This window comes from Roseibium sp. RP-7 (assembly GCF_053005225.1).
The window spans coordinates 55,833-111,145 of sequence record NZ_JBRKQA010000002.1; the positions used below are offsets into that span (position 1 = coordinate 55,833).

The window sequence follows — 55,313 nt, forward strand, 5'->3', positions numbered from 1 at the left end:
GGCGCTGTTCCTGATCGTCTTCCTCACCGTGATCGTCATCGACATGCTGAGCGAAAAGGTGCGTCACCGCATCATCGGCCTGACCGGAAAAGGCATCTGATCATGACCGTACAACGTCCAGATATCGCCCGCGCCAGAACGCTCGTACCAGGCGCCTTTTCAACACCGCTCCGGACGCGCCTGATCCGCCTCGCCGGTTGGTCGGCTTTCCTTCTTTTGACCGGCTGGTGCCTGTGGGACTTCGGCTTTACGCCTGAAAAACTCCTTCACGGAGCGACCCGCTTTGGCGATGTGCTCGCCTTCATGTTTCCACCCCACATCTGGACAAGCTGGGCGGAATGGCAGGAAGTTCTGAAAGGTCTCGGGGAAACTGTCGCCATGGCGTTCATGGGCACGCTTCTGGGAGCCCTGGTTGCGTTTCCACTGGCATTCCTGGGCGCCAAGAACATCCTGCCACTGTCCTGGCTCCGGCTCGGTGTCAGGCGCGGTTTCGACGCCCTGCGGGCAATCGAACAGCTGATCCTCGCACTCGTCTTCATCCGCGCCTTCGGCCTCGGGCCGCTGGCCGGCATTCTGGCCATTGCGGTTTCGGAAGTCGGCACGTTTTCGAAGCTCTTTTCGGAAGCCATAGAGAACACCAGTCAAAAGCCGGTCGAAGGCGTGCGCGCTTCCGGCGGCGGCAGCCTGCAGACAATCCGCTTTGCGGTTCTGCCGCAGGCCCTGCCGGTGATCCTGTCGATCATCCTCTACAATTTTGAATCCAACACCCGCACCGGCACCATCCTTGGCATTGTCGGCGCCGGAGGCATCGGCTTCCTCCTCGCCGATCGAATCCACGCCTACCGTTGGCCGGAAGCCTGGACGATCATTTTCCTGATCATCTTCATGGTCTACCTGATCGACGGCTTCTCCGGTTTCCTGCGGCGGCGGATCATCGGCCTGGAACCGGGGCGAAAGTAATTTACACCTGGGGGAGAGGCAGCGTTTTTCTCCTCCCGCCGAGTTTCCTTTTTCCGCTGCATGCCTCCCAATCAGCAAGACCTCGGAAAATCCTGATCAACGCCTCATGCTCACCTCGGAAACGGCATGGATGCCATGGTCAAGCCATGGCATGACGGAGGAGGAATTTTAGTCGAATGATCAGAGCACCCGCTGTCCGTTCCGCCAGGCCTGCTTGATGAAGGGATGTCCGTTGAGGACGTCGACGTGAAGCAGGTCGGCGCGTTTTCCTTCTGCGATCTCGCCTCTGTCTGACAGTCCGGCAACCTCAGCAGGCGTTTTTGAAACCATCCGGATAGCCGCCGGAAGGTCGGCGTGGAACGCATCGTCCAGCCCCACAAGAAACGCACAGTCGAGCAGCGAGCGCGGGACGTAGTCCGAAGCCAGGATGTCGACGAGATCTTCCGCCAACAGTGCGCTGACCGCGATGTTGCCCGACTGGGACCCGCCGCGAATGACGTTGGGCGCACCACCGACGACGTGCATTGCGTGGCTCTTGGCCTTGCGGGCTGCCTCCAGTGTGCACGGAAATTCCGACACGCTGACGCCCTCGCCGAGGGCTTCATCAATGTGCTCGAGTTCCGTATCATCGTGACTGAGCAGCGGCAGCTTGTGTGCATGCGCCAGCGCGACCACAGCCGGACGAACCTTCGAACTGATTTCATCGGAGAAGTTCAACAGCTCCTGCGTCTCACGCTCGGCAACGGCACGTGTTTCGCCCGTGTCGGCCATGCGTCGGTGAATATAGGCCTCGACGTCCTTGCTCTGGCGTCGGCCCGGCAGGTGTTCCATCACCGACACCATGCGCACGATGTCCTTGCCGATGTTTTCTTCCGTCAGGCGCGTGGTCTCGCCATCTGTAATCTCGCAGCGCAGATGCACCAGATGCTCCGACTTGAGCATGCCTCCGGACTGAAGCGTCTCCAGGGCGTCGATCATTGGCGCCAGGATTTCGCGGCGCTCCGGGTTCTTGATCGTCGCCCCCACGCAGAGGCTGTCGAACACGGTGGTGATGCCGCTGCCGATGATCTGTGCATCATGGGCCATCGCCGCTCTGAGCGGATCCCAGCGCACGTGTGCACGAGGAAAGACATGCTTTTCGAAATGATCGGTGTGAATGTCGACCAACCCCGGCAGCAGGTAATCACCCTCGAGATCGAAACCGGCTTGCGGCGCACTGCCCTGGTCCACCGAGACGATCCCGCTTTCGGAAAAGGCAATGTGACCGCTGACGACTTCATCGGCGAGCACCAGCCGGGCGTTTTTCAGAACTGTCAGGGCACTGCCGGAGGGCACGCGATTGTCGGCATAAGTCATGGAAACTCCTTCCGGCGAGCAGGTCGAACGAATTCAAGGATGGCCCGGTAGCGGACCGCAATGAGATATGACACCGCGAGAGCGGGAGTGAACTGGGGCCGGAAGCAAACGCGTTTCCGGTTGATCGACCGATGATCTAGCGCTCTTTCGGGCGCAAATTGTGACAGTCGTTCAACGGATCCGTGACAATCCGGAAAAATCTGCAGATTGCAGGCGAAGGGATGGATTAGCAGGGTCGGACACGAAATCTGCGCTCAACCGGCTGGAAAGGCAAGAGCACAGGGAAGAAGGACAGGCGCGAAAGGGAACCTCGAACCAGGCCGCCGCTCAAGTAGGCCAAAGGCCGGTAGCGCAACAAACCATGGTGCGGGCGACGGGACTCGAACCCGTACAGCCTAGGGCCGAGGGATTTTAAGTCCCTTGTGTCTACCAATTCCACCACGCCCGCTTTTCCCTTCCCCTAGCTCTCCTGCCCGAAAAGCGCAAGAAGGCACTGCCGCTTTTCAGCGCACAGGCGGGAAGTTTCCACGTCAGCCTGATTTTGCGGGAACAGAAGCTGGAAAATAGGCGCTTTGGGCGGTATGAGAACAGGTAACGGATAATTGGTGCCGAACAGGGCCTTGTGGGCTTAGAATGGCACCGGATAATTGTGAGACACGGTAAACCCCATGGTCAGCTATATCGACGCTTCGGAAGCCCCTTTGAAAAACACGGGTCAGGTACGTTTGTACGGCCCTGAAGATTTTGAAGGCATGATGCGCGCCGGACAGCTGACAGCTGCCTGTCTGGACGAGCTGGCCGACATCGTCAAACCGGGCACGACCACCCAGGAAATCGACGACTTCGTCTACCAGTATGGCATGGATCACAACGCCATTCCGGCGACGCTGAACTATCGCGGCTACACAAAGTCCTCCTGTACGTCGATCAACCATGTCGTCTGTCACGGCATTCCAAACGACAAGGCCCTGCGCGAGGGCGACATCGTCAACATCGACGTGACCTTCATTCTGGACGGATGGCACGGTGATTCCAGCCGCATGTATCCGGTCGGCCAGTTGAAGCGCGCTGCCGAGCGCCTGATCGATGTGACCTATGAATCGCTGATGCGCGGTATCGAGGCTGCCAAGCCGGGCAACACCACCGGGGACATAGGTGCTGCCATCCAGACCTTCGTCGAGGCTGAACGCTGTTCGGTCGTGCGCGATTTCTGCGGGCACGGTCTTGGTCTTCTGTTCCACGACACGCCCAACATCCTGCATTACGGGCGTCCTGGCGAAGGCGTTGAACTGAAGCCGGGCATGATCTTCACCATCGAACCGATGGTCAATCTTGGCCGTCCGCACGTGAAGGTTCTCAGCGACGGCTGGACGGCCGTCACGCGGGACAGGTCCCTGTCCGCCCAGTTCGAACATTCCATCGGCATCACGCCTGAAGGCTGCCAGATCTTCACCACGTCCCCCAAAGGCATCCACAAGCCGGGCCTGCAGACGGACTGATTGTCCGGCCTGAGGTCCGTTTACCGGCGATGCGCCGTGATCTGACAGCGGCTGACGCAGGAGCTCATGAAAGAGACGACGACCGCCAGTGAAGCACCGGCTGCAACCGGCAGCGACCACAAGGGACACCGCCAGCGGCTGCGGGAACGATTTCGTAAAACCGGCGAGCAGGGTCTCGCCGATTATGAACTCCTGGAATTCCTGTTATTTTCCGCCCTGCCCCGCCAGGATACAAAGCCGATCGCCAAAGCACTGCTTCAGCGCTTCGGTTCCTTTCCGGCAGCCCTTGCCGCCCCCCGGGAACGGCTCAAGGAAATTCCGGGGCTGTCCGACATCAGCATAGATGCGCTTCAGGCGGTGCATGCATCGGTCATCCGCTTTCACAAGGCCGGTCTGGAAAAACGGCAGGTGCTCGACAGCTGGCAGAAGGTCATGGACTACCTGCAGGTTTCCATGGGGCTGGCCCCTGTAGAGCAGTTCAGGATCCTGTTTCTCGACAAGAAAAATACGCTTATCGCAGATGAGGTTCAGCAGACGGGCACGGTCGATCACACACCGGTCTATCCGCGCGAAGTGATCCGGCGCGCCCTGGAGCTTTCGGCAACGGCCCTGATCCTTGTCCACAATCACCCGTCGGGCGATCCGACCCCATCGCGCGCCGATATACAGATGACCAAGAAAATCGTCGACATTGCCGGCCCACTCGGGATCGAGGTGCATGACCATATCATCGTTGGTCTGCGTACAAACGTCAGCTTCCGCAGCTTACAGCTGATTTGAGCTGTTCGAGCAACGGATAGGCCAAGTCTTGGAGCCTGTACAGCTAAGCTCTTTAAGACTGTTTGCAAAACCGGATCGGGCGTTTCGAGACTTTACCCTTAATTTACTTAGAATTTGCGGCATTCCTTAACCCAGATCGACAATACTCGGGCCAAATAAATCGGGCTCGTATATGTACAATTCGTCTAAAAACTCCGGCGGACAGATAGCAAACGCGATCATTATTCCGATGGTCGTGATCGTCATGATATCCGTTGTCGGTATTTTCGGCCTGTTGCACTGGTCTGCCCGCCTGTCGGACGAAACCGCTGTCGAATCCCAGAACAAGCTCATTTCCGGCGCTTTGCAGCTGACCCAGAATTACATGGTCAAACAGCAGAACGGCGTCGTGATCTGGGACGAAGCCTATCACCGGGTCAACCAGATCAACCCGGACGAAGGTTGGATCTACAACAACCTGATGCACTGGCTATTCCAGAACCACGGTTTTTCCAAGTCGATCCTGATCAACCGCGATTACGGCGTGCAATATGTCTACGCGCAGAACCACACCAACAAGTGGATGACGCAGGAGTTGCTTCAGGAACTGAAGCCCGCCGTTGCCAAGGTGCGCGCCCGCTACATCATTTCCTTCCGCCGCACACCATCCGGGCTCTACAGTTTCATTCCGCAAAGCAGCGACGCGCGCCGGTCGATTGCCGAAACCGGCCTCGTCTCCCTGGCGGGCGAACCGTATCTCTTCAGTGCCGCCGCGATCATGCCGCAGATCCAGTCGATCTCCCGGGTCCGTTTCCCGCCGTCAGTGCTGGTAAGTCTGGTACCCTTGCGGGGTGAAAAGCTGACGGAAATCTCGGAAATGTCTCGCCTTGACGGGTTTGTTCTCGCCAACAACCAGACCCAGCGCGATGGCGTCGGCAGGTTTCAGCTGAAGTCCCCGCTTGGACAGGATGTCGGCCTGATCGCCTGGCAGACAACCGAGCCCGGCAGCCAGATGATACGCCGGATCAATCCTTTCCTGGCCTTGGCGGCTTTCATGATTGCCGCCGTGGTCATCGCCGTGACCATCTTCACCCGCCAGATGACCAAACGTCTTGCACGCAGCGAAGCCAAGGCAGTCCACTCCTCGCGTCATGACGCCCTGTCCGGCCTGCCGAACCGCGCGCGGTTCCATGCACTTTTGACGGACACGCTGGACGAAAGCGTTGCCAAGGGAACGAACACGGCCGTCGTCTACATCGACCTCGACCATTTCAAGGACATCAACGATACGCTTGGCCATTCCGCCGGCGACAAGGTGATCACTGCGGTCGCCCAGAGACTGCAGCGCGTCATTCCCGAAACCGGGATCGTTGCGCGCATCAGCGGCGACGAATTCGCGATGGTCATCAAGAACTGCGAAGACGATGTCTGGCTGGAATACATCCTCGACCAGGTGCAGGACGAAATTGGCCGTCCGATCATGATCGGGCGCCGTGAACTTCACGCCAGCCTCTCGATGGGCGCTGCCATTGCCCCGCGCGACGGCAGCGATCCGGACGAGCTGCTGCGCAAGGCCGATATCGCGCTTTATGATGCCAAGGCAAACGGCCGGAACCGCCGTTCCTTCTTCGAACCGAACATGGAACATCACGTCCAGTCAAAGGACCGACTGTCCCGCGAACTTCGGCTGGCACTCAAGAACGACGAATTGACACTTGCGTACCAACCTCAGTCCGACACATCGGCCAAGCGGATCGTCAGCGTCGAAGCGCTGGCCCGCTGGACCAAGGAAGACGGCACCGTCATTTCCCCGGCGCAGTTCATTCCGGTGGCCGAGGAAACCGGCCTGATCAACGACTTGGGCATCTGGGTGCTCAACAAGGCTTGTGCCAAGGCGCACGAATGGCCCGGCATCACCGTTTCGGTCAACGTTTCGCCAAACCAGTTCAAGCACCCGCGGTTCGTCGAAAAGGTGATGGCGATCCTTGCCGCCAACAACCTGCCGCCACAGCGCCTGGAAATTGAAGTCACCGAAAGTGTTTTTGCAGGCCGCAACGATTCGGTGCTGAAGGCCCTGCGCAGGCTGAAGAACCTGGGCGTGAAGGTTGCGCTCGATGACTTCGGTTCAGGTTATTCCAGCCTCAGCTACCTGCGCCGCTTTCCTTTCGACACGCTCAAGATCGACCGGGATTTCGTTTCCGACATGAACGGCAACGCCGAAGCCGAGGCCATCCTGGTATCGATCATCCAGCTCGGCAAAGCGCTTGGCATGACCATTGTTGCCGAAGGCATCGAGACGCTGGAACAGATCCGTTTCCTGCAGGCGCACGACTGCAACCGAATGCAGGGCTACTACATTTCCCGCCCGCTGACGGACACCGCCCTGACGGCGTTCCTGGACGAATTTCACCGCGTTGGTACGCCCGGTTACGGTACAGACCTGAGCTATCAGGTGCGCGCGGCGGAAGCTTGACGACACTTCGTACGGGCAAATGCCTGCCCGCCGGGTCTTCGATTTGTTCTGGAACGACCTTTAAACGCTACCAGGCTCAAAGACCCAGCAACGGACGGAGCCTGGCGGCAAACCCGTGAAAGCTCGCAAAGGGAGCCGTCTCGGCCAATGTCAGCCAGTCCTGCTCTACCCCGGCAGCCAGCTTCAGCCCAGCGTGACCAAATTCCGCACGCACCATATCCTTGAACCAGGCAACATGCTGCACTTTGCGCTGGCGTTGCAAGGCCTCGCCTGACGCGATGTGCGCATGGTGGCGCGTCCAGTGGTCAACCAGATCATCAACACCGCTGAGGGTTTGCGCGGAGACTTCGCACACAGGCACCTTCCACCCTGCAGTGCTGTCGGTATCGCTCAACGACAGGGCGCCCGCGACATCCGAGGCAGCCCGACGGGCAAGCACACCCATATCTGCCTTGGTGACAGCCACGATATCCGGCAGCTCCATGATGCCGGCCTTCATGAACTGCAGACTGTCACCCGATCCGGGCTGGATACACAGAACGACCGTGTCGACAGCCTGCTTCAGGTCCCCTTCCGATTGTCCGATACCAACGGTTTCAACGATCACGCAGTCGCACACGCACCGGAGAACGGCAATTGCCGCAACTGCATGATCGGAGAGGCCCCCGAGGCGATCTCGCGCCGCCATGGAGCGGACGAAGACGCCATCGTCGGATGGATCGGTTTTCAGGCGGGTTCGGTCACCCAGAAGGGCACCACCGGTCACCGCGGAAGACGGATCAATCGCAAGTACAGCCACAGTCTGCCCTGCCGACCGGCACGCCTTGATGAGCGCGTCGGTCAGACTTGATTTGCCGACGCCGGGCGGACCGGTGAGGCCCAACACTTTCGCGGAGGCTTCACCGGCGGCCGAATCCAGAAAAGCCGCGGTTTCGGCGTCCTCCGCATGGCTTTCCAGCCGGCTGAGAACCCGCGCGAGCTGCCTCTTGCCACCCGCGCGCAAGGTGTCCAGCTGGGGGTAAGCATCGCTCACACCGCGCTCCCCTTGGCCTCGACCGGAGTTTTCCGCCCCATTCAGCTTCCGGACTTGAATTTCAAGGCCGCCTGAGCTGCCGCCAGGCGGGCAATCGGCACACGGAACGGCGAGCAGGAGACGTAGTCTAGACCGACGCCTTCGCAGAAGGAGATCGAGGCCGGATCACCGCCATGCTCCCCGCAAATGCCAAGCTTGATGTCGGGACGGGTCGACCGGCCGCGTTCAACGCCGATCTTGATAAGCTCACCCACGCCTTCCTGGTCGAGCGAAACGAACGGATCCTGCTCCAGCAGGCCGCGCGTCTGATACGTCCCCAGGAAGGAAGCCGCATCATCGCGCGAGATACCGAAGGTGGTCTGCGTAAGATCGTTGGTACCGAAGGAGAAGAACTCGGCAGACTGTGCGATTTCCGCCGCTTTCAGGGCGGCGCGCGGCAGTTCCACCATGGTGCCGATCTGGTATGTCAGTTCCGCTCCGGTTTCGCTCATCACGGCTTTTGCCATGGCCTCGATGCTCTGGCGTACGAGGTCGAGTTCTCCCTTGAGGCCGACCAGCGGAACCATGATTTCCGGAACCACCGGTGCGCCGGTTATCTTGGCAGCCTCGACAGCCGCCTCGAAGATGGCCCGGGCCTGCATTTCGGCGATTTCCGGATAGGAAACCAGCAGACGGCAGCCGCGATGGCCGAGCATCGGGTTGAATTCTTCCAGTGCCAGCGCCCTGTCGCGAAGCAACTCCGGATCGGCACCCATGGCTTTTGCGACGTCCGCCAGTTCCTCTTCCGATTTCGGCAGGAATTCGTGCAGTGGCGGATCCAGCAGACGGATCGTTACCGGCAGGCCGTGCATGATTTCGAAGAGATCGGTAAAGTCCTGCCGCTGCATCGGCAAGAGTTTTGCAAGTGCTGTCCGGCGTCCGGCTTCGGTCTCGGCCAGGATCATCTCGCGCACGGCAATGATACGCTCGCCTTCGAAGAACATGTGCTCGGTGCGGCAAAGGCCAATACCTTCAGCGCCGAACTCCCGCGCAACCTTGGCGTCTTGCGGCGTTTCCGCGTTGGTGCGCACGCGCATGCGGCGCACCTTGTCGGCCCAGCCCATCAGTGTGCCGAAATCGCCGGAGAGCGTCGGCTGCAGCATCTCGACCTCACCAACCAGAACCTGTCCGGTGGCTCCATCGATGGTGATGATGTCACCTTCCTTCAACTGCCGTCCGGCAGCATTGATCACACCGTTGCGATAGTCGATCCGCAGCATCCCAGCCCCGGCGACACAGGGCTTGCCCATGCCGCGCGCCACCACGGCCGCGTGGCTTGTCATGCCGCCCCGGCTGGTCAGAATACCCTCGGCCGCATGCATGCCATGGATGTCTTCCGGACTGGTTTCCACGCGAACAAGAATGACCTTGCGCCCTTCTGCCTTGGCTTTTTCCGCCTCGTCGGAGGAAAAGACGATGGCACCGGATGCTGCGCCGGGAGAGGCCGGCAGGCCGGTCGTGATCACATCGCGCTTTGCTTTCGGATCAATTGTCGGGTGCAGGAGCTGGTCGAGCGCAGCAGGCTCCACGCGGCCAATGGCCTCTTCCTCACCCAATAGCCCTTCGGCAACCATGTCGACCGCGATCTTCAGCGCCGCCTTGGCGGTGCGCTTGCCCGACCGGGTCTGCAGCATCCAAAGCTTGCCCTTCTCGATCGTGAACTCCAGGTCCTGCATGTCCCTGTAATGGGCTTCCAGCTTGGCACAATAGGTCTGGAATTCGGCAAATGCCTCCGGCATCAGCGCTTCCAGCGACGGGCTGGAAGACCCGGCCCCGATGCGGGCCTTCTCGGTGATATCCTGCGGTGTCCGGATGCCGGCAACCACGTCCTCGCCCTGTGCATTGACCAGGAACTCGCCATAAAGGGCGTTTTCGCCAGTGGAAGGGTTCCGGGTAAAGGCGACGCCGGTCGCGGAGCTCTCGCCCATGTTGCCGAACACCATGGCCTGAACGTTGACGGCAGTTCCCCAGGAGGACGGCAGATCGTGCAGACGGCGATACGTCACGGCACGCGGCACCATCCAGGAACTGAAGACCGCGCCAATCGCGCCCCAGAGCTGCTCCTGCGGATCCTGCGGGAACGGCTTTTCCAGTTCTTCTTCCACCAGCGCCTTGAACTTCTCGATGATGCCCAGCCAGGCATCCGCATCGATTTCGGTATCGAGCGTCAGTTCGTTGCGTTCCTTGTACTCTTCCAGAATTTCTTCAAACTCATGGTGGTCGAGGCCCAGCACCACGTCGGAATACATCTGGATGAAGCGGCGGTAGCTGTCGTAGGCGAAACGCCTGTCTCCCGCCTCTTGCGCGATCGCTTCGACTGTCTGGTCGTTAAGGCCGAGGTTCAGGACGGTATCCATCATGCCGGGCATGGAAACACGGGCGCCGGAGCGTACGGATACCAGCAGCGGCCGTTCCGGGTCACCAAACTTCCGGTTGGTCGCCTCGCCGACCTTCTCGAGCGCTTCGGCAACCTGTGCCGTCAAAGCGTCCGGATAGGATTTTTCATGCTCGTAGTACCAGGTGCAGACTTCCGTGGTGATGGTGAAGCCCGGTGGCACGGGCAGACCCAGGCTGCTCATTTCGGCAAGGTTTGCGCCCTTCCCACCGAGAAGATTACGCATATTCGCTGCGCCTTCTGCAGCACCATTGCCGAAACTGTAGACCCACTTGGTCATCTGATACTCTCCTCGCCTAGTTCGATCTGCGGCGTCTCGCGCGCAGCCAACTCGCATTATCATTCCGGCAGCAATCGGGCCGCACCGGCACCAGATCTTTTTGCACCGCACATTCCTGCTACGGCAACTGCTTGTCTTCAAGCCCTTTTTCAGCGAAACCGGTTATGATTGGTCGTAAGTCTTAGCATTTCCGACGTTGAGCAAAATCAAAAGGATTTAAACCCGCAGAAAGTTATCCCGGGCGCCTTGCCGGTCAGCCTTAAAGACGCCATTGTCAAAGGTAATAAGCAGTAAACCCACCAGATTCAGGGACAGAAGTGCGAACAATGATGACAAATCCGACCGGTGCCGTTTCGACCAGGGATCGCAGTCCTCTCCGCCGGAAACTGCTTGCGCTGGTCAGCGTGCTCGCCCTTCTTCCCGCTACCGCACTTGCCGAAACGAGCACCGAACCGGAAACACTTGGCACACCGTCCGATCTGCCGTTCACGCTGTCCGGCAGCTACCTTTCCGGCCGCCTCGCCGGTTTCCAGAAAGACTACGCCCAGGCAGCGGCGTTTTACGAAGAAACCCTGGCCGCCGACCCGAGCAATACGATGTTGCTCGAACGCACCTTCCTCCTGAAGTTGGCCAACGGCGATGTCGAACAGGCCGTTGTCTACTCCAAGGAGCTGGAAAGCGCCGGTCTGCAGAATTTCCTCGCGCAGCTGACGCTCGGTGCGCAGGAGATGCTGGACGGCCGCTATGAAAAGGCCAACGAAGAACTTGAGCGGGGCCGGAACGGCCCGCTCGCGCAGCTTTCCATCGGCATCTCCCGCGCCTGGACGCTTTATGGCAGCGGCAAGATCGACGAAGCCGTCGCGATGATTGACGGACTTGAGGGACCGGACTGGTTCGAAGTGTTCAAGTCCACCCACAAGGCACATCTTCTGTTTGCCGCCGGGCGTAACCAGGAAGCGCTGGAAGCCGCCGAGAGCGCCTATGCCATCGACCAGGGTGCCTTGCGCGTCGTGGACGCCTACACCCGCCTTCTGGCCGCCAACGGACGCCAGAAGGAAGCACTTGATGCGCTCGATCAATACGATGCACAATTCCGCGGTCACCCCAAGCTTGACCAGACCCGTGAGGCTATCAGCAGCGGTGAGATCATTCCGCCGCTCGTTACTGATCCGGCAGCCGGCATGGCGGAAATCCTCTATGGCCTTGGTGCCGTAATCGGCCGCGATGGCGGTGAAGAGCTTTCCACCTCCTATCTGCAGCTTGCGCTCTACCTCGATCCGAAGGCCGAATTTGCAGCCATTGCTCTCGGCAGTGTCTTTGAGCGGATGGAGCAGCCGGAACGGGCCATCGAAGCCCTGATGATGGTGCCCGATGACAGCGTGCTGAAGCGCGAAGCCGAAATCCAGGTTGGCATGAACTACAATGCCCTGGAGATGGTGGATGAAGCCCGCAGCCATCTGGAAGAGCTAATCAAACAGGATCCCTCAGATCTTGAAGCCGTGATCGCACTTGGCAACATCCTGCGTGCACACGAAATCTACGAGGACGCCGAGGCAACCTATACCAAGGGCATCGACACCATTTCCGAACTGCAAAGTCAGCATTGGCTGATGCTTTATTTCCGCGGTATCGCCCGGGAAAGACTGGGAAAATGGGAACTTGCCGAAGCCGACTTCCGCAAGGCGCTTGAACTCAACGAGGATCAGCCACTCGTGCTCAACTATCTCGGCTATTCCCTGGTCGACCAGGGTCTGAAGCTGGATGAAGCCCTGGGCATGATCAAGAAAGCCGTCGAACTGCGGCCAACAGACGGATACATCGTCGACAGCCTTGGCTGGGTTTATTTCCGTCTTGGTCGCTACGAAGAAGCGGTGAAGGAACTCGAGCGGGCTATCGAGCTTCGCCCGGCGGATCCGGTCATCAACGATCACCTGGGCGATGCCTACTGGATGGTCGGTCGTCGCAACGAGGCAAGGTTCCAGTGGAACCACGCCCGCGACCTGGGTCCGGACGCAGAGGAATTGCCGAAAATTCTGGAAAAGATTGCCGAAGGCCTGAAGGAGGTTCCGGGAACGGATGCCGCCAAAGCCGAGACCGGCAAAAACGGCGGCTAACCGGACACACCCATGGCCCTCGCCTCAAAGTCTTCCCCCCGGGTGGAGCTGGCCCGGGCCAAGGTGAATCTGGCACTGCATATTACAGGTCGGCAGCCGGACGGCTATCATCTGCTGGATTCGCTTGTGGTCTTCCCCCAGATCGGCGACAGACTGGCGATAGAAGCTGCCGGTGAACTCGACCTGCAAGTCGAAGGCCCGTTTGCGCGAGACCTGACGGGCCCGGTCGAAGAGAACCTTATCCTGAAGGCCGTGCGCAGCTTCGCCGAAAAGGCCGGTATTGAAGTTCCACAGGTTCGTCTGACACTGACCAAACGCCTGCCTGTCGCTTCCGGCATCGGTGGCGGCTCCAGCGATGCCGCTACCACCTTGCGCCTTCTGGAGGACTTCACTGGCACCTATCTTGCCGAGGAAGATCTGCACGCGCTGGCGCTGACGCTTGGGGCGGATGTACCGGTTTGCCTGTTTCCGGAACCCCAGATCATGCGCGGCATCGGCGGCGACCTGAGTGCCGGTCCGGACCTTCCGCCTTGCGGTATCGTGCTTGTAAACCCGAGGGTCGGCGTATCCACTCCGGAAGTCTTCAAGTCCATGGAGCAGCGGGACAACGCTCCCATGGATCTCATGCCGGAAAAGTTTGAAACGCTGGCCTCGCTGGTCGCCTATCTGGCAAGCTGCCGAAACGATCTGCAGAACCCGGCGAAAGGTCTGTGTCCTGAAATCGGTCAGGTTCTTTCCGAGCTGGAAGCCGATACCCGCGTCGACCTTGCAAGGATGTCCGGCTCCGGTGCGACCTGCTTCGGCCTGTGTGAGTTGAATGCCGCCATGGACGTCGAACGTGCATTGCGCAGCAGCCATCCCGACTGGTGGATCGCCTCCGGGCCGCTCTCCTGACAAAACGCAGAGTTGGCTTTTAAAAAACAAAGAAAAAGCCGCCATTTCGTAAATGGCGGCTTTTCAATTTCGTCAGAAAAACAAATACTTGTAAGCGTTAGCTCACACGCGAGATGCAGAAGGCAACTGCATCGCCCAAGGCATCGCTATGCGCACCGGACGGCAACGTGTCCAGTGCGGCAAGAGCCTTGTTGCCGTAGTCCTTCGCCCGCTCGACCGTTTCAGACAAGGCGTCGTATTTCTTCAAAAGCTCGATGGCCTGTTCCAGATCACCGTCCTGGATTTCTTCGCCTTCCAGGCAACGTCGCCAGAAGTCGCGATCTGCATCAGTGCCACGGGCAACGGCCAACACCACCGGCAGTGTGATCTTGCCTTCGCGGAAATCGTCGCCGACATCCTTGCCGAGATCTGCGGAAGAGCCACCATAGTCGAGCGCGTCGTCAACTAGCTGGAACGCATAGCCGAGTTCCATTCCGTAGGTCCGCGCGGCCCGCTTCATTTCGACTGACTGCCCGGCAATCACGGGGCCGACTTCGGCAGCAGCGGCAAACAGAGCAGCGGTCTTGGCCTCGATCACCCGCAGATAATCTGCTTCGGTCGTCGCGATGTTCTTTGCAGCGCCAAGCTGCAGCACTTCGCCTTCGGCAATGACTGCGGATGCCGTGGAGAGGATGCGCAGCGCTTCCAGCGAACCGACATCGACCATCATCTTGAAGGCCTGTCCGAGCAGATAGTCGCCGACAAGAACACTTGCCTGGTTCCCCCAGAGCTTGCGCGCTGCAAGCTTGCCCCGACGCATGTCGCTTTCGTCCACGACATCGTCATGCAACAGTGTGGCGGTATGCATGAATTCCACGCTGGCCGCCAGCGTGACATGACCATCGCCCTGGTAGCCGAACATCTCGGCACAGGCCAGCGTCAGCATCGGCCGGAGCCGCTTGCCGCCGGAGGAAATCAGGTGCTTGGCGATTTCCGGGATCAATTCAACATTCGATCCTGCCTTCGACAGGATCAGATCGTTGACCTCGCCCATGCCGCCGGACACCAGATCAACGAGCGACTGAATGCTCGGACGGCGCGGCTGATCGTCTGTATAAGTTGCAACAACGGCCACTAATGGCACTCCCTGAATATTTGTGCGGACAATATGTTGCGAACGCCTTCGGGGCAAGCCGCCAATCCATTGACAAACTGTTGAAATGCCGCAATCAGCTGGTTTTGCTGTAAACCGGTCGGATGAGGCTTTCCATTCGGCCGCAGGACATGGACCGCTAACGCCGGGAATCTTATGGAAGAACTAGTCAGAACAAACGATCCCGTCCTGATTTCCTTTCTGGAATCGATTCTTGAAGATGCCGGCATCAAACATTTTGTCGCAGACGGCAACATGAGCATTCTGGAAGGTTCGCTGGCCATGATCCCGCGCCGCATTCTTGTCGATTCAGACCAGATCCAGATGGCGCGCAAGCTGGTGCGAGACGCCGGTCTGGAACATGAACTGCGCCCGGAAAGCGGCCGGGCCTGACATGACTTCGCCGACGGACAGCACCGAATGCACATCTCAGGAAACGACCCATGACGCCTTTCTGGGTGGCAAGGTCTATGTGCATCAGCCCAAGCGTGGCCGGCACAGGGCGGGCCTCGACGCGGTCTATCTGGCGGCGGCCCTGCCCGATGGTACCCGGGGGCATGTCATCGACCTTGGCGCAGGTGTCGGCACCGCCGGGTTTTGCGCCGCGGCGCGCTTGCCGGATATTCGGGTAACGCTGGTCGATATCGACGAGACCGTGCTTGCCCTTGCCCGTCGCGGCCTTGAAGACCCCGCCAATGGCGCGTTTTCCGCCCGTGTTTCCCTTCTGGAGGCTGATATTACGGCCAAGGGAAGTGCGCGCCACGCAGCCGGTCTTACCCCCGCAATGGCGGACCATGCCATCATGAACCCGCCCTACTATGAGGCGGACCGTTTCCGGGCATCGCCCAACAGTGCTCGTGCCGGCGCGCATATGCTCGATGACCGGGGACTGGAGCCATGGGCGAAAACAGCAACGGATATTGTCAAGGAAGGCGGCAGCCTGACCGTCATCTTTCGGGCAGACGGTCTGCAGGAACTGTTGAGCGTTCTCAAGGGCCGGTTCGGCGCAATTGAAGTCATTCCGCTTCGTCCGAGACAGGAAGCGGCAGCAACACGTGTTCTGCTGCGCGCCATTCGCGCCAGCAAGGCCCCCTTGCGGCTGATGCCGGGGTTCGTATTGCATGAGGGGGACGGATCCGAATTCACCCCTCAGTCAAAAGCCGTCATGCGTGATGGCGAAGGACTTGGCCTCAGCGCGCGCTGATTCCTGTCCCGTTCATCTCAGTGCACCACGATTTCTCCGTCCGCGTAGCGGAAATCAACCGGCGAGATCAGAGTCTGATGCGCAACGCGAACGGAATGGATGCGACCTTCTATCTCCCGTTCCCAGAACACGAGAAACCTGGTCAATTCGGGAAATTTCGGCGCCAGGTCTTCCGTTTGCCACAGGAAACTCTGCAGCAACTTCGGATGATCAGGCAGACGGTAGAGGATTTCCGCCGTCATCAGTCCATAGCCGAGAAGGCGTTTTTCAAAGTCAGAGCTGGTTTTCATGCCAATCCTTTCTTCTGTGCAAAGAAAGATTGTCACGGAAATCTGGTTAACCAAACCCGACTTTTGGATATTTACTGTTTAAAAACAGCAATTTAGCAGCACTCGACAGGCACTGCTAACAACAGGAGCCATGGGCTGCAAAAAGCATCATTTCACTTGGATGGTGGTCAGATACCCCAGAAAGGCGTCGATGTCATCCGGCTCCAGCGCGAATTCCGGCATGTTGTCATGTGCCGTCACGATGCCTTCCGCCAATGGTTCTTCCAGGCTTTCCAGCGGATACCGGCTGGAAAGATCACGAAAGGCAGGAGCACCGGCCTGTGCACTCTGGTCGTCCCTGCCGACTGCATGGCAGGTAGCACAATGGATTTCCGCCAGCTCCCGGCCGGTCGCAACGCTCACCGGATCCGTCGGATAAGCTCCGTCAGAAGCCAGGGCAGACGATGCTGCAAACAGGATGACGGCGACACCAAAAAACGGTTTGCTGCGCAACACTCTACTTCCCTCCCTTGAATCAGTTTCGCTTTTATAGAAGGTTCGAAAACAGAAACCCATTAGGGGGAACACGGTGGCCACGAAAAATGTGCCTTCAACACCAATGTTCTCGACGCCAGTATCTCTATATAACCGGGATCACCACCCGTTCACCGGAGGAAACATGAACCAGCTGCCGGCTTCCATTGACGACACTCTCGCCCTGATGGATCAGGCGGGCTACGTGGCCGACCGGTCGCTTGCTACCGTTCTGCATCTGGCCCTGAAGATGAAACGCCCCCTGTTTCTGGAAGGCGAAGCCGGTGTCGGCAAGACGGAAATTGCCAAGGTCCTGTCGTCGACCCTCGGAAGAGACCTGATCCGCCTGCAATGCTATGAAGGCCTCGACGTCGCCTCAGCGGTCTATGAGTGGAACTACCCCGCTCAGATGGTCGAAATCCGTGTCGCGGAAGCAGCCGGCGACACTGACCACTCCGAGCTTTCCAAATCGATTTTCGACGAACGCTTCCTGATCAAGCGCCCCGTGCTGCAGGCGCTCGAACCTTCGCTGGCAGGCGCGCCGGTGTTTTTGATCGACGAACTCGACCGGGCGGACGAAGCGTTCGAAGCCTTTCTTCTGGAAGTTCTGGCCGATAACCAGGTGACGATTCCCGAGCTCGGCACCGTGAAGGCAGCAGAGCCGCCCATCGTCATCATCACCACCAACCGCACGCGTGAAATTCACGATGCCCTGAAACGCCGCTGTCTCTACCACTGGGTCGACTATCCCGATGCCGAGCGCGAGCTGGAGATTGTCCGCCGCAAGGTTCCCGGTGCCGCCCAGCGCCTTGCAAGCGAAGTGGTTGCCTTCGTGCAGAAGCTGCGTGCCGACGAGGATCTTTTCAAGCAACCCGGTGTCGCCGAAACCCTGGACTGGGCGACAGCTCTTTCCGAACTCAACGAAATGGCGCTCGATCCGGACATGGCATCCGACACGCTTGGCGTTCTGTTGAAATACCAGGACGACATCGAACGCGTCCGCGGCTCCAAAGTGCGCCAGATGATCGACGACATCCGCAAGGACGCTCCGCACCAGCAATCCATGCCGGCGGTTTGAGCAGGTGACAAGACCACAAGGGGCCCATCACACTCATCCGGGAGGCTGCAATGCCCCCCTCTCCTGAGTTGCGATCGCGGATCACGGACAACATCGTCTATTTCGCGCGAACGCTGCGCAAGGCGGGCGTTCCCGTCGGCCCCGCCTCCGTGGTGGATGCGGTTGCGGCCGTGGAAGTCTCCGGCATCGAAAGCCGTGAGGACCTCTACTGGACACTGCATGCGGTCTTCGTGCGCAAACGCGAACAGAAGGTGCTGTTCGACGAGGCTTTCCGGATCTACTGGCAAAGCCGTGGATTGATCGAGAAGATGCTGGCGATCCTGTCGCCGGTCGCCCCGCCCAGAGGTGAGCCTGAAAAACCGAAGGCCGGCCAGACACGGGTCTCGCAGGCGTTTCAGGCAGCGCAAGAGCGGGTCGCAGAGGAAACCGTTCCCCAGATCGAAATCGATGCAAAGTTCACTGTCTCCGGCAAGGAATTGCTGCAGACCAAGGACTTCGCGCAGATGACGTCTGATGAAATTACCGAAGCCAAGCTGGCGCTCAGGGCCATGACAATGCCTTTGGACAAGATCAAGCTTCGTCGCCTCAAGCCGGCGTCCAGAGGAAAAGTCGATCCACGCCGAACCTTGCGCGCCTCCATGCGGGCCGGTGGTGACATAATTGACCTGAAGTTCCGCAAACCGGCGGAAAAACGGCCACCGCTTATCGCCCTTTGCGATATCTCCGGAAGCATGAGCCAGTACTCCAGGCTTCTGCTGCATTTCCTCCATGGTCTGACCGTGGAACGGCGGGATGTACACACATTCCTGTTTGGCACCCGTTTGACGAACGTCACGAGGCAATTGCGCATGAAGGATCCGGACGAGGCCCTGGAAGCTTGCTCGTCAGGTGTCGAGGACTGGTCGGGTGGCACCCGCATCGCCTCTGCACTGCATGATTTCAACCGGCATTGGTCTCGCCGTGTCTTGTCGGGACAGCCGACCGTACTGCTGATCACCGACGGCTTGGAGCGCGATACGGACGAGGATCTTGAGCGGGAAATGGACCGGCTGCACCGCTCTTGCCGTCGACTAATCTGGCTTAATCCCCTGCTGCGCTTCGAAGGCTTCGAAGCAAAGGCAAAGGGTATCCGCGCCATGCTGCCGAATGTGGACGAATTCAGAGCGGTTCATTCACTCGACGCGGTTGCCGATCTTGTCGCTGCGTTGTCGGGTTCAGGCGGTCGCGACAGCAGTGCCAATCCGAAGCGTTGGCTGAAACCGTAAGTTTGGTAGCCCATTGCGCAGACGTGCCCAATTGATACTCAAAAGTCTGGAAGACGGCGCCTGACTGGCCTGGTTTCATGCAGGTGGAAGCAGGTGGTTTTCTGCTTCAAAATGACGGCATGAACAAAGAGACCCTGCCAGCTTCGTGTTGGGGCACTAGAAGTTGACAGGGTCATTTGAGAGGTCGTTTGCAGGCCTCGGACCCACCATATATTCAATTTCATGAAACTAAATGCGACATGCTGCCTCTGCGGCAGGGTGTGCGCTGCCGCATGAACTTGACCTCGAAAACGCGATTAAACTGCGCTACACTTTTGTGGTGTGAAACAGACGTTACTTCTTGAATTTGCTGCCGCGTTATGACCAGGAACAATAATCAGGATCTCGACAAAACAGTCTACCATCAAGTGATTGGCTGTTCGCTTCTGCTCGTCATCCTGTTTGGTCTGGGACACAACGTCTATCTTTCTTCTGGCGATCCCTTTTCCGGCCCAAAGCCGTCTACTCATCCAATCACGGCACTTGGTTTTCTCATTCTGGCCGGAGCTATCTTCTTTCGCCTGCAATGGGCGCGCTCGGTCTGGCTCAGGAGTACCCTGTGCTGCCTGATGATCCTGCTCTCGGGCCTCCGTATTGCCGAGGCCCTGTTTCCGGATCAGATCACGCTATTTGCCGACAGCTGGCTGTCCCATTCCCTGGAATCGATCAATATGTACGGCCGGTTCTCGATTGAAACGGCTCTCTTCCTGTTTTGCTGCTTCAGTTTCGAGCTTTCCCAGGAACGGCATACTGTCGTCAGGCTGCTCCTGGTGTCTGTCTGCCTGGCCGTATTGTCCTTCGGCTTTGCAGAAACTGTCTATGCGTTCTTTCTGTGGGGGAACGAACTGTCGATGATCACGCAGTTCGGCATGTGGCTGGTGTCGGTAGACCTCCTGGTCCAGATGCGCAATCAGGCTCCTTTCCAGAGCGTGATGCAACCGGGCAGGTCAAATTTCTACCGCCAGTTCACCGCGCTTGCTCTTTACCTGCTGCCCATGATCATCGGCACGGTCGTGCTTCACAAAATGCAGATTTCCCCATCCGAGCAGGCGCCGTTCGAACTGTTCTTCGCGGGAACAAGCTGCCTGCTGCTGGGTGTCGTCCTGATGCTGGGAACCTATCTGGACCGGAAGAAACCCCCGGAAAATGCCTGGTCGGCACCGTCATCCGGACGCAATGGCAAGCGAGACAGGTAAGACTGATCTCCTCGCCAGTTACCGGCTAGCCAACGAATGCACTCGGCTGGTTCACGGCAATGCCACCACAGGCGTGCGAACCGTTACCCTTTGAAACAGGTCCTCGATGTCGTGGTTGGCCATCCGGATGCAGCCATACGAAACCGCGCGCCCGATGGAGCCCGGCCGGTTGGTGCCGTGAATGGCGTAGTTTCCGTTGGACAGCGTCATGGCGGCAACGCCCATCGGGTTGTTGGGCGCGCCACCGCGAATGACCGTCGGCAAATGCGGAAAGTCTCGACGGACTTCGTCCGACGGAGCCCAGTCGGGCTTCACGTATTTAGCCGTTATGAATGCCTGTCCGGTCCAGGATTTTTGCCGTTTGCCGACTGCAACCTTGTAGCGGATCGCCCTGTTGGCGCCGAGCACAAGATAAAGCCGCTTTTCGGAATTCTTTATCACGATAGTTCCGGCGCGAAAGCGGGCATCGGAAAAGCCCACCACTTCGGCGGCATTGGCAGACTTTGGCGGAACACTGATTGCAACAAGCATCATCAAAGGAATGAAAACGCGGAACAAGGAGACCAGACGCATTACAAACTCCATGCAGTTGCGCCGAGATTACCTTGCCCCTTCCCTTGAAAGAACCGGGACAGGCCTATTTTCTTACCAAAAGGTTAATCAGCACTCCAACGTGAAGAGACAATACGGCCAGCCAACTGGTATCTGAGGGTGAGCGAATACCGGTCGAACAATCGCATCTTTGCCTGTGACGGGCGTCACCGCGTCTGACGGAGCCTCATGAGATAGTGCGTCCAAGGCTCGAAGAGAGAGCCTGAGTTTAAAACTTGCGGAACATGGCCGCACCAGTTGCATCGTTGATCTTGTTCAAGGACCTGTCGAATGACCCAAACATCTGCCACGACACGCGGCTTCAAACGCCCCTTTCGAAAAACCGTCGCAACCTTCGCCTGTCTTGTCGCACTCGCCGCGGCACCTTTGCCTTCATTCGCCGGATCCCTGACTGGCACCTACCTGCTGTCACCGGCTCAACTGGCGACCGGCTTTTCTGTCCGGGTCCTCGGACGCGGCCCTGTCACGGGTGAATTCAAGACCGTATCCGGCAAGATGACACTGGACCAAAACCGCCCGGAGAAGAGCCAGGTGGTCGTGAAGGTCGACCTGAGAAGTGTTCACACGAACAACGACAAGGTTACAGGTTTTCTGAAGAGTTCGGCCATGTTTGATGTCGCCAACCACCCGGTGGCCACATTCCAGAGCACCCGGGTTCATATTACCGGCCAGAACACGGCGGAAGTTGAGGGTGTCTTGAACCTTCGCGGAAAGCAGAAACGCACCAAGCTTTCGGTGAAGATTACCGACAGCAAGGCCAACGGTCAGGTCGGATTCGAAGTGTCAGGCGGGTTTTTCCGCAGCCTCTACGGCATGGATGCCGGTTTGCCGATCTACGCCGACAAGGTCAATCTCGAGATCAGAGGCACCGGAAAACGTAGCTGACCTACACCATTTGCCTTGTATTCCTGAGAAGCACGCGTGCCTGCAAGGGCCGCGTGCTCTTGCATTATGGGGCAGATCTAGCGGGCTTCTGGCACAGCATTGCGCCACTCATAGAAAATGTAGTCCGGCAGATTGCTGTCACCGTTGCCGTCGAAGGTTACATCTCCGAGCACCGTGTCGAAGGTTCCTTCCTGAAGAGCAGTCGCCACGCCTTGCAACGCCGTACCACCAGCGACCTCGACAGCCTGTGCCCAGGCCTGAATTGCGGCATAGGTCGTCAATGTGAAGCGATCCGCGGAACCTCCCGCCTCTTCCAGATCAGCAACCAGTTCCTGCGCTTCGGGGCGATCCCGGGGGATCTCCGGATAGGTCAGCAAGGTTCCATTCCCCGCCTCACCTGTTACGGACCAATAGTCTTCCGTCATCAGTGCATCACCGGCCACCAGCACCGCGCCCAACCGCTGACGGTCCATCTCCAGCTTTATCAGCCCCGCTTCCGGGTGATAACCGCCCAGGTAAACAACATCGACGGCCTGAAGCTTCAGTTGCGACACGAGGCTGCGGAAATCGTCACCGCCTGCGTCAAACCCGAGCGCCATGCTCTCGCTGGTTCCCAGCTCGTTCACGACCGCCTTGACCGCGTCAGCAAGACCTTTGCCGTAAGCTGTCTTGTCATGCAGAATTGCAATTCGTTTGTCGCCGAATTCATTCACCAGCAACCTGCCGGCCACGTCCGCCTGCCGGTCATCCCTCGGGGCGAGACGGAAGATGCCTTCGCCTTGCCGCTCATCGGTGAATTTCGGCAAGGTCGTTGCCGGTGACATCTGAACGATCCCCGCACCAGCATAGACTTCAGAGGCTGCAATAGAGCTGCTGAAACAAAGATGGCCGGCAACAAAGACAACGTCTCTGCCGATCAACTGGTTGGCCACGGCCACAGCCTGGTCCGCATCACAGCCATCGTCGACAGTTTCCAGCACCAGTGTCTCGCCGTTGACCCCGCCGGCCGCATTGAGATCGGCAACCGCCCTTTCAGCGCCGATACGCATTTCTTCACCGAAAGCAGCAAACTGCCCTTTCATCGGCCCGGCAACAGCGATCCGGATGTCGGCGACAGCAGGTGTCGCAACGACGCTGTAAGCCAGGAGGCCAGCACTGGCCAGAAACTGCTGAAAGGTCATTCGTCTCCCCAAGATCCGATGATCGCCCCCTACCCCTAGCGCGGCCCGGTCCCCAGCTCAATCCACACTTGTGGCTTAGGTGGCAAATGCGGAACACCTGCCCCATATGAATTCATGAGCTTTCCGGCCCACGACTTCGGTTGGATGGTTTTACGAGACCTTCCGACGCGCGTTCATAAGGTGTTGACCTTGAAATATCAGAAAAACCCGTCTGCCCCGTGTCGAGCACAGCATGGTCTAGGCATCCTTTCCATGGCCGCCTAAACTCCCGTCCGCGTCCGACAGACGAATGATTCCCGCTGAGCCGCCCAGGAGCCGACTTGATGTCCCCAACCTCTTCAGAATCCGAAGACCAGGACAGGCTTCCTCTGGAGACCGCCATTTTCCGGGAAGCCATGAGCCGGATTGCTGCAGCCGTCCACGTGGTGACAACTGACGGCCCCGGCGGCCGCATGGGTGCAACCGTTTCGGCTGCCTGTTCGGTCAGCGACGAACCCGCCAGCATTCTGATCTGCCTGAACAGGAAAACACGCATCCATGGCGCAGTTCTCGAAAACCGCTGCTTCTGTCTCAACACGCTCAGCGACGATCACGAGGAAATTTCCGACACCTTTGCCGGGCGAGACAAGCTGGACATGCCGCAAAGGTTCGAGAAAGGTGACTGGACAAGTCTGGCCACTGGCTGCCCCGCCCTCGACAGCGCGCGTCTCAGCGTCGATTGCGAAGTCTATTCAGTCACCGAAATGGGGACGCATTCGATCATCGTCGGCACCGTGACCGACCTTCGGATGACCGATCCCGGCAAATCCCTTCTCTATGTCCGCCGCGGCTACAAAAGCCTCGACACCTGACACGCAGCCGATCACACTCCTTATCGTCCACCTTCAATCGAGGACCGTCTGCCCATGGCCGGTTTACGCAACCTGATCACCGATGTCCCGGGCCTCAAGGTCGGCAATGCTTCCGATCTTGAACTGAAATCCGGGGCGACCGTGCTCGTACCGGACGAACCCGCGGTCACCTCGGTGGCCATTCACGGCGGTGCACCTGGCACCCGTGAAATCGCGCTCTTGGAGCCGGAGCAGACCGTCGAGAAGATCGACGCCATCGTGCTGGCCGGTGGATCCGCCTTCGGTCTGGATGCCGGTGCAGGTGTCCAGGGACGCCTTGCCGAACTGGGTTACGGGTTCCAGGTCGGCCCGGTCCGCGTTCCGATCGTACCCACCGCCATCCTGTTCGACCTCCTGAACGGCGGTGACAAGAGCTGGGGACAGGCGGCGCCTTACCGCGATCTCGGCCGGTCTGCACTTGATGCAATCGGCCATGATTTTTCCCTTGGTTCCATCGGTGCCGGCACCGGAGCCACCACCGCAAATCTGAAAGGCGGCCTCGGGTCTGCCTCCCATGTACTGGAAAACGGCATCACGGTCGGCGCCATTGTCGCGGTGAACGCGCTTGGGCGAGCAACCGTGGGGGACAGCGCGCACTTCTGGGCGGCGCCGTTTGAAATCGGTGATGAGTTCGGTGGCCTGGGAATGGCGCATCCGCTGCCGCCGGACAGCATCACGGTCCGCACGAAACTTGACGGCCTCAAGGCCGGTGCCAACACCACGATCGCAGCTGTTGCGACCGATGCCATCCTGACCAAGGGCGAAGCGAAACGCCTCGCGGTCATGGCGCATGACGGTTTGGCGCGGGCTCTCTGGCCCGCCCACACACCGCTTGATGGCGATCTCGTCTTCGCCCTCTCCACGGGCCAACGCCGAATGGAAAACGGACTGGAAGACATGGTTCAGCTCGGTGCGGCAGCCGCTTCGTGCCTGGCACGTGCCATCGCCCGCGGCGTCTATAATGCGTCCCCGGCAACCGACGATCCGGTCCCAACGTGGCGAGAGCGGTTCGGAAGCTAGTCACCAGATCCGACGCGCGCCGACATGCGTAAACTGGGCAGATTTTCCTGAAGGAGGTTCTGCCCATCATGACCCGCGTTCACCGTTTTCTGCTTCTCGCAATGTTCGCCATAGGTGTCGCTGCTTCTGTTCCGGCCGACGCCAAATCCCTGGTGCTGGAAGAATTCTTCCGCGGAAAAACGGTGGGCAAGGGCGTTTTTGAAAGCAAGATCGCCGGTGTCTACCGACCATTCACCGTCACGCTGACAGGAACCTGGAACAGCAAGACCTTTACGCTCCGGCTTCGCGAGGACTTCGTCTACGAAGACGGTGAACGCGATACCAAGACCTGGTTCTTCCAGAAGGTTGCCGAAGACCGATACATCGGCCAGAGAGCCGACGTACTGGGTCCGGCAAACGTTCGTACAGATGAAAATGGAGACCTTCGTTTCTCCTACGTCGCGAGCCTTGAGACTGAGAACGGGCCATTGCTGCTTCGTTTTGACGACACGCTGACACAGGTCGACAGAAACACGGTCAGGAACACCGCCAAGGTCATGAAGGCCGGGATTACGGTCGGTACGGTTTCGCTGACATTTAAAAGGTAAAGCTTCCAGGGCTCAGGTACGACTTGGCGCTTGATCGGGAGTGATTTCAAGCTTTTACTCTGCGGATGAAATTGTCCGTGGGGGCTTCATGATACCGATCCGGCACTTCCTGCCACATCTCCTGAACCTGATGTTTTCAATGGCTCTTGTGGTAGCGGGCCTTGCAAGCCAGTCAACCTTGGCAAGCGCGATGGGCACGGGCCTTGCCGAAACGCTTGAAAACAAACTGCTTGAACCGTTCAACGGCGACTTCGACGCCTTGCTCAAGCGTGGCTACATTCGGGTCCTGATCCCGTTTTCAAAGACCGGCTACTTCATCGACAAGGGCGTTCAGCGCGGCAGCTCGGTTGATCTAATGACCGAGTTCGACAAATACCTGGACAAGATCCACAAGAAGAAGGCGAAGGATGCAAAGCTCGTACTTGTTCCGACCCCGAGAGATCACTTGTTTTCAGATCTTGCCGCGGGCAAGGGCGACATCGCGATCGGCAATCTGACCATTACCCGCGAACGGGAAGATCTGGTCGCCTTTTCGTCCCCTTTGCTGAAGGATGTGCACGAAGTACCGGTCACCGCCGCAGGGGTTGGCGACCTTCCCTCACCTGAAGCCCTGTCAGGTCAGACCGTTCACGTCCGGGCTTCGTCTTCCTATTATCAGAGCCTCAAGGCACTTAACGACAGGCTCGGCCAAAAGGGCGCCAAGCCGGTCGACATTGTGACCGCTGACGAGCACATGGAAGACGAGGATCTTCTGGAAATGGTGTCAGCCGGCGCCATTTCCATGGTCATCGTGGACCAGCACAAGGCCGAACTCTGGCTGGAAGTTCTGGACGGCCTGAAGATGCATCCCTCGGCAGCCGTGCGCACGGATGGAGAGATTGCCATAGCCGTTCGCAACAATGCGCCGGACCTTCTGAAGAAAGTCGATGCCTTCGCCGCCACCGTGACAAAAGGCACCCTGCTCGGCAACATCATCCTCAAGCGATATCTGAAAGAGGCCGACTACCTCCGGGACATGCGCAGCGCGGACTACAAGAACGACCTCGCCAGTCTCCAAACCATTTTTCAGAAATACGGCGACGAGTATGAAATCGACTGGCTGTTGATCGCCGCGCAAAGCTTTCAGGAATCGCGTTTCGACCAGAAAGCCCACAGCCGCGCTGGCGCCGTTGGACTGATGCAGATCAAGCCGGCTACGGCCAAAGGCGACCCGATCAACATCAGCGGAATTGATGCAGATCCGGACAAGAACGTTCAGGCAGGCGTCAAATATCTTCGGTACCTTGCCAACCAGTATTTTGCCGGTCTTCAGACACGGGATGCCAACCAGACCTTCTTTGCGCTTGCGGCCTACAACGCCGGCCCCAGCCGGTTTGCCAAACTGCGCGAAAAAGCCAAGCAACAGGGCTTTGACCCGGACAAGTGGTTTGACAACGTCGAGTGGATCGTGGCTTCCGAAATCGGCCGGGAACCTGTCGATTACGTCGGCAACATCTACCAGTATTACGTCGTGTTCTTCAACGAACAGCAGCGTCGGCAAACGGAAGCCGCCGAAAAGGCGGCAGCCGGAAACTAGGATCTCTCGCGAGCCACATGAGGACGTTCAACGAAGGCCGTTTGACGTCCACCATGACCGATGCAAAACGCTTCAGGCAACCTTGCGACCAAGGGCAGCGGCCCGCGCCAGCATCTTCCGCTTTGCCTCGTCGCTCGATCCGCGGATCGGCGAAAACATATGGTAGCCTTTGGGCTTGAGACCGCAGAAATCGAGGATCTGCTTCTCGGTCTGCTTTTTGGCACCGGCACCGTAAATCCAGGTGAAGTACCAACCCGGTGTGTCGGAAGTCACCAGAACCTGCGCGGTGCGGCCCTTGAGCAGTTTCTCAGGCAGAGGCTTGCCTTTCACGTATTGAAAGGACATGCCCGGCAGCAGGATCCGGTCGAACAACCCCTTCAACCTGCCCGGAAGACCGCCCCACCACAATGGGTGCGTGAGCACGAAATGTTCACACCACAGGATATCCTGCCACAGTGCTTCGAGGTCAGGCTCCAGAGGCTTCGCATCCTTGAAGGATGACACTCCGAAATCCGCGTCGAAGTTCAGGTCGGCCAGATGCCTGACCCGCACTTCGTTTCCACCCTTTTGCGCATGATTTGCATATTCCGCCGCGAGGGCGCCGCAAAACGTGTCCTTGGCCGGGTGTCCTTCCAATACCAGTACTCTTGTCATGTCCAACCTTGTGAGCTTGCAGGCGTCAAACGCCAAAATTGACCGTGGTCATTTTTTGACATTCCGCATCACATCCGTCAAGATATTTTTTGACCACGGTCATTTTAACGGAAAATCATGACACGCAAACCACAACAGCGGAGCATTGCCACAAGGGCACGGGTCCTGGCTGCCGCACGCGATCTCAGTCAAAAACACGGATTGGACCTGGTTACCGCGGAAGCGGTTGCTCAGGAGGCAGGTGTCGCAAAGGGGACCGTGTTCTCGCATTTCGGCGATATGGACGGCCTATTGTCCTACGTGCTGCTGGACCGGCTGAATGCCCTGCGTGCAGCAACGTCCGACGAAGCAGCAGAACCCGACCAATTGCCCGACCCTGTCGGACTGCTGACCCGGCGCATAATGGCGCTGATCGACGTCATCACCGACAGCCCGACAATCCTGCGGCTGTTCCTGGACAATATCGGCGTGACCAAACCCAATTGCGCTGCTGAATTTGTCGAAACACTGGACGCCCTCGATGCGGAACTGGAGCATTTCCTGACGTTCTGGCAACAGGAGGCCAGCCTGAAGCCGGAGCTGAGGCAGGACCGATCACCAAAGGAAATGGTCGATGGCCTGATTGCCTTGATGATCCATGGAGCCATCCTGGTCAAAAGCCATCAACTGACTGACCGGGCGGAACTGGAACACAGGCTCCGCCGCCATGTCGAGGCTTTCCTGATCAGACAATGAGAGTGATCAAATCAGGCTCGAATAGTGTGACTGCATCCTGATCGGCAGGGTTAGCTCAACCCTTCCGGTCTTCCGGCATTTCCCCCGGCCAGAACACGACGTGGTTCTCATAGTCTTCCAGAGCCATGCCGTCTTCGGGGATCGTCCGCCCGCGAACGGAAATGCCCGCCTGATGGACTGTTTCAGGATCTCCCGACACCAAAGGATGCCACCAGTAGAGATCCTTGCCTTCCCGCACCAGCCGATAGGCACAGGTTGGCGGCAGCCAGGTCAGTGTCCTCACCTCACCCGGTGTGAGCTGAATGCAGTCCGGCACGATGGTTGCCCTGTTGTCGTAATCCTTGCAGCGGCAGCTCGTGCCATCAAGCAACGTGCAGGCAACATCTGTCCAGACGATTTCGCCGGTGTCCCAGTCCTCAAGCTTGTTGAGACAGCAGCGTGCGCAGCCGTCGCAAAGCGATTCCCACTGGGACTGCGTCATGTCTTCCAGTGTGCGGGTTTTCCAGAACGGAAGCTCGCGTGAGGTATCGTCCACAATCATGAAGTCTTGTGCGCCTTTCTTGGGCCGGAACAATCGGCGCCTATCATGCTACAGGCTGTCGGGCAACCCGGGCGAAAAAACGGGCTGTTTTTCCTCAATGAAATTGCAAGAACTTTAGGTAAACTGTTCCAATGAAAGGGGCACGCTGGCAACCAGTTTGCACGACCTCGAAAAACGGCTAGCTTGGGCCGATCCTTTTTGATCCGGAGACCTTGTTCGCGTGACGGACAAACCGCAATCAGATGATGTCGAAACCGGCAATCCGCCGGCGCAGAAGCCGCCGAAAAAGCGCAATCGTATTCGCCGCTTTTTCCTGGCGATCGATGCCCTTATCGACACGGCCCTGTGGAAGAGCGGAACAGCTATCCGCCGGATATTCGAAGGCTATGACGCCTTCTTGCGGCGGTTCCGGGCCAAGGGAATCTGGCGCGTTCTAGCCGAACTTTCGTCTGACGGCCTGACTTACGGTCTTGCCGGTTTCATCGTGGTGCTGGCCTTCGCCCAGCCAGCCTTCGAGGCAACGCGCTATGCCGACTGGAAGACCACAGACGATTTCGCGGTGACCTTCCTGGATCGCTTCGGCAAGGAAATCGGCCGGCGCGGCATCGTTCTCAACGACAGCGTACCGCTTGAGGAAATTCCAGACTCCCTGATAAAGGCGACGCTCGCCACCGAAGATCGCCGTTTCTTCAGCCACTTCGGGATTGATTTTTTCGGCACCTTCCGGGCCATGGTCGAGAACGCGCGCGCAGGCGGTGTTGTCCAGGGCGGTTCGACGCTCACCCAGCAGCTGGCCAAAAACCTCTTCCTGACCAACGAGCGCAGTCTCAGCCGCAAGATCAAGGAAGCCTATCTGGCGCTGTGGCTGGAAGCGAACCTTTCCAAGCAGGAAATCCTGAAGCTCTATCTCGACCGCGCCTACATGGGCGGCGGCGTCTTCGGCGTGACGGCTGCTTCCGAATTCTATTTCAACAAGAATGTGCGTGAGCTGACGCTTGCCGAAAGTGCCATGCTGGCAGGTCTCTACAAGGCACCGACAAAATACGCCCCACACATCAACCTGCCTGCAGCTCGCGCGCGTGCCAACGAAGTCCTGTCCAACATGGTACAGGCCAGTTTCCTGACCGAAGGCCAGGTGATCGGCGCACGCCGTAATCCGGCCCTGGCTGTCGACAGGTCTCAGGAACAGTTGCCGGAATACTTCCTCGACTGGGCGCTTGAAGAGGTCAAGAAACTTGCACGCCGGTATCCGGCACTCGCCCGCGACCGCATCGTGACCGTACGCACCACACTGGACCCGGCGCTGCAGCGCCAGGCGGATCTGGCCGTGGAAACCGTGCTTCGGGAAAACGGAAATTTGCGCGACGCTCGCGAAGCGGCGATGGTTTCGATGATCCCGGACGGAGCCGTCGTTGCCATGGTCGGTGGCAGTTCCTATGGCGAAAGCCAGTTCAATCGCGCCGTCAACGCGCTGCGCCAGCCAGGATCCTCGTTCAAGCCTTTCGTCTACATGACGGCTTTCATGAACGGTTATACCTCGGACAGCGTGGTCTCCGACCGGCCGGTCTGGATCGGTAACTGGTCGCCCAAAAACTATTCCAGAAGCTACCGGGGCGCCGTCACGCTGAAAACCGCGCTCACCAAGTCCATCAACACCATTCCGGTGATCCTTTCCCTGGATTTCGGCCGGCAAAAAATCATCGATACGGCGTATCGCATGGGCCTGACCCACGAACTGGAAAACTCCGTGTCGCTGCCTATCGGCTCATCTGAAGTCTCCGTCATCGACATGGCATCGGCCTATTCCGTTTTCGCCAATGGCGGAACCAAGGCAGCGGCCTATGCGGTTCTGGAGATCAAGAACAGCGCCGGCAAGGTGCTCTACCGGCGTGAACGCGACGAGCCGCCTGCAGTTCGTGTCCTGCCGGAGGAGAAAGTTCAGGAAATGAACGAGATCCTGGTCAATGTGGTTGAGGCCGGCACGGCCCGCCGGGCGCAGATCGACGGCGTGGTCGCAGCCGGAAAGACCGGAACCACCAACGCTTACCGCGACGCCTGGTTTGTCGGCTACACTGGCAACTTTGCCACGGCCGTCTGGTTCGGCAACGACGATTTTACCTCCACGCGGCGTGTCACCGGCGGCAGCCTTCCTGCCATGGCCTGGCAGAAATACAACGCCTTTGCCCACAATGGCATCGAGCTTGCCCGGATGCCCGGTGTCGATCCGGAAAGCCTGCCGCGACTGGCCCGAACCGCACCGGCAAGGCTGGCTACAGACACCAGCGACACTGCGCAGCCACGGGTCCTGAAACGGCGCACCCAGGATCTCCTCTTGCAGATCGGTCAGGATCTGCGCCTGCTGCTTGACCAAAAGAGCGCCGATGCCGCCCCCGCTCAAGGGCCTGCCAACACCGATGTCGCGGCGGTGCAATGAGCGATACAGGATTCCGGCCCGCACATGGCGAGGCAGACTGGTATGACGAAAGGCTTCCCCGTGCCATCCGCTCGCATCGGGGCAATCCTTTTCGCACGCTCGCCACGGTGACGCTTGTCGTCGTTCTGGCCTCCTTGCTCGGCATAAGCTCCGCCTATCTGATCATCGAGCGGGAACAACCGCTCAATGCGGTCACCATCGGCCCGTGGCACGCCTATCCGAAAGCCGGCACCTCCGAAGCCGATCCCTATTCCGTGGCGATCTACACAAGAGGCGCCGTCATTCCCCTGGCATCGGGCGAAGGGCTTGCTCTGGTCGCGCGCGAAGACAGCAACGGCCACCAGCTTGATCCGACATGTGAGTACCGTATCGCAGGCCAGACCCCCTCTGCACGGCTCTGGACCATGACCGCAGTCGATGGCCACGGCCACCTGGTCAAGACGATGTCCGGCCGGGTGAACCTTGCAAGTGACGCCTTGCTGCGAAACGCGGACGGCACTTTCGAGATCGTCGCCGCCACCCGCCCCCACTCCGGCAACTGGCTGCCCCTGGCGAGCGATGCAAGGGCCGCGGACGGTCTGCGCTTCGTGCTCAGGGTCTATGACGCTCCGGTCACGACCGGTGCAGCCCTAGATGGCGTCAGCATGCCCACCATCGACAGGTTGGGCTGCCCATGACCCTTTCTTCACGTTTTTCCCTGTCGGTTGGCCTGCTGGCCACGCTGTGTCTTGCTGCCATCATTCACATCCTGGTGGTGCTGAGCATTCCCCAGAACGTTCTGCACAGTGCCTATGACAACATCGGAAACCACGGACCGGACCGGCAGTTCAATCTGCTGCCGGATGTCCACCCCGGCGAGGAGGCCTTGCCCGATCTCGATCCGGCCATGAAGCACGCTGCCTGCCGGTTTCAGCTCGCCGACGGGCCGGTTCTCTTCGATGCCAGCATTCCGGTGCCCTTCTGGTCCATAGGACTGTTCAACGCGGCTGGAGAGGCCGTCTACAGTCTCAACAACCGCACCGCGGGTGCCGAGCGCCTGTCAATGCTGGTGCTGACCACGGAACAGCTGTCGATCCTGCGGGAGAACCCGCCGGAAAACCTGGAAGACCTCATCGTCATTGAAACGGAAGAGCCGCTAAGCGGTTTTGCGTTGTTGCGAGCCTATGTGCCCCACCCGACCCGGGCGGACAGCATCGACCGCGCTCTCAGGGCCGCAAGCTGCGGCTCCATTCGCTAAGATACCTGCAATCATGAAAAACGGTCAGGCCGGGACGCTGTCACGCCCCGACGCCGTAACTGGTCACGATATCGGAGAAACCGCGTTCCGCAGGTGAGAAATATCGTTGTCGGGCATACCGGTTGCAAGCGTTTGTTGCTGACCGTAGCTGGATCCGTTGCCAACCGGTGCTGCCTCATTGAGCGGTGACAGCGGACCGAGCGCCTCGAACAGGTCTCCCAGAAGATCCTTGTGACGCTTCCACCGACCGATCGATGATCTGAACATCGGCTTCCGCACCTGGAGATTGGAGAACGTCGTAACGGGACTGTCGCCGTTATAGAACTCCAGGCATTGCTCTTCCCAGTCCATGCCTGTGCACGCCAGCAGCGCCTTGCTTTCCTTTTCCTGGTTATGAACCAGGTCTTCGTAGGAAAGCGTGTGGATGCGAACCGGCAGAACCTTTTCCCAATGTTTCATCAGACCGTCGTAGGCAACGAAATAACTGCCCAGTGACTTCTGTGTCATGGCGTAGTTGTGCGCGGGCGAAAGCGAATGCGACAGGAGCGAAACGCATGTGTCCGCAGGACAGCGAACACAATGGATGAAAGCCGCTTTCGGAAACAGAAGGCTCATAAGCCAGAGTACTTCGAAATTATGCGGCATCTTGTCGGTGACACGGTCTGCCCGCCGATCGATTGCGCTCAGTTCCGCAAGGTACTGCCGTGCAAACTGCTTGAACTCACGCGGCCCGAGGCTCTTCAACCGGTTTTCCAGGGCAGCACTTGGCGCCCCCCGCAAACCCAGGTCCTGCTGCAGCAAGCGGAAATACGGAATTTCCGCACCGCTGGCGATGCGCGAGTGCCGGCTCACTATCTGCTCGGCCAGGGTCGTGCCTGAACGCGGCATGCCGAAAATAAAAACTGGTCGCTCCGAGGGATCCTCAAATTCCGTCCGTTCGGCGAAAAATGCCTCGTTGAACACGTCCTTCATGAAGGCGATGCGCTCTTCATGGGCTTGCTGATCGAACGACTGGTAGCGCAACCGGCGGGCAGAGCGGTAGTGCTGCGCAGCACGCGCGGTGTCTCCCAGGTCGTAGTGGATCTTGCCGGCCGCCCAATGCAGGTGAGCGTGCTCCGGCGCAGGCAGTGCGCTTGCCTGTTTCAACAGGTCATCGATCTTTGCAAGTTCCGCCGGTTCTTCCCTGTAGGTGCGTGCCATCGTCAGGCAGTGAAGGGCCGAGGGCAGTTCCTTGCCCAATGCGATGGCTTTTTCGAACCAGGCGACAGCCTCGTCGATCTGGCCGACAGTGATATCGAGCTGGCCCATGCCGACAAGGGCATAACCATTTTCCGGATCGATCGCCAATGCGCGCTGAAAGCTCTGTCGTGCCAGGAGCGGCTGACGCTTGAGCGTGTAGAGGTCACCGAGATGAGCGTGGAAATCAGCGGCTTTAGGCGCAAGGGCCACGGCTTTCTTCAGCGATTTCAGCGCGCCAGCCAGATCGCCAGCGTTCATGAGGGCCAGACCGAGCAACTGATGCACCTGCGGGTGCTTGCCGGCCTTTCGCTCAGCCTTCCGCAGCATCTCAATAGCAAGCCCAACGTCACCGTTCTGGTAAGCAGCAATGCCCAGCGAAAAATTTGCCTGCGGATTTTTGGGGTCGAGCTTCAGTATCTCCTCAAACATGCTGAGCGCGATTCCAATGCGTCCGGCATGTTGATGGGAGAGCGCTTCTTTGACGAGAAGCGTGATGTTCGGACTCATTCGACCACCTTCAGGTTCCCGGGAGTGACTACCCTGTAAACTAAACGGTTTAGTTCGACGCCTGAAGAACGGCAAGCCACAAAACCCCTTCAAAGACATCCTTTTGCCGGAAAAACGACCAAAATTAGGCTAAGAGCTTGTGATCACGTCTCTTTTTTCAGTGTTCACATTTTTTTGCATTGCAATAAACAAAACTTATGCGCGCATGCCCTTAAGGCAAGTCAATTTGACAAAAAGTGAAGCAGATCAAGTAAAACGAGATTTTGGCTGTTGTGTTTTCGTAAAAAAATAACGCTGAGCGGTATCGTTTAAAAATTTTGAATACGCTTAGCTTACGAAATAAATTCTCATAGGTTTCTTGTAAAAGAACCCGTCCAGAAGTCTTCTCAAAGATGTTTTTTCAGACCTTGAACGACCGCGCCTCCAGCCTGTGGAAAAGCAGTTCCGCCTCTACAGCCGAAAATGTATCCGCGCATCAGTAGATCTGACGTGGGCAGAATATAGCACTCAATAAATTGTCAGAATTCAGGCCTGAAATTCGGAAGCGGGCTATTTCACGACCGGCGCGCGTTCAGTTCCCCACCCGGTATAGATCCGGGACCTGCGAACAGGCTTGTCGTCCCCATAACGCTTGTCCGGATCGCAACCGGCTTCGGCAATGCGAACCTGGCCTTCCAGTTCCCGAATGGCGTTATTGACCTTCCAGACGCGATCGCGGGTCGGCGTTTCGATCTCCAGTCCGTCAAGCGCCTTCTTGTAGGCGATGATCCGATACCGCAGTGCCTGACCGACCCATTTGATCATCACCCGGTTTTCCCAGACGCGCGCCTTCGCACCTTCATAGGTTTCCTCGGACTTCACCGGCTTGTTCTGCAGAACTCGCAGCCGCTCGTCGTCAGCGGCCTTCACACGCAAGGCCACTTCGCAGAAAGGCATTACCAACTCCGCATCGCCGGACGCGTCAGCGGCAATCTTGTCGTAGCGGGCATCGGAAGACTGGAATTTGTCTGAGCGCAGATAGATCAGGTAAAGATCGGGCGGCACGCGCCCCTCAACTTCCGGAAGAACGCGCGTTCGCGACAGCTCAACCATGGTCCCGCCGATCCAGTCCTTGGTCCATGGCGGACGGATCAGCGTCCAGCCGCGGTTGCGCATCAGCTTTTCGTCGTTCGTGTAGTTGAACTTGGAAACCGGATCACCGCGCAAGCGTGCTGCTTCATCGCCCGCTGCCGGCATCACCCTGTCATGAATGACGGAAGGCCTGGCACGATCAAAATCCCCTGTCGGGCGCGTACAGGCAGCAAGGCTGACGGCAATCAGCACGGCAGCGACGGCAATGGCGCCCTGCCCTGATCTGCGACCGCTCTCCGTGAGGGATGCGGTGGCGGATTGTTCCGCTTTGCCTTTGCCCATCGGGCGCTTCTCCAGGCCGCTAAAAAGAAACTTCTCCTGCGCGGCTGGAGAGGCTTGGACCGTCAGTCCTTGTCGGAGCCAGCAGGTCCGGCCGCTTTTCCGATGGTCGCGATTCGTGCGGCAAGATCAAGGTCATGGCGCTCGTACCGGACACCTGGGAAGAGGATAACTTCTCCAAAGGTCTCTCGGCTTGCCATACGGCGCTGATTGGAACGATAGCCCACACGTGCTGCGGGGCGTTGAGCTGATGTAAAGTCCAACAAGGTGCCCATCGTCTCCTCCTTCGGTTCCGATCTCCCCTGACGGCGTATTACCGGCGGGGAACGGTCAAACGGGCGACGCATTACTTCCTGCTCTTCATTAAGAAGCTGTCAGGGTTAACAGCATGCTAACGCTTTTCCTGCAATTTGAACGAAGCAAGTTCCTCCGGTGGTCCGGTCTTTCGTATTTTGTAGACGGGTGTCATGCGCCAAACCCAACATTTCAGTCAGTCTTTGCCGAATTCCGCTTCTCCGGACAAATCCGCGTCCACAAAGGGCGATGATCGTGGTGTCCTTCTGGCCGCAAGTGAGCTGTTTGCCGGACGCACTCGGCATGATGTTGAAGAAAAACGCATTTTTCTGGAGTTGGCGTCAAACTTCCTGCCTAAAACCTCATTGCCGGACAGGCGCCGGATCGCAAATCTGCTGGCTGCGCATCCGGAAATTCCCGACGACCTCCTGACGCAGCTCGCATCCGACGAAGACGAACTGACGGCCTATCCGGCCCTTCGTTACAGTCCGAGGCTTTCTGTGGATCTCCTTTTGAAGGTTGCGGAGGCCGGTCCGGATTCCCTCCGCAAAGCGGTCGCCAACCGGCCATCCTTGCGCGAATCGGTGATCACGACATTGTGCGAACACGCCGGAGCCCCTGTAATCCGTATCCTTCTCGACCGGGAAGACGTCACCCTGACACAAGCTCATCAGGCAAAACTCAGTTGTCGTAGTGACATCGTTGCCACTCTTGGTTTAGAATTGGCAGGTCAGGACGCATTAAACCCGGATGGACTTATGGGACAATTCCTGCATTTACCAGCTCCGCTCAAATCGAAAGCTATCGCCGCGGCGGAGATGACCAGCCTGGTCAAACAGGCACAAACCCCTGGATCCGCAACCGACAGACGCACGGACACCGCGCGCCTCAAATTGCGGGACGCACTGGTGAGCGAAGCCCTTTTCCAGCAGCGGTCCCGTTTTGCGGATCTCCTGGGCCAGGGGCTCGGACTGCCACAGACCACTTGCGATCTGCTGATGCATGACGATCAGGCCGAAGGTCTGACCGTTGCATTGAAAGCGCTTGGTATGTCGGCGTCCGAAGTCACGACCGTGATGATCCGCATGCTGGGTGAAAACCTGTCACTGGAAAGACTGCGCGGCCTGCTGCGCCTCCATCGCACGCTCAGCCAGGGCGCTGCCGAGGTGCTGGTCGGCCAGTGGATCCTGCATGACCAGGTCACTCAGCCCGTATCTGCACAGCTTGACTCGCAATATCAGGATGGTTCGCGCCGCGATGCGGCGACAACGGACGGACAGAAGTTTGGTTTCGCTCAAGCCGAAACCACTCGCAAGTCGAACCGTTCCTGAGAACACCCGCTCAAGCACTGTGTTGCGGGAGGGCTGAACGCCCATATTTAAATCTGCACTAAAAGCGGAAAAGGTTTGTGTCGGGCTTCGGCTCATCCTGCACCAATGGCAGGTCAATCCTGCCGTCGCGTGCTTCGATGTCCACCAGCCAATAATCTGGATCCATTCGCGCTTCGCTAGCCAGCCGCGCGTCTATCGTTTCCCTGTCCGCCCGTTCGAAGACACTTTCGAACAAGCGCCCCTGCGGCAGACTGCTGAACATGGCTTGCGGCGCCGGGCCATAGAAGTCGAAGCTACCGTCAAGACGGTCCACACAGATAAAGACCGCACCGGCTTCGGGAGCCCCTTTCCTGGAAACAGCTGCAAAGCCGCCCTCGCCGAATACGCGTCGGACCAGTGCACTGACGAAAAACTCAGATGTAACCCGCATGCTGACCGCCTCTGCCGAACCCGCCGGCACTCCCGAAGATGGAGAAGGATGGCCCTGCTCTACGACAGTTGCGCTCACGCGGCAACTTGCCGTCCGGCAATCTAGCCGGACAGCGACCGGCCACTGACCATTTCCAGGCGCTCGATGACCTTGGTGCCGGGTTCGCCCGTCAACGGCAGGCCCCTGTCAAATTCGAACCGCCGGATGGCAGCGGTGGTATTGGCTCCCATCACGCCGTCCGCCTTCAGCGGACCGTAGCCGAGTTCGGACAACGCTTGTTGAATCTTCATCAACTTCGGATCGGACTCTACACCGGCATCGGCACTTTCGTCGGCACCGGCATCAAGAACTTCAGCGCCGTCTTGTCTAGTCGTACCCGAGAACCCGGGCTTCGGACGAGGCACGGGACCATTCACGGACGTTACGGGGCTTTCTCCCTGCATCAGCACCAGAGCAAGCAGCGCTTCCGTTGCCTCTCCGGTCTCGATCTGTCCGGCGTGACGTTCAAAACCACGGATGGCACGCTCGGTCGCCGGGCCGTTCAGTCCGTCCAGAGGGCCTTCGTACAGGCCGATCTTGCGCAGGGAAATCTGCAGGTCGAGCACAAGGGTGGAGATCTCCTGCACCTGAAGCCCGGGACTTCTGCCATCCGGTTCCGGCAGCTGCATGGTATCCGGTCGATCTCGTGTCGTGAACAGCGGCGCCGGATGCCGGCCAGGCTGCAGGCCGACCGCATTGGCCACGATCAGGCATGCCGTCAGCCCCATCACCACAGTACCACCCGCAGCGACAGGATTGTCGAGCGCCATATGACCGGCCTTCGCCATCAGGGATTCCGACGACTTTGCTTGCTGCGCCTTGGTCTGCTTTGTCGTTTTCTTTGCTCTTGCCATTGCGCCGCCTATGCCGATCTTGCCAATTGCTCGACACGGAGCACCTCGCCGGTCCGACCGGCGCTCTGCTGCGCTTGCGTCCGAAGCGGCAGGGTCACAGTCACGCTTTCCCCCTGCCCCAGAATGGTCTGAACAGTCAGGCTGCCGCCCATGCGCTCCAGAAGCGCCCTTGAAACGCCCAGCACGGTTGCCGCGGCCTCGGCACTCCAGCAAAGGCTGGACTGGCGGTTCTTCACCGAAAACACATAGTCGGTGTAGCCTGTACCGAGAACGACACCAACGCTCACCACGGCACCAGCCTCGGAAGTTTCCACCATATCCACCAACAGGAAACACAGTGCCTGCCGCAGCAATTTTCTGTCGGCAGCAACCAGCGGACTGTCCTGGCCGGGCTCCATTTCCAGAGCAACACCGCGACGCACGGCCACCCTTGCGACCATGTCCATGCATTGAACCAGACAGGCTTCGACATCAACACCGGTAATCTCCGGTTCGCCGGGAGATCTGTCGGCCGGAACCAGATCCAGAGCCGCAGTGAGCGAGGCCAGACCCCGTTCGCCGGTTTGCCGCAGGGACTGTACCGCCAACTTGAGCACAGGATCGGAGGTATCACGCCCCAGGCGCTCAAGACGTTCGAATTGCGCCAGAATGTCCGACAGCGCCTGCGAAGCTTCAACGCCCGCCGTTTCAAGCATGTCCCGCGAAATACGGTCCGCGCGTGCGCTTCCATCTGTGGCGGATCCCGCGGTCTTGCCTGCCGACGGCTCGATGGGTTCAAGAGGACGAAGCGTCAGCAGAAGTGCCGCACCGTTTGCAGAAGACGGGCTGTTCTGCCGGCTGGCACGCAGTTGTACTTCCAGACGCCGGTAGTCGGCCTGCCCTGCTTCTCCCGGACGATTTGCGCCAACCCTCAAACGTGCCTCGAAGGTTCTTGTGGCGCCACTCAAACGGGCTTCGGAAAGACAGGTCAGATAAAGCGGCCGGTCTGCAACGTGAAGGCGCGGAAACAGCCAGTCCTCCCCGCTTTCCACCGGCAGGTGCCCAAGCACATCCTTCACCGGGCCGCCAATGACCTTGAGGCCACCGTCAGGCCCGAGTTCACAATAGATGTCGGAGACACTCTGACTGATCTGGAGGCGTCTTTCCTCCGTTGCCCTCACAACTTTTTGCGCAAGAGACCGGTCAAGCGCGATGCGCAGAGACAGCAAACCGACATAAAGCAGAGCCGCCAGGGTCGCAAACGGCGTTGCCAGCCCTGGAAATCCGGAAGCCGGAAGGACTGGCAGCGGAACAAACATCAGGGCAAGGACCAGGGCACCGCAAAGCCCCGTCACGGCGAGTGCCGTCCGCCGACTTGCTGCGAGCGCAGCCTCCATCGGCGGCACCAGCAACCAAGCCAGCGCAAAGGACAGCGCACCTCCGGTAACCGCGCAGACACCGGCAACAAACACCGCGAACAGGGAAGCAGAAAGACCGGCAGCCTTGGACAGCGCCCCCGACTGGGACAGATAAAGCGCCAGAGGCCATTGGCTCAGCATCCAGGCGAGCGCGAGAAGAGTGGCTGCCTGAGGCGGTCCGGCCAGCGCCAGATGCAGAGGCAGTACCACCAGAGCCGCAGCGCCGCTGACGAAACAGCTGAGCAGAAACGAACGATGCAACGGTGCAAGAAAAGGATCGGAAGCAGCTTCGGGATGAATCATTCCATCCACGCGAGCCACCCAATGCCCCCAGATATTTTGCATGTTTTTCAGAAGGTTACGCAATCTACTCTACCACACAACAATCGCGAAAATATCCGCTCGCACCTTTTGTACGGCCATTGTCGGTTGCAGCACTTAAGGAACGATAAAGGATGAATCCAAATTGCGTTTTTTTTCCGAAAAACCCATTGGCCTCAATATCTTGACCGGAATTAGCTAAAATTTGAATCAATATTTCAGAAAATACGATTTAAATACCTGATTTATTTTATGAAAATTCGCTTTTCCCGCTCAACCGGGGATTCTCATGTCGCTGGTAATGTGTCCTCATAACAAGCGTGCCAACGGCACAAAGGCACGCAAGACAGAACAGACTATGGGTAGCGACATGTTCTTTCTCTTGAGGACAGCCTTTTGGCTCACCTTGGTGCTCGTCCTGATTCCCCTCGGGTCAGATCAGGAAGACACTTCGACGGAAAACATCGATCCGGTGTCGGCCTTCCTGGCGGCACAGGCAACGATGTCGGACATCGGCGGCTTTTGCGGACGCAATCCGCAGGCCTGCGAAACGGGAGGCGATGCACTGACGGCAATCGGCAGCCGCGCACGCGACGGCGCTCGGATTGTCTATGAGTTTCTCGACACGCAGATTGCCGAGAAATCGGGAAGCGAACAGCTGGTGACCGGCTCGACGCCCGTACCGAGTGCTGGCACGACGTCCGGCCAGCCTTCTGGCCAGGAACCCCAGGTTTTCGCCGGCACACCATCTTGGCAGCCGGTCTTTGATAACGTCTCTTCCAAAGAGGCAGTGCTTGGGCCGGTGCCACGGCCCAAACCACGCTCAGGCCAAAAGACCTGAGCACACTGGTCGTTCAAGATCCTACGACCTCCTGGATCAGAAAACGACCGATTGCGCCCCCGCTGGAGCGCTGCTGCACGGCAGCAACGCAAAGACGGCTTCACTTCAGCGGATTGTTCCGCTGCGCCGCAGATGGAAAGCTGCCCATTTCATCTGCGGCGTATCTTTATTCTCCCCCCTCTCTCGCACCTGCCGGCATTTGCACTTTGCCGCTCACGAGTTATATGGAGGCGGACAAGACCTTCAAAGACCGGTGCCATGACCACAACCTTGAGCGAAATCCTTGAGACGTTTGATTTTCTCGACGACTGGGAAGATCGCTACAAATACCTCATCGACCTTGGCAAGGAGATGCCTGATCTTGCCGACACCGAAAAGACCGATGCCAACAAGGTGCGCGGTTGTGTGTCGCAGGTCTGGCTGATCACCACCATCGACAAGACAGGCGACGGCACACCTGTGCTCAGCTTCCGGGGTGACAGCGATGCGCTTATCGTGCAAGGGCTCGTGGCCATCGTCACCTCTTTGTTCAGTGGCAAGACCGCGCAGGACATTCTTGACACCGACGTCGAAGGTATTTTTGCCAAACTGGGTCTGCAGGAGCACCTGACGCCGCAGCGCTCCAACGGTCTCAAATCGATGGTCGGACGCATCCGCAGCGACGCGCAAGGAGCTCTGGCAGCAGCCTGAGAGCCCTTCAATTTGATCACTCTGTTCTTTCGGCAAGCGCATCAGTTGCGCTCACACCGAGCGCCATCCGCAATCAGCTGAAGATCTCCATCACAAAACAAAAAAAGAGCTGCCCATGGGCAGCTCTTTTGTACTCGACCTGGGCCGAAGGATTTACTTGGAGCGCTTGCGCTGCTGGCCGAGGCCCATCTTCTTGGCCAGTTCCGAACGGGCAGCCGCATAGTTCGGTGCAACCATCGGGTAATCGGCACCCAGGTCCCACTTCTCGCGGTACTCTTCCGGGGTCATGTTGTAGTGCGTGCGCAGGTGGCGCTTCAGCGACTTGAACTTCTTGCCGTCTTCCAGGCAGATGATGTAGTCCGGCATGACCGACTTCTTCACCGGCACGGCGGGCTTCAGCGGCTCCGGCTCCGGCTCGGTGGAAGTGCTGGCAGTTCTCTGCAGCGCGCCGTAAACTTCGTTGATCAGGCCTGGCAGATCTGTTGACGCAACGGTGTTGTTGCTCACATAGGCTGAGACGATGTCTGCCGTAAGATCAATCAGATTCGCATCCACCGGACTGTCAGTCATATTTCACCCGTTCTCTACTGATTTCAAAATTAGCTTTGTGGTTTACCTGCAAAAAATGTCTGCCGAAAGCGGAACTAGAAATTCAGTTACTTGCGGGCCCAGAAATCAAAAACGATTCTACTTTGCAGGCAATCGTCACAGCCTTATATCGCCGCTTTCGTTGAACGACAACCCCGTAATTCAAATAAAAATCGATCAGAAGCAATAAAAATCAAATTGTACAAATATTGGCTATACCTAACGCACCTATTTCGACAATGAACCGATAGTATTGTCAGGAAATCTGTCTTTCAGGACCATTGCCGCACACCATGCCTCAGCTTTTCGGCCGGACAGTTTTTGCAAGGGCATCTTCCTTGGTATCGGCACAGGGACGGTAGCCGGCTGCGTATGCAGCTTTTGCCAACAAATGAGCCGAAATTGGGGCGGTGAGCAGGAAGAATACGACTCCGGCGATTGCCCGTGTGACAACGGCCAGATCGCCAGCATGAACTGCCAGCGCAAGCAACATCACACCCGACCCCAGAGTACCCGCCTTGGAGGCCGCATGCATTCGCATGTAAACATCTTTCAGACGGATGATACCGATCGATGCGACCAGTGCGAAGGAAGCACCGACGACCAGCATGATACCGGTGATGATTTCAACGGCAGCATTCATTGTCCCGCCTCCCTGCGCTTAATGCTCTCTTCGACTTCGTCCATGATCGTCTTGTCGCCGGCAAGGCCGCGGTTCAGGACGAAGCGTGCGAAAGCGACGGTTGCCAGGAAGCCGACGAGGCCGAGCGTAATCGCAATGTCGATGTAAAGATAAAAGCCGGTGGAAACGCCGATGGCCGCGATAAAGCCGATCCCCACCGCGACCAGCATGTCCAGGGCGACAACACGGTCCGGAAGACTCGGTCCCTTGACCGTCCGCACGACGATGATGATGAAGGAAATCGTCAGCAGAGCCAGCGCGATCTTGACGCTGATTTCCAGGAAACCGGAAGAAAAGGTCTCAAACGGTGTCATCTGAACACCTCCAGGATCTTGCGTTCAAAACCGTTCTTGATGTCGTCGATCGTGGCTTGCGGGTCAGGCACGTCGATACAGTGCACATAAAGCGTCTTCCGGTCGTCGGAGACATCAACGGACAATGTGCCCGGCGTCAGGGTGATCAGATTGGCCAGCATCGTGATTTCGAAATCCCTGTCCACTGTCAGCGGAAACGCGATGATGCCCGGCTGCAACTTGATCTTCGGCTTGAGCACGATGATCGCAACGCGCCAGGCCGACAGCACCAGTTCATAGACGAAGAGCACAGCCAGACCGAAGCCCTTGGAAACCCGCTGGAAATAGGCGGCAGTACCGACCTGTTCCCGGATCAGGTAAAGCGCGCCGAAACTGAGCACGAAACCGAAGGCCAGATTGACTTCAGAGAAGCTGCCCGTGACAGCTCCCCAAGCCAGCATCAGAAGAATGTTGATGAGAAAGAGACTGGTCATCCCTGGCCCCCAAAGACTGAACGCAGGTAGCCGAGCGGTTCAACAATGCCGCTTGCCCCTCGCATTGAAAGCTCCAGCATCCATTCCGGCTGCAGGCCGAAATAGACAACAAGCGCAGTCAGTATGCCGAGTGGCAACCAGACTGCGGCTCCGGAAAGTTGCGCGCCGCCCTCGCCCGTCACGGCAACGGCCTGCCCGTCAGTAGTGCCTTCAGGTCCACCGCGCCAGAAGGCGAAGATCCAGACCCGGCCCATCGCCATGGTTGTCAGGAACCCGCTGACAAGAATGGCAGCGCCCAGCCAGGTCCGGCCGTCTGCGAAGGCCGCATCCACAAGAATGACCTTGGGCCAGAAACCGGAGAATGGTGGCAGACCCGAAACGGCAAAACCAAGTACCAGGAACACGGCTGCGAACACCGCACTCTTTTGATAGAGCCCACCCAGCTGCCTCAGGTCGTAGGAACCGCCCATCATGTTCATGATGCCCGCTGCCATATAAAGTGCCGTCATGACGATGATCGAATGGACCGCGTAGAAAATGGCACCCGAGACTGCCAGCGTCGAACCAACGGCAACACCGGCGAGCATCGACCCGATACCGGCAATGACCACATAGCCGAGCAGCCGCCGCACTTCACTCTGCGCCAGAGCTCCGATCGCCCCTGTCAGCAGGGTGGCGATGGCAACCAGCGCGATCACATCGGCCATATAGCCGCGGGAGGCCGGCAGGATCAGAACAAAGATGCGGATCAGCGCATAAACGCCGACCTTGGTCAGAAGGCCTGCAAATACCGCCGACACCACCACGTTGGGCGTGTGGTAGGACGCAGGCAGCCAGAAATTGACCGGGAACGCGGCCGCTTTCATGGCAAAGGCGAGGAAATAGAGCGCGGCAACCGTTGCCAGTGTGCCGGAAGCCGGATTTTCCAGGGCGGCAACCTTCATGGCGAGGTCCGCCATGTTGAGCGTTCCGAAAATTCCGTAAAGCAGACCTGTCGCGATCAGGAAAAGGTTCGTGCCGATCAGGTTCAGGACACCGTATTTGACCGCGCCGTCAAGCTGGATCCTGTCGTTGCCGAGGACCAGAAGTCCGTAGGACGAAATCAGCAGAACTTCGAACCAGACATAGAGGTTGAACACATCCCCGGTCAGGAACGCGCCGCAAACACCTGTCATCAGCAGTAGCAGGAATGGATAAAAACCATATCTGCGTCCTGTGCTGTCAACGGTGGCAGCGCCGAAAACACCCGCACAGAAGGCCACGATTGAGCCGATCAGTGACAGCGTCACACCAAGCGTATCCACTGTGAAGGCAATGCCGAACGGCGGCAGCCAGCTGCCCATCACCATGGTGATGACACCATGATCGAGCACCCGGATCAGCAGGGCAAGGTTAGCCAGCACCAGCAGCGCCAGAAAACCGATGCCGACTTTCGGCTGCAGATCGGTGTTCTTGCGCAGCATCAGGCACAGCGCACCGCCCAGGATAGTGATCAGCGAAGGCGCGACCACCAGCCAGTCACCCGCCGCAACGGGCGTAGTGACCATGGCCTGGGAAAGATCGACGGAAACGGAAGAACCGGCCATGTAGCTTAGTACCCTTGCGGCGGAGTTTGGTCGTGTTCGGGTTCGGCGATGCGCATTTCGTTGACTTCATCGGTGCCAAGTTCCTGGTAGGCCCGGAAGGCCAGCACCAGCAGGAACGCAAAGAACGAGAAGGAAATGACGATAGCCGTCAGCACCAGCGCCTGCGGCAGCGGATTGGCCGTCGCGGTTTCCGGAGCATAGAGATGTTCCGGAATGAGCGGCGGAACCTCGCGCGTCAGGCGCCCGTTGGTGAAGATGAGCATGTTCACGGCATTGCCCAGAATGGCGATACCCAGAAGAATGCGCACAAGCTGCTTGGACAGCATCAGGTAGACGGCCACGGTGAAGAACAGGCCAATCAGGATGACAACGCCGGTTTCCATCAGTCGGCCTCCCTTTCTTCAAGCGCCAATGCAATGGAGCCGATGGCACCCACCACCACCAGGTAAACGCCAATGTCGAAGAACAACGGCGTCGACAAGGCGATCTCCACGCCGAAAACATGTACCTCCAGCCACTGGCTGGTCATGAAGGCCTGCGCCTTGAATATCGACGGGATGCCTGCCACAGCCGCCAGGAACAGTCCGAAACCGGATACCCCCATCGGGTGGAACACGATGGCGCGGCGAACGGAAGCAACACCGCAGGCGATACCAAAAATCGCCAACGCCGATGCGGCAATCAGGCCGCCGATAAACCCACCACCCGGCTCGTTATGGCCGCGCAGCAGCACGAAGATCGAAAACAGCACCATCAGCGCGGACAGATAGGGCGCAATGGTGCGGAAGATGATCGTACGCATCAGTGAGCCTCCCCAGTCTGGGCCGGTGTGGGCGGTGCGACCGTCTTCGGTTTCTCGATCGGCTTTTCAGGCTTCGTCCGCACCCGGATGAGCGCCAGAACACAAAGCCCGGCCAGAACCACCACGGCGATTTCACCCAGCGTATCAAAACCGCGGAAGTCGACGATGATCACGTTGACGATATTCCGGCCATGGGCAATGGAGCGGCTGAACTGGGCGAAGAAGTCGGACAACCGGCTGTCGAAGGGCTGCTGCGTGATTGCAAGCAGCGTCAGCGTCAGGCCGAGACCGACACCGATCGCGACGATCCCGGTGACAATCGCGGCAAGACCATGCCGGTGGTCACTGGGCGACAGGTTCAGTCTAGTCATGACCAGAGCAAGGATGACGACCGACAGCGTCTCCACCATGAACTGGGTGAAGGACAGATCCGGCGCGCCGAACATCATGAAGATCAAGGCGACCGCAAAGCCCTGGATGCCGAGTGACACGATGGCTGTCAGGCGGGTGTTGGCGACAAGTACGGCGATCAACCCGAAGAAGGCGATCAGCAGGATGCCCCATTCATAGAAACGATAGTCGGGCATCTTCGGCATCGCCGGCAGGCTGTCCGTCAGGAAGCCCGGCAACAACACCGCAGCGCCCGTGAAGATGAAGGTCAGCATCATGTAGGTCTGCATCTTGCCCGACTGCAGCAGGCGCGTGATCCGCCAGGACAATCCGACAATACCGGCCACGAACTGGTCGAACCCCTTGTCCGGTCCCCAACCGATCGTTGTCAGGACAGAGCCGATCAGCCCGCGCAGGCGGTCGATCTGGGTAAACAGAGCAATCCCGAGACCGATGGTAACCAGCGACAGCAGCAGCGGCGCGTTGATCGACGTCGGCAACAGATGAAGTTCGATTTGCGTCGTCTTGCCGAGAAGTGAAGACAGGGTCGGCCCGATGAACAGTTCACCAGTCGTATGTGCAATCAGGGCCAGCCCGAGGCCGGTCACCGACAGGAACACCGGACCTGCGAACAGCAGAACAGGTCCCTCGTGCGCATGTTTCGGCGTTTCCACTTTCGGACCGAGGAAGGGCTTGATGGCAACCGCGGCTGCAATCACCAGCATCAAGGCATTGCCGATGACAGCAGTGATGGTGATGGGCAAACCGAGTTCCAGCCAGCCCCAGGTGCCGTAGTAAAGTACTTCCTTGGCAATGAAGCCGATGAAAGGCGGCAGGCCGGCCATGGACAGCGCCGCAAGACAGGCAGCTGCAAACGTGATCGGCATGGCCGAACGCAAGCCGCCCAGTTTCGTGATGTCACGCGTACCGGCTTCGTGATCGATCGTACCGGCGACCATGAAGAGCGCGCCCTTGAACAGGGAGTGCGCGAGAAGATAAAGGACAGCACCTTCGAGCGCCTTTTCCTGGCTGGTCCCGGTCAACATGACAAGGAGCCCGAGCGATGCCACGGTCGTGTAGGCAAGCATCAGCTTCAGGTCGGTCTGGCGCACCGCCAGGATCGTGCCCACCAGCAGTGTTATGCCACCGAACAGCGGCAGGACCGTTGTCCAGAGTTCTGTTCCACCCAGCAGCGGATGCATGCGCATCAACAGATAGACGCCGGCCTTCACCATGGTTGCCGAATGCAGATAGGCGGAAACAGGTGTCGGCGCTTCCATGGCGTTGGGAAGCCAGAAATGGAACGGAAACTGCGCCGACTTGGTGAAGGCGCCGCCCAGAACCAGGAAGAAGATCGGCACGTAGAGCGTGGTATCCTTGATGATGTCCGGGGAGGCCAGCAGCACCGACATCTCGATTTCGCCCGTGGCGGAGATGATCAGGATGAAACCGGCCAGCAGGGCCAGGCCGCCGCCGCCCGTGACCACGAGCGCCTGCAGCGCGGCCCGGCGGGACGCGGCGCGCAGGTGATCGAAGCCGATCAGCAGGAAGGACGTGATCGACGTCAGTTCCCAGAAGATAAACAGGGAAATCAGGTTGTTGCCGAGCACGAGACCGAGCATCGACCCCATGAACATCAACAGGAACGAGAAGAACCGGCCCTGCTGCGGGTGGCCTTTGAGATAGCCGCCGGCATACAGGATGATGAACGTTCCGATGCCTGAAATCAGCAAGGCGAACAGCGTCGACAATCCGTCGACATAGACGGAAAAGTTCACACCATAGCTGGGCGCCCAGGCCTTTGCCGCAACGAAGCTTTCCCCTTTTGACACGGGTTCGACGAACCCTGTGAAATGCAGGAAGATCAAGGCCGGCACGATAGCAAGCAGCCAGGCCGCATTGTGCTTGAACCAGCGGGTCAGAAAAGGCGCAACCACAGCCGCAGCAAAGGGCGCGAGGACGGCATAGAGAGTGGTGTCGTCGATCAAGGCTGGCGTCATGCTGATCTTTCGTCACGGTTTTTAAAGAAACGACGGAAACGGGCCTGCTCGAATCAGCCCCGATCCGCCGGATAATAACGGTCCCGATGGGTTATGACATGTCTTAGGCAGTTGAATTTACGTGTTCAAGCGTATGTCTGTCGATTTTCGGTAAATTCACCCGCGTCACATGAGCGCTTTTGTCAGGGGCAGGACTGACAAGTGGGGATCTCACAGATTTATTCTGTGCTGAAAACGTATCACGGCCGAAACTTGAGGTATCCGCGCCCGCAATACACCCGACAACATTCACACTCGGGTCAAACCACCTCCGTCTGCACCCAAGAAAGGCAGCTTGCCACTTGATTTCAAAGCGTGAATACCGTTCAGTTTCAATTCGGGAATGCGTTGCCACGGAATTCGAGCGAGGCACAGAAGATGGTGTTGGGTAGTAATAGGGATACGCCTTCGGGAACGGAGCTGCTCCGCCCGTCCAACATCGACTTTGAAACGCTCGTCAAACTTGGCAATGAAGCCATTGTTTTGATCGGACTGGACGGCACGCCCGCTTTCATCTCTCCTGCAACCGAGCGCATGTTCGGATGGAGTGCTGACAAACTGGTCGATCACCTGAGCGACCTGGTCTATCTGGCCAGCCCGAACACCGATGCAGATCTTCTGCACCGGATCCTTTCCGGCAGCGGCGATGCCGACGCCCCCCTTCCCCATGCAGATCTTCAGCTCCGTTCCGCCTTCGGCCCGATGGTCTGGGCGGAGGTGACCACGCATCTTCTGGAAGATGCCGCCGGCAAGCCTTACGCATTCGCGGTCTATTTCCGCAGCATTTCCAAACGCAAGGAACTGGAAAGCCTGCTGGATGCGGCAACCCAGACGGATCCGCTCACCGGACTTCTCAACCGCCGTGCCTTCGAGGATGGCCTGAAACGGGAATGGGCAATCGCCTTGCGTGAAAAGACCCACACCAGTCTGATCAAGGTGTCTCTCGATCGTTTCGAAGCTCTGGTGGAGCGGTTCGGACCGAGCGCTGCCGAGGATTGCCTGACCAGGGTAGCCGATACCCTGAAGGAAACCGCGCGCCGTCCGGCAGATATCGCCGCACGAACGGCAACGGCGGAATTTTCTCTCCTCCTTCCAAGAACTCACGAAATGGGCGCCGAGACTATCAGCGCGTATCTGCACGTAGCCATTCAGGACCTTGGCATTCCCAACCCGGAAAATGCCGCCGGCAATGGCGTCATGACGGCCTCCGTCGGTGCGGCTTGCGCGGTCGTGGAACAGACGGGGGTCTCGGAAAGCTCGGAATTTCTCCTCGCCGCTGCCGAAAACTGCGTTTTTCAGGCGAGACAGGAAGGCGGTAACCGGGTGAAGACGTCCTTAAGCCACCTGGCTCGCTAACCCCGGACCTTTCACGGCGACAATCAAGAGCACCTTCCTATCCATGAACGGATGAAACACGGCCTGGCTCCGCAGGTGACGATTGACGAAACCGTTATCTGCTCCGGCTTGCAGCAACCTGTGCACGCCCCTATTTCTGGGAAAAACATCAAATAAGGAATGCCGAATGAGCGACGAAACCACCCGCCACGAAAAAGCATCTCCCCCCATCAGGAAGACCACCGCCGAATGGATGGAGCAGCTTACACCCGAGCAGTTCTATGTGACCCGCCAATCCGGCACCGAGCGCCCTTTCACCGGTCCCTACTGGGACAACAAGCTCATCGGCCGTTACGATTGCGTGTGTTGCGAAACGCCGCTGTTCATGTCGGATACAAAATTCGATTCCGGCTGCGGCTGGCCAAGCTTTTTCGAGGCGGTCGACCCGGATGCGATCCGGGAACTTGAAGACCAGTCCCATGGCATGATCCGAACCGAAATCCGTTGCAGCAGTTGCGACGCGCATTTGGGTCACGTCTTCCCGGACGGGCCACCGCCGACAGGCTTGCGCTATTGCCTCAATGGCCATGCAATGAATTTCGTTCACGGCGGCCGGCCGCCCGCCAAGTCAGAATAGACCGTTCATCTGCCCGCCTCGGCTACAGCTTCGGGGCGGGCAGATCTAATGCATGCATTAAAAAGCCTGTTTCAAGAACAGTTTCCAGTTTTAGATTTCAGTTACACACCCCTGATAATAATAGCATCACAAACTTCAAGAACATCGGGGTGGGACTTGTCTGTACTACGGAGTTTTGCTTGCACCTGCGTGCGCGCGCTGGTTTTCGGCCTCGGCTTGGGACTTGCCGGCCAACCGGTCCTGTCTTCACCAGCCGCCGCAGAAGAGCTGGTCGCATTCACCGGATATCTGCCCCCTCTCTCCATCAACGAGCAGGAGAAGGGCATTGCAGTCGAGCTCATGGAGCTCGTTGCAGAAGAGGCCGGCCTGGATATCAAGATCCGCTTTGCCCCCTGGAGGCGCGCGCAGCTGCTGGCTGAAAACACGCCCGGTTCACTTCTCTTTACTGCTGCCTATTCCAGGAACCGCAGTGAGAAATTCCAGTACATCGCCCCCCTGCTTTATACGGAAAGCGCATTCGTAACGCTCGACCAGCCGTTGGATACCTTCGAAAAGGCTATTGAGAGCGGCAAGGTCATCGGGGTGCATCTCGGCAGCCAGCGCAGCCAGATCCTCCAGCGGTTCGGTGTTCGCAACGTTGAGGAAATACCATCAGCAGAACAGATGAGCGTCATGCTCAAGACCGGCAGGATCGATGCCTGGTACACCATGTCTGTTCGGGCCAGCTACATGTTCCGCCAGCAGGGATACGACCCGGGAAGTCTCGTCATCGGCGCTCCGGTTACCCACGGCATCCAGTGGCTGGCGGCCAACAAGGATCTCGACCCGCAGATCAGAGGCCGACTGTCGGCTGCCGTCTCCAGGGTGTGGCGCGATCCGAGATACTGGCAGATCGTCGACCGTTATACCCACTGACGGTTCATCTCCCGATCAAGGGCCGGAAAAACGCCTCAAATCCTTATTCCGCTGCCACGGCCTCCTCGTGGCCGGATTTGGCGGACAGGATCCTGGCGATATTGACCTCGATCCAGTCAGCGAATTCTCGCACTTTCTCTGCAGCCTCCCGGCCGATCGGGGACAGGCTGTAATCGACATGCGGAGGCACCACCGGGTGGGAATACCGGTTGACGAACCCGTCGGCCTCCAATGTCTGCAGCGTTTGCGCCAGCATCTTTTCACTGACGCCGCCCACGGTGCGGCGAAGTTCCGAAAACCGCTGATCTTTTTCCAGAAGCGCAATCAGCACCAACACGCCCCAACGGCTCGTCAGATGCCGCAGGATTTCGCGTGATGGACAGTTCTGGTTGAGCAGTTCCCCCTGCTGCATCAATTCGGACAAGGGCGCGCCGCTGTTCAGCACGCACTTGGGGGTTATTTCTGCCGTATCGCTCATCCTGTTTTCCAGTTTTTTGTCCGAGATCCGATAAATCTCAAAACTAACCTTTTTGTACGTACTAACAAAAAGTAAGTGATCCGTCTACATGGGCAGCATCCGATGCATTTTCGAACGATCAACCTTCAAGGAGAAACACAATGATCGCAGTCACGGGTGCCAATGGTCAGCTGGGCCGTCTTGTCCTCAAACATCTTGCCGGCCTCACCGCCGAGCCAGTTCGCGCGCTTGTCCGCTCACCGGAAAAAGCCGGCGATCTTGCCACGGACCAGGTTTCGGTGGTGAAGGCAGATTACGATGATAGCGCCACCCTGCCGGCTGCGTTGGAAGGTGTTGAGCGTCTTCTGCTGATCTCCGGATCGGAGGTCGGCAAGCGCGCGCCGCAACACAAGGCCGTCATCGATGCAGCCAAGGCAGCCGGCGTCCGTTTCATCGTCTACACCAGCCTTCTCAACGTTCCGCGGTCCAGCCTCCAGCTGGGTGTGGAACATGCCGAAACGGAACGGATGCTGCGCGAAAGCGGCATTGCCCATGCCGTGCTGCGCAACGGCTGGTACATCGAGAATTTCGGCGGCACTGTAGCGGCTGCCCTTGCCCATGGTGCCGTTGCGGGCGCAAGCGGTGACGGCAAGTTTTCCGCCGCTGGACGCGAAGATTACGCAGAAGCCGCAGCCCGCACCGTTGCCGGCAGCGACCTGAGCACGCGAGCACTGGAACTTGGCGGATCACCTGCGTTCAGTCTTGCCGACCTGGCAGCAGAGCTCTCCAGCCAGTCCGGCCGTGAGATACCGTTCAACAACTTGCCAGAAGCAACCTATGCCGGCATCCTGGTCCAGGCAGGTCTGCCGGAAGGCTTTGCAAATGTTCTCGCTGATTCCGACAGAGGCGCGTCTCAAGGCGAGCTCTTCACGACTTCCACGGCCCTGGAGGACCTGATCGGTCATCCTACCCGCTCGTTGAGTGATTTCATCTCCAAAAGCCTGAAAGCGAACGCCTGACGTCCGCTAAACGTCTGCTCTTGCACGAAGGCGTCCCTTTCGCCTTCGTGCAATCATTTGAATCTGTGGTCGGTTGGTTCAAGGATATTTGTTGGTTCCCCATCGGCGAACCTGTTAGGCAGATGTTTCTGCACTTTCCCGGTACCCGATCATGTCCATTGCCAACGCATCCGATCCATACGTCCAGGACGGGCCTTACGCCTGGTTCCGGTTGGCGATTTCGATTTTGCTGAGCACCCTTGGTGGTGCCGGCATGTGGGCGGTTGTCATCGTTCTGCCCGCAGTTCAGACGGATTTCGGGATCGATCGTGCCGGAGCGTCCCTGCCCTACACCGCGACGATGTTCGGGTTTGCCGCGGGCAACTACCTGCTTGGCCGCGTCGTCGACCGCTACGGCATTGTCATACCCGTCATCGGCTCAGCTCTTTCACTCGGCGCCGGCTTCGTTCTGGCCGCCTTTGCGCCGGATGTCTGGAGCTTCTCTCTGGCGCAGGGTCTGCTGATCGGTCTGGGCACCGCGGCCACATTCGGCCCGCTGATCGCCGACATCTCCCACTGGTTCCTGAAACGGCGCGGTTTTGCGGTCGCCTGCGCCGCCTGCGGAAACTATCTTGCCGGTGTGCTCTGGCCATCGCTGATCCAGTGGAGCCTTGCGACGTCCGACTGGCGCCAGACCTATATCCTCATCGGCGTCATCTGCCTTGTCGCCATGGTGCCGCTGGCCCTTTTGCTGCGCCGGCCTCCTCCGGACACATCCCTGAGCACCGGTGCGGCCACGGCCCGTTTCGGTCGCCAGGACACCGGCCTGCCGCCTGCCGTCCTGCAGGCTCTTCTCGTGGTCGCGGGTCTTGCATGCTGCGTCGCCATGTCGATGCCACAGGTTCACATCGTCGCCTATTGCGTCGATCTGGGTTATGGCGTTGCCCCCGGAGCGGACATGATCGCACTGATGACCGGTGCCGGTGTCATCAGCCGGCTGGCATCCGGATATATTGCCGACAAGATCGGCGGTGTCATGACCCTGCTGATCGGTTCCGTGCTGCAATGCGCCGCGCTGTTCCTGTTCATTCCCTTCAACGGCCTGGCTTCACTCTACCTCGTGTCCCTCATCTTCGGCTTGTCGCAGGGCGGCATCGTGCCGAGCTATGCCGTGATCGTGCGAGAATACCTGCCGGCCCGCGAAGCTGGACAGCGTGTCGGCCTGGTGATCATGGCGACAATTCTCGGCATGGCCCTCGGGGGCTGGCTGTCCGGCTGGATCTATGACCTCACAGGCTCCTACCAGGCCGCGTTCCTGAACGGTATCGCCTGGAACTTCCTCAACATGGCAGTGATGATCTTCATCTTCATGCGCGGCAAGATGAGGCCGACGGGCGCAGCGGCTTAAGACTGTGGTTTCGATCAACGGCCAGAGGACGCCAGTTACTTCAGAACGCTGAAGTTGCTGGTGATCAACCAGATCTGCGACAGCAGGACAACGCTGACGAGACCGATGTGATAAGCGGACTTGCGGATCCTCGTCGCGGCCAGCACCAGCACGATCATCACGATCTGACGCACCAGATACGCGGTTCCAAGATCGTTGAAGTAATCGATCCCCTTCAGCCGCGAGTCCACGATGTCGAGCACGAACATCAGGGCAAGCAAGCCGTAGATCCAGGTCTGCCTGGCGTGAAAATAATCCTTGTAGCTGGCGTATTCGCCCATCTTGTCCGGATAAAGCACGGCGGTAATAAAAAAGTAGAGTGCGGCAAAGGCGATGACGAACAGATAGCTTTCGAACGTCCAGACCTGAATGCGGCCAAGTGCGAATTCGAACCACCAGAAGTGAACGACGGACAAAAGCATGAAC

At 58.6% G+C, this 55,313-nt stretch carries 55 protein-coding genes and 1 tRNA gene (2 of these 56 cut by a window edge); 29 read left to right on the forward strand and 27 right to left on the reverse strand.

The features are described 5' to 3' along the window. Together phnE (ACVDG9_RS14860) and phnE (ACVDG9_RS14865) are read left to right on the forward strand one after the other, a co-directional pair. Positions 1-100, forward strand: partial view of a phosphonate ABC transporter, permease protein PhnE gene (phnE, locus tag ACVDG9_RS14860; RefSeq protein ID WP_168684005.1) — the 3' end only. The gene continues 815 nt to the left of window position 1, outside the view; only the last 100 of its 915 coding nucleotides appear in the window; its start codon lies off the left edge, out of view; the stop codon is at positions 98-100. A gap of 2 nt (positions 101-102) precedes the next feature. After that, the gene (phnE, locus tag ACVDG9_RS14865) at positions 103-960 is read left to right on the forward strand and encodes a phosphonate ABC transporter, permease protein PhnE (RefSeq protein ID WP_447238343.1); all 858 of its coding nucleotides are present in this window, start codon (positions 103-105) and stop codon (positions 958-960) included. A 180-nt stretch (positions 961-1,140) separates the two neighbouring features. On the opposite strand, the gene ACVDG9_RS14870 is transcribed toward phnE (ACVDG9_RS14865), so the two are convergent. Together ACVDG9_RS14870 and ACVDG9_RS14875 are read right to left on the reverse strand one after the other, a co-directional pair. Beyond that, positions 1,141-2,316, reverse strand: a complete 1,176-nt coding sequence (locus ACVDG9_RS14870) for an alpha-D-ribose 1-methylphosphonate 5-triphosphate diphosphatase (RefSeq protein WP_447238344.1) — start codon at positions 2,314-2,316, stop codon at positions 1,141-1,143. Positions 2,317-2,678: 362 nt separating this feature from the next. Next, positions 2,679-2,764, reverse strand: a tRNA-Leu gene (locus ACVDG9_RS14875). Between the two features lie 220 nt (positions 2,765-2,984). Here ACVDG9_RS14875 and map point away from each other — a divergent pair. The 3 genes from map (at position 2,985) to ACVDG9_RS14890 (ending at position 7,047) form a co-directional block, all read left to right on the forward strand. Then, complete coding sequence (gene map, locus ACVDG9_RS14880; RefSeq protein ID WP_023001049.1) at positions 2,985-3,815, forward strand: type I methionyl aminopeptidase; 831 nt, start codon at positions 2,985-2,987, stop codon at positions 3,813-3,815. A gap of 66 nt (positions 3,816-3,881) precedes the next feature. Next, entirely contained in the window at positions 3,882-4,595 is a 714-nt protein-coding gene (gene radC / locus ACVDG9_RS14885; RefSeq protein WP_447238345.1) for a RadC family protein, read from the forward strand. A gap of 172 nt (positions 4,596-4,767) precedes the next feature. Next, positions 4,768-7,047 (forward strand): bifunctional diguanylate cyclase/phosphodiesterase, encoded by a 2,280-nt coding sequence (locus ACVDG9_RS14890; protein ID WP_447238346.1) that lies wholly within the window; start codon positions 4,768-4,770, stop codon positions 7,045-7,047. Positions 7,048-7,123: 76 nt separating this feature from the next. Here ACVDG9_RS14890 and ACVDG9_RS14895 read toward each other — a convergent pair whose 3' ends face one another. Then, entirely contained in the window at positions 7,124-8,080 is a 957-nt protein-coding gene (locus ACVDG9_RS14895; protein ID WP_075282437.1) for an ArgK/MeaB family GTPase, read from the reverse strand. A gap of 41 nt (positions 8,081-8,121) precedes the next feature. After that, positions 8,122-10,794 (reverse strand): pyruvate, phosphate dikinase, encoded by a 2,673-nt coding sequence (ppdK, locus tag ACVDG9_RS14900; protein ID WP_447238347.1) that lies wholly within the window; start codon positions 10,792-10,794, stop codon positions 8,122-8,124. Between the two features lie 326 nt (positions 10,795-11,120). On the opposite strand from ppdK, the gene ACVDG9_RS14905 reads away from it, so the two are divergent. Then, positions 11,121-12,908, forward strand: coding sequence for a tetratricopeptide repeat protein (locus ACVDG9_RS14905; protein ID WP_077292633.1), 1,788 nt, complete (start codon positions 11,121-11,123; stop codon positions 12,906-12,908). Between the two features lie 12 nt (positions 12,909-12,920). Then, positions 12,921-13,802, forward strand: a complete 882-nt coding sequence (locus ACVDG9_RS14910) for a 4-(cytidine 5'-diphospho)-2-C-methyl-D-erythritol kinase (RefSeq protein WP_447238348.1) — start codon at positions 12,921-12,923, stop codon at positions 13,800-13,802. 97 nt (positions 13,803-13,899) lie between these two features. On the opposite strand, the gene ACVDG9_RS14915 is transcribed toward ACVDG9_RS14910, so the two are convergent. Continuing rightward, on the reverse strand, positions 13,900-14,916 hold the full coding sequence (locus ACVDG9_RS14915) for a polyprenyl synthetase family protein (RefSeq protein WP_023001041.1): 1,017 nt from the start codon (positions 14,914-14,916) through the stop codon (positions 13,900-13,902). 174 nt (positions 14,917-15,090) lie between these two features. On the opposite strand from ACVDG9_RS14915, the gene ACVDG9_RS14920 reads away from it, so the two are divergent. Together ACVDG9_RS14920 and ACVDG9_RS14925 are read left to right on the forward strand one after the other, a co-directional pair. Then, positions 15,091-15,327, forward strand: coding sequence for a putative signal transducing protein (locus tag ACVDG9_RS14920; protein ID WP_055654874.1), 237 nt, complete (start codon positions 15,091-15,093; stop codon positions 15,325-15,327). A gap of 1 nt (position 15,328) precedes the next feature. Next, on the forward strand, positions 15,329-16,138 hold the full coding sequence (locus ACVDG9_RS14925; protein ID WP_447238349.1) for a tRNA1(Val) (adenine(37)-N6)-methyltransferase: 810 nt from the start codon (positions 15,329-15,331) through the stop codon (positions 16,136-16,138). A 17-nt stretch (positions 16,139-16,155) separates the two neighbouring features. Here the strand turns inward: ACVDG9_RS14925 and ACVDG9_RS14930 are convergent, their stop codons facing one another. Further along, positions 16,156-16,428: an usg protein gene (locus ACVDG9_RS14930; RefSeq protein ID WP_031269297.1), complete on the reverse strand. Its 273-nt coding sequence runs from the start codon at positions 16,426-16,428 to the stop codon at positions 16,156-16,158. A 147-nt stretch (positions 16,429-16,575) separates the two neighbouring features. After that, complete coding sequence (locus ACVDG9_RS14935; RefSeq protein WP_353653764.1) at positions 16,576-16,923, reverse strand: c-type cytochrome; 348 nt, start codon at positions 16,921-16,923, stop codon at positions 16,576-16,578. Between the two features lie 163 nt (positions 16,924-17,086). On the opposite strand from ACVDG9_RS14935, the gene ACVDG9_RS14940 reads away from it, so the two are divergent. From ACVDG9_RS14940 to ACVDG9_RS14950, 3 genes are all read left to right on the forward strand, one after another. After that, a complete protein-coding gene (locus tag ACVDG9_RS14940; protein WP_023001036.1) occupies positions 17,087-18,019 on the forward strand; it encodes an AAA family ATPase in 933 nt (310 codons plus the stop codon). Between the two features lie 50 nt (positions 18,020-18,069). Next, positions 18,070-19,284, forward strand: coding sequence for a vWA domain-containing protein (locus ACVDG9_RS14945; protein ID WP_447238350.1), 1,215 nt, complete (start codon positions 18,070-18,072; stop codon positions 19,282-19,284). Between the two features lie 359 nt (positions 19,285-19,643). After that, the gene (locus tag ACVDG9_RS14950) at positions 19,644-20,519 is read left to right on the forward strand and encodes a hypothetical protein (protein ID WP_447238351.1); all 876 of its coding nucleotides are present in this window, start codon (positions 19,644-19,646) and stop codon (positions 20,517-20,519) included. Positions 20,520-20,570: 51 nt separating this feature from the next. On the opposite strand, the gene ACVDG9_RS14955 is transcribed toward ACVDG9_RS14950, so the two are convergent. Beyond that, positions 20,571-21,050: a L,D-transpeptidase gene (locus ACVDG9_RS14955; protein WP_228866662.1), complete on the reverse strand. Its 480-nt coding sequence runs from the start codon at positions 21,048-21,050 to the stop codon at positions 20,571-20,573. Positions 21,051-21,401: 351 nt separating this feature from the next. Between ACVDG9_RS14955 and ACVDG9_RS14960 the strand changes: the two genes are divergently transcribed. Next, a complete protein-coding gene (locus ACVDG9_RS14960) occupies positions 21,402-22,016 on the forward strand; it encodes a YceI family protein (RefSeq protein WP_023001032.1) in 615 nt (204 codons plus the stop codon). Between the two features lie 77 nt (positions 22,017-22,093). Here the strand turns inward: ACVDG9_RS14960 and ACVDG9_RS14965 are convergent, their stop codons facing one another. After that, positions 22,094-23,197 (reverse strand): branched-chain amino acid ABC transporter substrate-binding protein, encoded by a 1,104-nt coding sequence (locus ACVDG9_RS14965; RefSeq protein WP_447238352.1) that lies wholly within the window; start codon positions 23,195-23,197, stop codon positions 22,094-22,096. 323 nt (positions 23,198-23,520) lie between these two features. Here ACVDG9_RS14965 and ACVDG9_RS14970 point away from each other — a divergent pair, with 323 nt between their 5' ends. From ACVDG9_RS14970 to ACVDG9_RS14985, 4 genes are all read left to right on the forward strand, one after another. Beyond that, a complete protein-coding gene (locus tag ACVDG9_RS14970) occupies positions 23,521-24,048 on the forward strand; it encodes a flavin reductase (protein WP_023001030.1) in 528 nt (175 codons plus the stop codon). Between the two features lie 54 nt (positions 24,049-24,102). After that, on the forward strand, positions 24,103-25,107 hold the full coding sequence (locus ACVDG9_RS14975) for a P1 family peptidase (RefSeq protein ID WP_023001029.1): 1,005 nt from the start codon (positions 24,103-24,105) through the stop codon (positions 25,105-25,107). A gap of 68 nt (positions 25,108-25,175) precedes the next feature. Continuing rightward, entirely contained in the window at positions 25,176-25,694 is a 519-nt protein-coding gene (locus ACVDG9_RS14980) for a DUF3833 family protein (protein ID WP_077292627.1), read from the forward strand. 88 nt (positions 25,695-25,782) lie between these two features. After that, complete coding sequence (locus ACVDG9_RS14985) at positions 25,783-27,270, forward strand: MltF family protein (RefSeq protein ID WP_447238353.1); 1,488 nt, start codon at positions 25,783-25,785, stop codon at positions 27,268-27,270. 72 nt (positions 27,271-27,342) lie between these two features. On the opposite strand, the gene ACVDG9_RS14990 is transcribed toward ACVDG9_RS14985, so the two are convergent. After that, positions 27,343-27,924, reverse strand: a complete 582-nt coding sequence (locus tag ACVDG9_RS14990; RefSeq protein WP_447238354.1) for an NAD(P)H-dependent oxidoreductase — start codon at positions 27,922-27,924, stop codon at positions 27,343-27,345. Positions 27,925-28,041: 117 nt separating this feature from the next. Here ACVDG9_RS14990 and ACVDG9_RS14995 point away from each other — a divergent pair, with 117 nt between their 5' ends. Beyond that, a complete protein-coding gene (locus tag ACVDG9_RS14995) occupies positions 28,042-28,659 on the forward strand; it encodes a TetR/AcrR family transcriptional regulator (protein ID WP_447238355.1) in 618 nt (205 codons plus the stop codon). Between the two features lie 55 nt (positions 28,660-28,714). Here ACVDG9_RS14995 and ACVDG9_RS15000 read toward each other — a convergent pair whose 3' ends face one another. Continuing rightward, on the reverse strand, positions 28,715-29,200 hold the full coding sequence (locus ACVDG9_RS15000; protein WP_055654901.1) for a YcgN family cysteine cluster protein: 486 nt from the start codon (positions 29,198-29,200) through the stop codon (positions 28,715-28,717). A gap of 220 nt (positions 29,201-29,420) precedes the next feature. Here ACVDG9_RS15000 and ACVDG9_RS15005 point away from each other — a divergent pair, with 220 nt between their 5' ends. Genes ACVDG9_RS15005 through ACVDG9_RS15015 form a run of 3 tightly spaced genes read left to right on the forward strand, consistent with a single transcriptional unit; the run spans position 29,421 to position 32,871 of the window. Beyond that, positions 29,421-31,634, forward strand: coding sequence for a transglycosylase domain-containing protein (locus ACVDG9_RS15005; RefSeq protein WP_447238356.1), 2,214 nt, complete (start codon positions 29,421-29,423; stop codon positions 31,632-31,634). Beyond that, a complete protein-coding gene (locus ACVDG9_RS15010; protein WP_023001022.1) occupies positions 31,631-32,311 on the forward strand; it encodes a DUF1214 domain-containing protein in 681 nt (226 codons plus the stop codon). Before ACVDG9_RS15005 ends, ACVDG9_RS15010 begins: the two co-directional genes overlap by 4 nt. Then, the gene (locus tag ACVDG9_RS15015) at positions 32,308-32,871 is read left to right on the forward strand and encodes a DUF1254 domain-containing protein (RefSeq protein WP_023001021.1); all 564 of its coding nucleotides are present in this window, start codon (positions 32,308-32,310) and stop codon (positions 32,869-32,871) included. Before ACVDG9_RS15010 ends, ACVDG9_RS15015 begins: the two co-directional genes overlap by 4 nt. Before the next feature lie 63 nt (positions 32,872-32,934). Here ACVDG9_RS15015 and ACVDG9_RS15020 read toward each other — a convergent pair whose 3' ends face one another. From ACVDG9_RS15020 to ACVDG9_RS15030, 3 genes are all read right to left on the reverse strand, one after another. Continuing rightward, the gene (locus tag ACVDG9_RS15020) at positions 32,935-34,716 is read right to left on the reverse strand and encodes a tetratricopeptide repeat-containing sulfotransferase family protein (protein WP_447238357.1); all 1,782 of its coding nucleotides are present in this window, start codon (positions 34,714-34,716) and stop codon (positions 32,935-32,937) included. A 450-nt stretch (positions 34,717-35,166) separates the two neighbouring features. Next, a complete protein-coding gene (locus tag ACVDG9_RS15025; RefSeq protein WP_447238358.1) occupies positions 35,167-36,030 on the reverse strand; it encodes a hypothetical protein in 864 nt (287 codons plus the stop codon). Between the two features lie 62 nt (positions 36,031-36,092). Then, positions 36,093-36,302 carry a hypothetical protein gene (locus ACVDG9_RS15030; RefSeq protein ID WP_031269292.1) on the reverse strand — a complete coding sequence of 70 codons (210 nt, stop codon included), beginning with the start codon at positions 36,300-36,302 and terminating at the stop codon, positions 36,093-36,095. 192 nt (positions 36,303-36,494) lie between these two features. Here ACVDG9_RS15030 and ACVDG9_RS15035 point away from each other — a divergent pair, with 192 nt between their 5' ends. Beyond that, positions 36,495-37,652, forward strand: a complete 1,158-nt coding sequence (locus ACVDG9_RS15035) for a DUF2336 domain-containing protein (RefSeq protein ID WP_447238359.1) — start codon at positions 36,495-36,497, stop codon at positions 37,650-37,652. Between the two features lie 58 nt (positions 37,653-37,710). On the opposite strand, the gene ACVDG9_RS15040 is transcribed toward ACVDG9_RS15035, so the two are convergent. From ACVDG9_RS15040 to ACVDG9_RS15050, 3 genes are all read right to left on the reverse strand, one after another. Next, positions 37,711-38,082, reverse strand: coding sequence for a DUF1491 family protein (locus tag ACVDG9_RS15040; RefSeq protein ID WP_031285039.1), 372 nt, complete (start codon positions 38,080-38,082; stop codon positions 37,711-37,713). 101 nt (positions 38,083-38,183) lie between these two features. Beyond that, positions 38,184-38,975 (reverse strand): peptidoglycan-binding domain-containing protein, encoded by a 792-nt coding sequence (locus tag ACVDG9_RS15045; RefSeq protein ID WP_206907623.1) that lies wholly within the window; start codon positions 38,973-38,975, stop codon positions 38,184-38,186. A gap of 8 nt (positions 38,976-38,983) precedes the next feature. Continuing rightward, entirely contained in the window at positions 38,984-40,684 is a 1,701-nt protein-coding gene (locus tag ACVDG9_RS15050) for an ATP-binding protein (protein WP_447238360.1), read from the reverse strand. A gap of 298 nt (positions 40,685-40,982) precedes the next feature. Here ACVDG9_RS15050 and ACVDG9_RS15055 point away from each other — a divergent pair, with 298 nt between their 5' ends. Beyond that, complete coding sequence (locus tag ACVDG9_RS15055) at positions 40,983-41,534, forward strand: DUF5330 domain-containing protein (RefSeq protein ID WP_081713271.1); 552 nt, start codon at positions 40,983-40,985, stop codon at positions 41,532-41,534. A 258-nt stretch (positions 41,535-41,792) separates the two neighbouring features. Further along, positions 41,793-42,224: a SufE family protein gene (locus ACVDG9_RS15060; RefSeq protein WP_447238361.1), complete on the forward strand. Its 432-nt coding sequence runs from the start codon at positions 41,793-41,795 to the stop codon at positions 42,222-42,224. 153 nt (positions 42,225-42,377) lie between these two features. Here ACVDG9_RS15060 and ACVDG9_RS15065 read toward each other — a convergent pair whose 3' ends face one another. The 8 genes from ACVDG9_RS15065 to ACVDG9_RS15100 form a co-directional block, all read right to left on the reverse strand. Continuing rightward, positions 42,378-42,794, reverse strand: a complete 417-nt coding sequence (locus tag ACVDG9_RS15065) for a Ros/MucR family transcriptional regulator (RefSeq protein ID WP_006939826.1) — start codon at positions 42,792-42,794, stop codon at positions 42,378-42,380. A 316-nt stretch (positions 42,795-43,110) separates the two neighbouring features. After that, the gene (gene mnhG / locus ACVDG9_RS15070) at positions 43,111-43,455 is read right to left on the reverse strand and encodes a monovalent cation/H(+) antiporter subunit G (protein ID WP_023001011.1); all 345 of its coding nucleotides are present in this window, start codon (positions 43,453-43,455) and stop codon (positions 43,111-43,113) included. Continuing rightward, positions 43,452-43,808, reverse strand: coding sequence for a cation:proton antiporter (locus tag ACVDG9_RS15075; RefSeq protein ID WP_023001010.1), 357 nt, complete (start codon positions 43,806-43,808; stop codon positions 43,452-43,454). The genes mnhG and ACVDG9_RS15075 overlap by 4 nt, the downstream gene beginning before the upstream one ends. Further along, entirely contained in the window at positions 43,805-44,281 is a 477-nt protein-coding gene (locus ACVDG9_RS15080) for a Na+/H+ antiporter subunit E (RefSeq protein ID WP_023001009.1), read from the reverse strand. The genes ACVDG9_RS15075 and ACVDG9_RS15080 overlap by 4 nt, the downstream gene beginning before the upstream one ends. Further along, positions 44,278-45,867, reverse strand: a complete 1,590-nt coding sequence (locus ACVDG9_RS15085) for a Na+/H+ antiporter subunit D (protein ID WP_447238362.1) — start codon at positions 45,865-45,867, stop codon at positions 44,278-44,280. The genes ACVDG9_RS15080 and ACVDG9_RS15085 overlap by 4 nt, the downstream gene beginning before the upstream one ends. Positions 45,868-45,872: 5 nt before the next feature. Further along, positions 45,873-46,250 carry a Na+/H+ antiporter subunit C gene (locus ACVDG9_RS15090; RefSeq protein WP_023001007.1) on the reverse strand — a complete coding sequence of 126 codons (378 nt, stop codon included), beginning with the start codon at positions 46,248-46,250 and terminating at the stop codon, positions 45,873-45,875. After that, positions 46,250-46,669, reverse strand: coding sequence for a Na(+)/H(+) antiporter subunit B (locus tag ACVDG9_RS15095; RefSeq protein ID WP_023001006.1), 420 nt, complete (start codon positions 46,667-46,669; stop codon positions 46,250-46,252). Before ACVDG9_RS15095 ends, ACVDG9_RS15090 begins: the two co-directional genes overlap by 1 nt. Beyond that, the gene (locus ACVDG9_RS15100; protein WP_062488457.1) at positions 46,669-49,059 is read right to left on the reverse strand and encodes a putative monovalent cation/H+ antiporter subunit A; all 2,391 of its coding nucleotides are present in this window, start codon (positions 49,057-49,059) and stop codon (positions 46,669-46,671) included. The genes ACVDG9_RS15095 and ACVDG9_RS15100 overlap by 1 nt, the downstream gene beginning before the upstream one ends. A gap of 417 nt (positions 49,060-49,476) precedes the next feature. On the opposite strand from ACVDG9_RS15100, the gene ACVDG9_RS15105 reads away from it, so the two are divergent. The 3 genes from ACVDG9_RS15105 to ACVDG9_RS15115 all read left to right on the forward strand — a co-directional run bounded on the left by ACVDG9_RS15105 (position 49,477) and on the right by ACVDG9_RS15115 (position 51,985). Further along, a complete protein-coding gene (locus tag ACVDG9_RS15105) occupies positions 49,477-50,454 on the forward strand; it encodes a GGDEF domain-containing protein (RefSeq protein WP_447238363.1) in 978 nt (325 codons plus the stop codon). 166 nt (positions 50,455-50,620) lie between these two features. After that, positions 50,621-51,070, forward strand: a complete 450-nt coding sequence (msrB, locus tag ACVDG9_RS15110; RefSeq protein WP_062488456.1) for a peptide-methionine (R)-S-oxide reductase MsrB — start codon at positions 50,621-50,623, stop codon at positions 51,068-51,070. 156 nt (positions 51,071-51,226) lie between these two features. Then, complete coding sequence (locus ACVDG9_RS15115; RefSeq protein ID WP_208984195.1) at positions 51,227-51,985, forward strand: substrate-binding periplasmic protein; 759 nt, start codon at positions 51,227-51,229, stop codon at positions 51,983-51,985. Positions 51,986-52,028: 43 nt separating this feature from the next. Here the strand turns inward: ACVDG9_RS15115 and ACVDG9_RS15120 are convergent, their stop codons facing one another. After that, positions 52,029-52,463: a winged helix-turn-helix transcriptional regulator gene (locus ACVDG9_RS15120; protein WP_023001001.1), complete on the reverse strand. Its 435-nt coding sequence runs from the start codon at positions 52,461-52,463 to the stop codon at positions 52,029-52,031. A 140-nt stretch (positions 52,464-52,603) separates the two neighbouring features. Between ACVDG9_RS15120 and ACVDG9_RS15125 the strand changes: the two genes are divergently transcribed. Together ACVDG9_RS15125 and ACVDG9_RS15130 are read left to right on the forward strand one after the other, a co-directional pair. Beyond that, positions 52,604-53,461, forward strand: coding sequence for an SDR family oxidoreductase (locus ACVDG9_RS15125; RefSeq protein ID WP_447238364.1), 858 nt, complete (start codon positions 52,604-52,606; stop codon positions 53,459-53,461). Between the two features lie 151 nt (positions 53,462-53,612). Beyond that, positions 53,613-54,848, forward strand: coding sequence for an MFS transporter (locus tag ACVDG9_RS15130; protein ID WP_289808728.1), 1,236 nt, complete (start codon positions 53,613-53,615; stop codon positions 54,846-54,848). A gap of 35 nt (positions 54,849-54,883) precedes the next feature. Here the strand turns inward: ACVDG9_RS15130 and ACVDG9_RS15135 are convergent, their stop codons facing one another. Next, positions 54,884-55,313, reverse strand: partial view of a hypothetical protein gene (locus ACVDG9_RS15135; RefSeq protein WP_023000998.1) — the 3' portion only. It continues 161 nt past the right edge of the window; 430 of the gene's 591 nt are visible here — the last part of the coding sequence; the start codon falls outside the window, past its right edge; the stop codon is at positions 54,884-54,886.

Excerpts from the sequence above, each read along its gene's own strand:
- ppdK (WP_447238347.1), bottom strand. The coding sequence starts at position 10,794 with ATGACCAAGTGGGTCTACAGTTTCGGCAATGGTGCTGCAGAAGGCGCA.
- map (WP_023001049.1), top strand. The coding sequence starts at position 2,985 with ATGGTCAGCTATATCGACGCTTCGGAAGCCCCTTTGAAAAACACGGGT.
- ACVDG9_RS15105 (WP_447238363.1), top strand. The coding sequence starts at position 49,477 with ATGGTGTTGGGTAGTAATAGGGATACGCCTTCGGGAACGGAGCTGCTC.
- ACVDG9_RS14930 (WP_031269297.1), bottom strand. The coding sequence starts at position 16,428 with ATGAAAACCAGCTCTGACTTTGAAAAACGCCTTCTCGGCTATGGACTG.
- ACVDG9_RS14990 (WP_447238354.1), bottom strand. The coding sequence starts at position 27,924 with ATGACAAGAGTACTGGTATTGGAAGGACACCCGGCCAAGGACACGTTT.
- ACVDG9_RS15020 (WP_447238357.1), bottom strand. The coding sequence starts at position 34,716 with ATGTCTTTGAAGGGGTTTTGTGGCTTGCCGTTCTTCAGGCGTCGAACT.
- ACVDG9_RS15100 (WP_062488457.1), bottom strand. The coding sequence starts at position 49,059 with ATGACGCCAGCCTTGATCGACGACACCACTCTCTATGCCGTCCTCGCG.
- ACVDG9_RS15040 (WP_031285039.1), bottom strand. The coding sequence starts at position 38,082 with ATGCGGGTTACATCTGAGTTTTTCGTCAGTGCACTGGTCCGACGCGTA.
- ACVDG9_RS15120 (WP_023001001.1), bottom strand. The coding sequence starts at position 52,463 with ATGAGCGATACGGCAGAAATAACCCCCAAGTGCGTGCTGAACAGCGGC.
- msrB (WP_062488456.1), top strand. The coding sequence starts at position 50,621 with ATGAGCGACGAAACCACCCGCCACGAAAAAGCATCTCCCCCCATCAGG.
- ACVDG9_RS15055 (WP_081713271.1), top strand. The coding sequence starts at position 40,983 with ATGTCGCTGGTAATGTGTCCTCATAACAAGCGTGCCAACGGCACAAAG.
- ACVDG9_RS14970 (WP_023001030.1), top strand. The coding sequence starts at position 23,521 with ATGTCCCCAACCTCTTCAGAATCCGAAGACCAGGACAGGCTTCCTCTG.
- ACVDG9_RS14995 (WP_447238355.1), top strand. The coding sequence starts at position 28,042 with ATGACACGCAAACCACAACAGCGGAGCATTGCCACAAGGGCACGGGTC.
- ACVDG9_RS15000 (WP_055654901.1), bottom strand. The coding sequence starts at position 29,200 with ATGATTGTGGACGATACCTCACGCGAGCTTCCGTTCTGGAAAACCCGC.
- ACVDG9_RS15095 (WP_023001006.1), bottom strand. The coding sequence starts at position 46,669 with ATGCGTACGATCATCTTCCGCACCATTGCGCCCTATCTGTCCGCGCTG.
- ACVDG9_RS14960 (WP_023001032.1), top strand. The coding sequence starts at position 21,402 with ATGACCCAAACATCTGCCACGACACGCGGCTTCAAACGCCCCTTTCGA.
- ACVDG9_RS15060 (WP_447238361.1), top strand. The coding sequence starts at position 41,793 with ATGACCACAACCTTGAGCGAAATCCTTGAGACGTTTGATTTTCTCGAC.
- ACVDG9_RS15010 (WP_023001022.1), top strand. The coding sequence starts at position 31,631 with ATGAGCGATACAGGATTCCGGCCCGCACATGGCGAGGCAGACTGGTAT.
- ACVDG9_RS14870 (WP_447238344.1), bottom strand. The coding sequence starts at position 2,316 with ATGACTTATGCCGACAATCGCGTGCCCTCCGGCAGTGCCCTGACAGTT.
- ACVDG9_RS15030 (WP_031269292.1), bottom strand. The coding sequence starts at position 36,302 with ATGGGCACCTTGTTGGACTTTACATCAGCTCAACGCCCCGCAGCACGT.
- ACVDG9_RS14920 (WP_055654874.1), top strand. The coding sequence starts at position 15,091 with ATGGAAGAACTAGTCAGAACAAACGATCCCGTCCTGATTTCCTTTCTG.
- radC (WP_447238345.1), top strand. The coding sequence starts at position 3,882 with ATGAAAGAGACGACGACCGCCAGTGAAGCACCGGCTGCAACCGGCAGC.
- ACVDG9_RS14890 (WP_447238346.1), top strand. The coding sequence starts at position 4,768 with ATGTACAATTCGTCTAAAAACTCCGGCGGACAGATAGCAAACGCGATC.
- ACVDG9_RS14965 (WP_447238352.1), bottom strand. The coding sequence starts at position 23,197 with ATGACCTTTCAGCAGTTTCTGGCCAGTGCTGGCCTCCTGGCTTACAGC.
- ACVDG9_RS14985 (WP_447238353.1), top strand. The coding sequence starts at position 25,783 with ATGATACCGATCCGGCACTTCCTGCCACATCTCCTGAACCTGATGTTT.
- ACVDG9_RS14955 (WP_228866662.1), bottom strand. The coding sequence starts at position 21,050 with ATGCTTGTTGCAATCAGTGTTCCGCCAAAGTCTGCCAATGCCGCCGAA.
- ACVDG9_RS15080 (WP_023001009.1), bottom strand. The coding sequence starts at position 44,281 with ATGACCAGTCTCTTTCTCATCAACATTCTTCTGATGCTGGCTTGGGGA.
- ACVDG9_RS14925 (WP_447238349.1), top strand. The coding sequence starts at position 15,329 with ATGACTTCGCCGACGGACAGCACCGAATGCACATCTCAGGAAACGACC.
- ACVDG9_RS14975 (WP_023001029.1), top strand. The coding sequence starts at position 24,103 with ATGGCCGGTTTACGCAACCTGATCACCGATGTCCCGGGCCTCAAGGTC.
- ACVDG9_RS15045 (WP_206907623.1), bottom strand. The coding sequence starts at position 38,975 with ATGGCAAGAGCAAAGAAAACGACAAAGCAGACCAAGGCGCAGCAAGCA.
- ACVDG9_RS15125 (WP_447238364.1), top strand. The coding sequence starts at position 52,604 with ATGATCGCAGTCACGGGTGCCAATGGTCAGCTGGGCCGTCTTGTCCTC.
- ACVDG9_RS15130 (WP_289808728.1), top strand. The coding sequence starts at position 53,613 with ATGTCCATTGCCAACGCATCCGATCCATACGTCCAGGACGGGCCTTAC.
- ACVDG9_RS15025 (WP_447238358.1), bottom strand. The coding sequence starts at position 36,030 with ATGGGCAAAGGCAAAGCGGAACAATCCGCCACCGCATCCCTCACGGAG.
- ACVDG9_RS14980 (WP_077292627.1), top strand. The coding sequence starts at position 25,176 with ATGACCCGCGTTCACCGTTTTCTGCTTCTCGCAATGTTCGCCATAGGT.
- ACVDG9_RS15075 (WP_023001010.1), bottom strand. The coding sequence starts at position 43,808 with ATGACACCGTTTGAGACCTTTTCTTCCGGTTTCCTGGAAATCAGCGTC.
- phnE (WP_447238343.1), top strand. The coding sequence starts at position 103 with ATGACCGTACAACGTCCAGATATCGCCCGCGCCAGAACGCTCGTACCA.
- ACVDG9_RS15035 (WP_447238359.1), top strand. The coding sequence starts at position 36,495 with ATGCGCCAAACCCAACATTTCAGTCAGTCTTTGCCGAATTCCGCTTCT.
- ACVDG9_RS14910 (WP_447238348.1), top strand. The coding sequence starts at position 12,921 with ATGGCCCTCGCCTCAAAGTCTTCCCCCCGGGTGGAGCTGGCCCGGGCC.
- ACVDG9_RS15090 (WP_023001007.1), bottom strand. The coding sequence starts at position 46,250 with ATGGAAACCGGCGTTGTCATCCTGATTGGCCTGTTCTTCACCGTGGCC.
- ACVDG9_RS14945 (WP_447238350.1), top strand. The coding sequence starts at position 18,070 with ATGCCCCCCTCTCCTGAGTTGCGATCGCGGATCACGGACAACATCGTC.
- ACVDG9_RS14905 (WP_077292633.1), top strand. The coding sequence starts at position 11,121 with ATGATGACAAATCCGACCGGTGCCGTTTCGACCAGGGATCGCAGTCCT.
- ACVDG9_RS15085 (WP_447238362.1), bottom strand. The coding sequence starts at position 45,867 with ATGGCCGGTTCTTCCGTTTCCGTCGATCTTTCCCAGGCCATGGTCACT.
- mnhG (WP_023001011.1), bottom strand. The coding sequence starts at position 43,455 with ATGAATGCTGCCGTTGAAATCATCACCGGTATCATGCTGGTCGTCGGT.
- ACVDG9_RS14950 (WP_447238351.1), top strand. The coding sequence starts at position 19,644 with ATGACCAGGAACAATAATCAGGATCTCGACAAAACAGTCTACCATCAA.
- ACVDG9_RS15015 (WP_023001021.1), top strand. The coding sequence starts at position 32,308 with ATGACCCTTTCTTCACGTTTTTCCCTGTCGGTTGGCCTGCTGGCCACG.
- ACVDG9_RS15065 (WP_006939826.1), bottom strand. The coding sequence starts at position 42,794 with ATGACTGACAGTCCGGTGGATGCGAATCTGATTGATCTTACGGCAGAC.
- ACVDG9_RS14940 (WP_023001036.1), top strand. The coding sequence starts at position 17,087 with ATGAACCAGCTGCCGGCTTCCATTGACGACACTCTCGCCCTGATGGAT.